Origin of the sequence: Rahnella contaminans, from assembly GCF_011065485.1 — a bacterium.
Taxonomy (GTDB): Bacteria; Pseudomonadota; Gammaproteobacteria; order Enterobacterales; family Enterobacteriaceae; genus Rahnella; species Rahnella contaminans.
Genome location: NZ_JAADJS010000002.1, coordinates 173,015 through 230,685, shown reverse-complemented (window position 1 = coordinate 230,685; position 57,671 = coordinate 173,015). Strand labels below are relative to the sequence as shown.

At 50.2% G+C, this 57,671-nt stretch carries 48 protein-coding genes and 3 tRNA genes (1 of these 51 cut by a window edge); 23 read left to right on the top strand and 28 right to left on the bottom strand.

Annotation, left to right across the window (positions count from 1 at the left end):
* From GW579_RS10260 to serB, 4 genes are all read right to left on the bottom strand, one after another.
* On the bottom strand, positions 1–1,207 hold the 5' portion of the coding sequence (locus GW579_RS10260; protein WP_165058941.1) for a DUF3300 domain-containing protein. 368 nt of this gene lie to the left of the window's left edge; 1,207 of the gene's 1,575 nt are visible here — the first part of the coding sequence; the start codon lies at positions 1,205–1,207; its stop codon lies off the left edge, out of view.
* A 388-nt stretch (positions 1,208–1,595) separates the two neighbouring features.
* Complete coding sequence (gene nadR / locus GW579_RS10255; protein WP_152325200.1) at positions 1,596–2,855, bottom strand: multifunctional transcriptional regulator/nicotinamide-nucleotide adenylyltransferase/ribosylnicotinamide kinase NadR; 1,260 nt, start codon at positions 2,853–2,855, stop codon at positions 1,596–1,598.
* A gap of 85 nt (positions 2,856–2,940) precedes the next feature.
* The gene (gene radA, locus GW579_RS10250; RefSeq protein ID WP_152325201.1) at positions 2,941–4,323 is read right to left on the bottom strand and encodes a DNA repair protein RadA; all 1,383 of its coding nucleotides are present in this window, start codon (positions 4,321–4,323) and stop codon (positions 2,941–2,943) included.
* A gap of 20 nt (positions 4,324–4,343) precedes the next feature.
* A complete protein-coding gene (gene serB, locus GW579_RS10245) occupies positions 4,344–5,309 on the bottom strand; it encodes a phosphoserine phosphatase (RefSeq protein ID WP_152325202.1) in 966 nt (321 codons plus the stop codon).
* Between the two features lie 150 nt (positions 5,310–5,459).
* Between serB and GW579_RS10240 the strand changes: the two genes are divergently transcribed.
* On the top strand, positions 5,460–6,248 hold the full coding sequence (locus GW579_RS10240; protein ID WP_152325203.1) for a YtjB family periplasmic protein: 789 nt from the start codon (positions 5,460–5,462) through the stop codon (positions 6,246–6,248).
* Between the two features lie 216 nt (positions 6,249–6,464).
* Here the strand turns inward: GW579_RS10240 and deoD are convergent, their stop codons facing one another.
* The 11 genes from deoD to GW579_RS10185 all read right to left on the bottom strand — a co-directional run bounded on the left by deoD (position 6,465) and on the right by GW579_RS10185 (position 17,556).
* On the bottom strand, positions 6,465–7,184 hold the full coding sequence (gene deoD / locus GW579_RS10235; RefSeq protein ID WP_101075083.1) for a purine-nucleoside phosphorylase: 720 nt from the start codon (positions 7,182–7,184) through the stop codon (positions 6,465–6,467).
* An 83-nt stretch (positions 7,185–7,267) separates the two neighbouring features.
* Complete coding sequence (gene deoB, locus GW579_RS10230) at positions 7,268–8,491, bottom strand: phosphopentomutase (RefSeq protein ID WP_152325204.1); 1,224 nt, start codon at positions 8,489–8,491, stop codon at positions 7,268–7,270.
* 88 nt (positions 8,492–8,579) lie between these two features.
* Entirely contained in the window at positions 8,580–9,908 is a 1,329-nt protein-coding gene (gene deoA, locus GW579_RS10225; RefSeq protein ID WP_152325205.1) for a thymidine phosphorylase, read from the bottom strand.
* 90 nt (positions 9,909–9,998) lie between these two features.
* Positions 9,999–10,778, bottom strand: a complete 780-nt coding sequence (gene deoC / locus GW579_RS10220) for a deoxyribose-phosphate aldolase (protein WP_152325206.1) — start codon at positions 10,776–10,778, stop codon at positions 9,999–10,001.
* A 538-nt stretch (positions 10,779–11,316) separates the two neighbouring features.
* Entirely contained in the window at positions 11,317–12,105 is a 789-nt protein-coding gene (locus GW579_RS10215) for a TatD family hydrolase (RefSeq protein ID WP_152325207.1), read from the bottom strand.
* Positions 12,102–13,214: a patatin-like phospholipase family protein gene (locus tag GW579_RS10210; RefSeq protein WP_235937376.1), complete on the bottom strand. Its 1,113-nt coding sequence runs from the start codon at positions 13,212–13,214 to the stop codon at positions 12,102–12,104. The genes GW579_RS10215 and GW579_RS10210 overlap by 4 nt, the downstream gene beginning before the upstream one ends.
* A 283-nt stretch (positions 13,215–13,497) precedes the next feature.
* Positions 13,498–13,659, bottom strand: coding sequence for a DUF1328 domain-containing protein (locus tag GW579_RS10205; RefSeq protein ID WP_013577105.1), 162 nt, complete (start codon positions 13,657–13,659; stop codon positions 13,498–13,500).
* 311 nt (positions 13,660–13,970) lie between these two features.
* Positions 13,971–14,561 (bottom strand): molecular chaperone OsmY, encoded by a 591-nt coding sequence (osmY, locus tag GW579_RS10200; protein ID WP_152325209.1) that lies wholly within the window; start codon positions 14,559–14,561, stop codon positions 13,971–13,973.
* Between the two features lie 433 nt (positions 14,562–14,994).
* On the bottom strand, positions 14,995–16,584 hold the full coding sequence (prfC, locus tag GW579_RS10195) for a peptide chain release factor 3 (protein WP_165058939.1): 1,590 nt from the start codon (positions 16,582–16,584) through the stop codon (positions 14,995–14,997).
* A 146-nt stretch (positions 16,585–16,730) separates the two neighbouring features.
* Positions 16,731–17,174, bottom strand: coding sequence for a ribosomal protein S18-alanine N-acetyltransferase (gene rimI / locus GW579_RS10190; protein ID WP_152325211.1), 444 nt, complete (start codon positions 17,172–17,174; stop codon positions 16,731–16,733).
* Complete coding sequence (locus GW579_RS10185; RefSeq protein WP_152325212.1) at positions 17,143–17,556, bottom strand: DNA polymerase III subunit psi; 414 nt, start codon at positions 17,554–17,556, stop codon at positions 17,143–17,145. The genes rimI and GW579_RS10185 overlap by 32 nt, the downstream gene beginning before the upstream one ends.
* A 114-nt stretch (positions 17,557–17,670) precedes the next feature.
* Between GW579_RS10185 and rsmC the strand changes: the two genes are divergently transcribed.
* The gene (gene rsmC, locus GW579_RS10180) at positions 17,671–18,714 is read left to right on the top strand and encodes a 16S rRNA (guanine(1207)-N(2))-methyltransferase RsmC (RefSeq protein ID WP_152325213.1); all 1,044 of its coding nucleotides are present in this window, start codon (positions 17,671–17,673) and stop codon (positions 18,712–18,714) included.
* A gap of 9 nt (positions 18,715–18,723) precedes the next feature.
* Here rsmC and GW579_RS10175 read toward each other — a convergent pair whose 3' ends face one another.
* The gene (locus tag GW579_RS10175; protein ID WP_165058937.1) at positions 18,724–19,719 is read right to left on the bottom strand and encodes an aldo/keto reductase; all 996 of its coding nucleotides are present in this window, start codon (positions 19,717–19,719) and stop codon (positions 18,724–18,726) included.
* A 134-nt stretch (positions 19,720–19,853) separates the two neighbouring features.
* Here GW579_RS10175 and GW579_RS10170 point away from each other — a divergent pair, with 134 nt between their 5' ends.
* The 4 genes from GW579_RS10170 to GW579_RS10155 all read left to right on the top strand — a co-directional run bounded on the left by GW579_RS10170 (position 19,854) and on the right by GW579_RS10155 (position 21,321).
* Positions 19,854–20,753 (top strand): LysR family transcriptional regulator, encoded by a 900-nt coding sequence (locus tag GW579_RS10170; RefSeq protein ID WP_165058935.1) that lies wholly within the window; start codon positions 19,854–19,856, stop codon positions 20,751–20,753.
* A gap of 233 nt (positions 20,754–20,986) precedes the next feature.
* Positions 20,987–21,072 (top strand) — tRNA-Leu (locus GW579_RS10165).
* A 36-nt stretch (positions 21,073–21,108) separates the two neighbouring features.
* Positions 21,109–21,194 (top strand) — tRNA-Leu (locus GW579_RS10160).
* A 40-nt stretch (positions 21,195–21,234) separates the two neighbouring features.
* A tRNA-Leu gene (locus GW579_RS10155) sits at positions 21,235–21,321 on the top strand.
* A 116-nt stretch (positions 21,322–21,437) separates the two neighbouring features.
* Here the strand turns inward: GW579_RS10155 and GW579_RS10150 are convergent.
* A complete protein-coding gene (locus GW579_RS10150; protein ID WP_165058933.1) occupies positions 21,438–21,719 on the bottom strand; it encodes a DUF1435 domain-containing protein in 282 nt (93 codons plus the stop codon).
* Between the two features lie 404 nt (positions 21,720–22,123).
* Between GW579_RS10150 and GW579_RS10145 the strand changes: the two genes are divergently transcribed.
* A complete protein-coding gene (locus GW579_RS10145; RefSeq protein WP_165058931.1) occupies positions 22,124–23,218 on the top strand; it encodes a GGDEF domain-containing protein in 1,095 nt (364 codons plus the stop codon).
* 598 nt (positions 23,219–23,816) lie between these two features.
* Positions 23,817–24,851, top strand: a complete 1,035-nt coding sequence (gene rhaT / locus GW579_RS10140) for an L-rhamnose/proton symporter RhaT (protein ID WP_165058929.1) — start codon at positions 23,817–23,819, stop codon at positions 24,849–24,851.
* 44 nt (positions 24,852–24,895) lie between these two features.
* On the opposite strand, the gene rhaR is transcribed toward rhaT, so the two are convergent.
* On the bottom strand, positions 24,896–25,777 hold the full coding sequence (rhaR, locus tag GW579_RS10135) for an HTH-type transcriptional activator RhaR (protein ID WP_152325219.1): 882 nt from the start codon (positions 25,775–25,777) through the stop codon (positions 24,896–24,898).
* A 79-nt stretch (positions 25,778–25,856) separates the two neighbouring features.
* Positions 25,857–26,684 (bottom strand): HTH-type transcriptional activator RhaS, encoded by an 828-nt coding sequence (gene rhaS / locus GW579_RS10130; RefSeq protein ID WP_152325220.1) that lies wholly within the window; start codon positions 26,682–26,684, stop codon positions 25,857–25,859.
* A gap of 342 nt (positions 26,685–27,026) precedes the next feature.
* Between rhaS and rhaB the strand changes: the two genes are divergently transcribed.
* From rhaB to rhaM, 5 genes are all read left to right on the top strand, one after another.
* The gene (gene rhaB / locus GW579_RS10125) at positions 27,027–28,511 is read left to right on the top strand and encodes a rhamnulokinase (protein ID WP_165058927.1); all 1,485 of its coding nucleotides are present in this window, start codon (positions 27,027–27,029) and stop codon (positions 28,509–28,511) included.
* Positions 28,508–29,764, top strand: a complete 1,257-nt coding sequence (locus tag GW579_RS10120) for an L-rhamnose isomerase (RefSeq protein WP_152325222.1) — start codon at positions 28,508–28,510, stop codon at positions 29,762–29,764. Before rhaB ends, GW579_RS10120 begins: the two co-directional genes overlap by 4 nt.
* Before the next feature lie 54 nt (positions 29,765–29,818).
* A complete protein-coding gene (gene rhaD / locus GW579_RS10115) occupies positions 29,819–30,643 on the top strand; it encodes a rhamnulose-1-phosphate aldolase (RefSeq protein ID WP_165058925.1) in 825 nt (274 codons plus the stop codon).
* Positions 30,644–30,778: 135 nt separating this feature from the next.
* Positions 30,779–31,927 carry a lactaldehyde reductase gene (gene fucO / locus GW579_RS10110; protein WP_165058923.1) on the top strand — a complete coding sequence of 383 codons (1,149 nt, stop codon included), beginning with the start codon at positions 30,779–30,781 and terminating at the stop codon, positions 31,925–31,927.
* Positions 31,928–31,984: 57 nt separating this feature from the next.
* On the top strand, positions 31,985–32,299 hold the full coding sequence (gene rhaM / locus GW579_RS10105) for an L-rhamnose mutarotase (protein ID WP_165058921.1): 315 nt from the start codon (positions 31,985–31,987) through the stop codon (positions 32,297–32,299).
* Here rhaM and GW579_RS10100 read toward each other — a convergent pair.
* The 5 genes from GW579_RS10100 to GW579_RS10080 form a co-directional block, all read right to left on the bottom strand.
* The gene (locus GW579_RS10100) at positions 32,274–34,532 is read right to left on the bottom strand and encodes a YgiQ family radical SAM protein (RefSeq protein WP_165058919.1); all 2,259 of its coding nucleotides are present in this window, start codon (positions 34,530–34,532) and stop codon (positions 32,274–32,276) included. The genes rhaM and GW579_RS10100 overlap by 26 nt on opposite strands.
* A gap of 269 nt (positions 34,533–34,801) precedes the next feature.
* Complete coding sequence (locus tag GW579_RS23815; protein ID WP_420821540.1) at positions 34,802–34,927, bottom strand: HipA domain-containing protein; 126 nt, start codon at positions 34,925–34,927, stop codon at positions 34,802–34,804.
* Between the two features lie 210 nt (positions 34,928–35,137).
* Complete coding sequence (locus GW579_RS10090) at positions 35,138–36,790, bottom strand: dihydroxyacetone kinase subunit DhaK (protein ID WP_165058917.1); 1,653 nt, start codon at positions 36,788–36,790, stop codon at positions 35,138–35,140.
* A 144-nt stretch (positions 36,791–36,934) separates the two neighbouring features.
* Positions 36,935–38,302, bottom strand: coding sequence for an L-serine ammonia-lyase (locus GW579_RS10085; RefSeq protein WP_165058915.1), 1,368 nt, complete (start codon positions 38,300–38,302; stop codon positions 36,935–36,937).
* 110 nt (positions 38,303–38,412) lie between these two features.
* A complete protein-coding gene (locus tag GW579_RS10080; protein ID WP_165058913.1) occupies positions 38,413–39,696 on the bottom strand; it encodes an HAAAP family serine/threonine permease in 1,284 nt (427 codons plus the stop codon).
* Between the two features lie 652 nt (positions 39,697–40,348).
* On the opposite strand from GW579_RS10080, the gene yfiR reads away from it, so the two are divergent.
* Genes yfiR through yfiB form a run of 3 tightly spaced genes read left to right on the top strand, consistent with a single transcriptional unit; the run spans position 40,349 to position 42,669 of the window.
* Positions 40,349–40,870: a regulatory sequestration protein YfiR gene (yfiR, locus tag GW579_RS10075; protein WP_259229635.1), complete on the top strand. Its 522-nt coding sequence runs from the start codon at positions 40,349–40,351 to the stop codon at positions 40,868–40,870.
* A gap of 2 nt (positions 40,871–40,872) precedes the next feature.
* Positions 40,873–42,153, top strand: a complete 1,281-nt coding sequence (gene dgcN / locus GW579_RS10070; RefSeq protein WP_152325230.1) for a diguanylate cyclase DgcN/YfiN — start codon at positions 40,873–40,875, stop codon at positions 42,151–42,153.
* Between the two features lie 15 nt (positions 42,154–42,168).
* Positions 42,169–42,669: an outer membrane lipoprotein YfiB gene (gene yfiB, locus GW579_RS10065; RefSeq protein ID WP_152325231.1), complete on the top strand. Its 501-nt coding sequence runs from the start codon at positions 42,169–42,171 to the stop codon at positions 42,667–42,669.
* Position 42,670: 1 nt separating this feature from the next.
* On the opposite strand, the gene GW579_RS10060 is transcribed toward yfiB, so the two are convergent.
* Positions 42,671–43,543, bottom strand: coding sequence for a LysR family transcriptional regulator (locus tag GW579_RS10060; RefSeq protein ID WP_165058912.1), 873 nt, complete (start codon positions 43,541–43,543; stop codon positions 42,671–42,673).
* Positions 43,544–43,646: 103 nt separating this feature from the next.
* Here GW579_RS10060 and budA point away from each other — a divergent pair, with 103 nt between their 5' ends.
* Together budA and alsS are read left to right on the top strand one after the other, a co-directional pair.
* Entirely contained in the window at positions 43,647–44,429 is a 783-nt protein-coding gene (budA, locus tag GW579_RS10055; protein WP_165058910.1) for an acetolactate decarboxylase, read from the top strand.
* 26 nt (positions 44,430–44,455) lie between these two features.
* A complete protein-coding gene (alsS, locus tag GW579_RS10050; RefSeq protein ID WP_165058908.1) occupies positions 44,456–46,132 on the top strand; it encodes an acetolactate synthase AlsS in 1,677 nt (558 codons plus the stop codon).
* A gap of 10 nt (positions 46,133–46,142) precedes the next feature.
* Here alsS and GW579_RS10045 read toward each other — a convergent pair whose 3' ends face one another.
* Positions 46,143–46,610, bottom strand: a complete 468-nt coding sequence (locus tag GW579_RS10045; RefSeq protein WP_165058906.1) for a very short patch repair endonuclease — start codon at positions 46,608–46,610, stop codon at positions 46,143–46,145.
* A gap of 415 nt (positions 46,611–47,025) precedes the next feature.
* Here GW579_RS10045 and GW579_RS10040 point away from each other — a divergent pair, with 415 nt between their 5' ends.
* From GW579_RS10040 to GW579_RS10025, 4 genes are read left to right on the top strand one after another with little or no spacing between them, the layout of a single operon-like run.
* Entirely contained in the window at positions 47,026–48,501 is a 1,476-nt protein-coding gene (locus GW579_RS10040; RefSeq protein ID WP_165058904.1) for an ATP-binding protein, read from the top strand.
* Entirely contained in the window at positions 48,494–51,166 is a 2,673-nt protein-coding gene (locus GW579_RS10035; RefSeq protein WP_165058903.1) for a Z1 domain-containing protein, read from the top strand. The genes GW579_RS10040 and GW579_RS10035 overlap by 8 nt, the downstream gene beginning before the upstream one ends.
* Positions 51,159–52,130, top strand: a complete 972-nt coding sequence (locus GW579_RS10030; RefSeq protein WP_165058901.1) for a PD-(D/E)XK motif protein — start codon at positions 51,159–51,161, stop codon at positions 52,128–52,130. The genes GW579_RS10035 and GW579_RS10030 overlap by 8 nt, the downstream gene beginning before the upstream one ends.
* Positions 52,127–54,184, top strand: coding sequence for an AIPR family protein (locus tag GW579_RS10025; protein WP_206738856.1), 2,058 nt, complete (start codon positions 52,127–52,129; stop codon positions 54,182–54,184). Before GW579_RS10030 ends, GW579_RS10025 begins: the two co-directional genes overlap by 4 nt.
* On the opposite strand, the gene GW579_RS10020 is transcribed toward GW579_RS10025, so the two are convergent.
* Positions 54,152–55,711 (bottom strand): DNA cytosine methyltransferase, encoded by a 1,560-nt coding sequence (locus tag GW579_RS10020; protein ID WP_165058899.1) that lies wholly within the window; start codon positions 55,709–55,711, stop codon positions 54,152–54,154. The two genes, GW579_RS10025 and GW579_RS10020, sit on opposite strands and share 33 nt — an antisense overlap.
* 479 nt (positions 55,712–56,190) lie before the next feature.
* On the opposite strand from GW579_RS10020, the gene GW579_RS10015 reads away from it, so the two are divergent.
* Entirely contained in the window at positions 56,191–56,406 is a 216-nt protein-coding gene (locus tag GW579_RS10015; protein ID WP_104923446.1) for a hypothetical protein, read from the top strand.
* 72 nt (positions 56,407–56,478) lie between these two features.
* Here the strand turns inward: GW579_RS10015 and GW579_RS10010 are convergent, their stop codons facing one another.
* Positions 56,479–57,615 (bottom strand): porin, encoded by a 1,137-nt coding sequence (locus GW579_RS10010; protein ID WP_152325238.1) that lies wholly within the window; start codon positions 57,613–57,615, stop codon positions 56,479–56,481.
* Positions 57,616–57,671: the final 56 nt, after the last annotated feature.

Sequence of the window (57,671 nt, the reverse complement as noted above, 5' to 3'; positions counted from 1 at the left end):
TCACCGAAGCGGCCTGCTGACGTCGCTGATCCCTCGTCTGCCCGCTCAGGTTATTTTGTGCGCCAGGGTTGCCGTCAAAACCCCGATAATTATTACGCTGCGCCACATTATTCAGTGCCTGATTTTGCGTCGCTCCGTTCAGGTTCGCCCGGTTATTCGTGACACCCGCGTTGAAAGCCGGATTATGCTGCCAGCCCTGTGTCGCTGCTGAACCTGAATGGTTAACCGTGTTGTTGTTATTACCTGATATGCGGTTGTAATTATTGACGTTTACGTTGACGTAATTGTTGGACGAACCGCCGTGATGGCCGTCATCGTGATGATCGTCATGGTGGTCGTAATCGTCGTGATGATGATCATCATCCCAGTCGATATTGCCGAAAATCGCGTAGGTTGCCGCGACGCCAACGCCAAAACCGATGCCTGACGCCACGCCGTTCACAAACTGCTGACCCGGCGGCGGTGGCAGATAAACCGGCGGGTAAGCCGGTGCCGGCCATGCGCCATAAACGACATTCGGGTTATAACTCGGCACGTAAACCACCTGCGGATCGGCGGATTCAATAATAATGGTCTGCTGCGCGGGCTGAGCATTGACCACGGTTGTGCTGCTTTGCGCCGCCGGTTTTACCGTGACTTTCTGCTGCGGCGTACTTTTCAGGGCTCCGCTCTTTTGCGCGACCTGACGGAATTTCTGTACGGTGTCCATCACGTCACCGGGTTGCGCCAGAAACGCGTCTCCCAGATTTTGTACCCATGCCGGATCTTCGCCCATCAGCGCCAGTAATTGCGGAAACGCTACCAGAGATTTCACGCTCGGATCCCAGGGTTCATTCGCCACAGCTTTGACGGCTGGATCACCCTGACTTTGCGGATGGTCACGCGACCATTGCACAGCCTGAATGACGTTGGTCGGATACGTGGATGCCATCAGAACCTGAGAAAGCAGGCTGTCAGGATAAAGCGCTACGGGCGCAACCCACTGATCAAGCTGAGCTTGTGTAAAAGCTGGAGGTGTAACGGGAGTGGCAGGCGGAGGAACGGCAACAACAGGTGCCGCAACGGGCGCGGGTGGTGCGGTCTGAACGGTGGTTTCGGCCTGACTGCGCACCGGAAACCAGCCTTGCATGAACATCACGCTGGCAAGAGCAAAAGCCCCTGCGCTGCATACGACTGCGATACCCCAGGGCTTGAATGACAAATTCATTCGGATCACCTTAAAAAGCCTCAGCCGGAATGAGAGGCACAATGAATGAGTATAATCGGACAAATAAAACTCAACGGACGCCACTCTATTTTTATTTCGCAAATGAGATTTACGCATAAAATGCGCAATAAAAATCCGGCTAACACGAAAGGCATCAACGCATTGATACCTCGATGCTTTTTAATTCAGGCTGTTACAAGCTGAATTAATTAAAAATCAAAACAGATGCAATCAGATGAATTCATTAATAATTATACAGAATACAAAACTAACAACCATTCACTCAGCGAATACTTAATAAGGGTCTGGCCATTGAAGTGTAAAAATAGCAGGCATAAAAAAGCGCCTGTTGCGTAAAACAGGCGCCTGAGTTTTTCGGGAAAACTGGTCAGTTCACGTTGGGATCGTTCAACCGGCTGGTATCGGCAGCCAGCATGTTTTTCACCAAATCCACGCACTCGAGAAAACGCTGATCGTAATCTGAAGATTCAACGTGAACGTAATCCACATTGTTCTGTTTCAGCATATCGATAAGCAGATTCTGGAATGACATGCGGTCGGTTGTACTTCCCAGACTGCGCAGGCCATCCGCCACCCACGGCGTGTTATTTTCAAGCAAGATCACCAGATCGAATTTGTATTCGTCCATCAGAGCCTGAACAAACGGATGCTCTCGGCCTTCGTACTTTTTACAAAACGCCTGCGTCGTCAGAAAATCGGTATCAATAAACGCCACTTTATTGGCATATTTAACCGCAAAATCAATGTACTGCGCCTGACCGAGTGCGATTTTATCGTAGTCGGAATATTGCAGCGCCATTTCATCGCCACCGAGGTGCGAGAAGACGTAATCACGCCCATATTCCCAGGCGCTGGTGGTGTTGAAAATGTTGGCTAATTTATTGACCAGCGTCGATTTCCCGCTAGATTCGCCGCCCAGAATCGCCACGGTACGCACGAAGAACGGCTTCACTTCCGTCGGAATATAATCCCAGTAGCGGAAAGGATCCTGACGTATCTGGCGGCCACTAATATTCATAAAGGAGCGTTTCGGGTCAATCAGCACCGTTTCAATCCCGAGATGTTCGCGGTACTGCGGCGCGTCGCCTTCTTCGCTGGAATAAATGGTATTCGGCTCAATGCCTTTCTGGCTCATGAACTCTTTAATGCCGCGTCCCCAGACATCCCAGCCGTGCGGATACGGCTCCATCCCTTCTTCATTGAAGGCATGGATACGGATGTTTTTCTGGTATTTGAACGTCTGCAATAACCAGCGCAGACGGTCGCTGACCGTCGGTTGCTGAGACATCGAGCTGTTTTCGAATAACTCGCGGTCACGGGGCTCGTCATAGCCCATAATGATATGGAGTTCATCGACCTGACTACAGGCGCGCTGAATCAGATAAATATGACCGGTGTGCAGCGGATAAAACTTACCAAACACCACGCCGATATTCTTTTCGCGGCGGGGAAACTCAAGATCAAGGAAGCGATGCAGCGCCTCCAGCTTTTGGGCGCTGGGGCTTTTTATCTTTGCATTCAACAACTGGCTGAGATAACCCTTGGTCATCCCGCTGGCCTCGGCCACCTGTTGCAGCGTGCGTCCCTGTTGTTTTATCGCGGTTTTTAGATAGTCGAACTGTGACATGCCTTGTCCCCAGGTTTGCTGTACTAAACAAAATAGCTAAACCCAAAATAGCATAAAGGCAGGCTTAATTGACACCAGACAACCGTTACAAATCGTCGAGGATCGCCAGCGCATCTGCCAGTTTTTTGACACCAAACACCTGCATTCCGGCAGGGACTTTTTTCGGCACATTGGCGTGCGGCACGATGGCGCGTTTAAATCCGTGCTTCGCCGCTTCGGTGATACGCTCCTGACCGCTGGGCACCGGGCGGATTTCCCCCGCCAGCCCCACTTCACCAAACACCACCAAATCCTGCGGCAGAGGACGGTCGCGCAGGCTGGAAACCAGCGACAGCAGCAGCGCGAGATCCGCGCTGGTTTCCGTCACTTTCACGCCACCCACGACGTTAACGAACACGTCCTGATCCGCCATCTGCAAACCGCCATGACGGTGCAGAACCGCCAGCAGGATCGCCAGCCGGTTTTGCTCAAGCCCGACAGCCACGCGACGCGGATTTCCCATCATCGAGTGATCAACCAGCGCCTGTACTTCAACCAGCAATGGCCGCGTCCCTTCCCACAGCACCATCACCGAACTACCCGACGTAATTTCATCGCCACGGCTCAGGAAAATGGCCGAGGGATTACTGACTTCGCGCAGCCCCTGCTCGGTCATGGCGAATACGCCCAGTTCATTCACTGCACCGAAGCGGTTTTTATGGCTGCGTAAGGTACGGAAACGGGAGTCGGCATCGCCGTCGAGCAGAACGGAACAGTCGATACAGTGTTCGAGCACTTTCGGCCCGGCGAGCGATCCGTCTTTGGTGACGTGGCCGACCATCACAATCGCCACACCGCGCGTTTTCGCAAAACGGGTGAGATAGGCGGCGGTTTCGCGCACCTGTGCGACCGTACCCGGCGATGACTGAATGTCCGCCATGTGCATCACCTGAATGGAGTCGATCACCATCAGTTTCGGCTGTTCTTTGTCGGCAATTTCACAGATCTGTTCAATGCTGGTTTCCGACAACATGTTCATGTTCGACGTCGGTAAACCCAAACGATGCGCGCGCATCGCCACCTGTTGCAGTGATTCTTCGCCGGTGACGTACAGGGTTTTCATGTTTTCGCTGAGGTGACACAAAATTTGCAGCAACAGCGTACTTTTGCCCGCGCCCGGATTACCGCCGATAAGAATCGCACTGCCGGGCACCACGCCACCGCCCAGCACGCGGTCAAATTCCTTGAAACCGGTGCTGAAACGCGGAAGTTCATCGAGGCTGATATCAGAGAGTTTTTGTACACGGCTGACGCCAGCATCACCCGCGTAACCGGTCAGGCGCTCGTTACGCGCCACAGTCGGGGAAGCCGCTAAACGGATTTCAGTAATGCTGTTCCAGGCCTGACACGCACTGCACTGCCCCTGCCAGCGCGGATAATCTGCGCCACATTCATTACACACAAATGCACGTTTTGCTGCTTTCGCCACAACTTACCTCTTTATTTTTATTAAGACTGACTGCCGCTCAGGATGCATAAAACACCGAGTAAATCGGCATGACGGATGCAAACGGCAGCCTGTTCATATACTTTCGGTTTCGCGTGATAAGCGATGCCCATCCCCGCAACGGCCATCATTTTGAGATCGTTGGCGCCATCGCCGATTGCGATAGTTTGCTCCTGAGAAATGCCCAGTTTTTCCGCCAGTTTTAGCAGCGTATCGGCTTTGTATTGGGCATCAACAATTGGCCCGATCACGCGTCCGGTCAGCTTACCCTCGCGGACTTCCAGCTCATTCGCCGCCACGTCAACCAGATTCAGCCGATCACGCAGATATTCGGCGTAATACGTGAAACCCCCGGACGCAATCGCCACGTGCCAGCCCGCTTCCTGCAAGCGCTGAACCATCACGGTCAGGCCCGGCATCAGCGGTAATGTCTGACGCACCTGCTCAAGGATCCCGGCATCGGCATCTTTGAGCGTCGCAACGCGCTGACGCAGGCTGGCGGAGAAATCCAGCTCGCCGCGCATCGCACGTTCGGTGACTTCGGCCACCTGCACTCCGACGCCCGCCAGTTTGGCAATTTCGTCGATGCATTCAATCTCAATCGCGGTAGAATCCATGTCCATAACCAGCAGGCCAGGCGTTCGCAGGTAAGGCACTTTTCCCAGCTGGGCGACATCGAATTCAAAAGATTCGGCCAGAACTTGTGCGTCGGAGGTCAGTGAACCCGCCAGACGAACAACCTGATAACCTTCCACTGCCCATGCACTGACAATCACCAGAGCACGGCCTAAGCGGCGCTGGAAAAGCGTAATGCTCGTTTTATCCAGTTTTCTACCATAGAGCAGCCATCCGGTGTGTCCCGCCCGGTAATCGAGTGGCATGACTTCATCACCGCTCAGTGAAAGGGGAAGTCCCGGCCATTGGTGGATCTCCGCAGGAAGATCGCAATAGGTCAGACTGTTTGGCATGATGGCTCCGGTAGATTGTTTTGTTATAAACGACGGTTCGTAAAACGAGTCAAAAGGCAGAGGTAACGCCGGGTAAAACGAGGCATCAAGCTACCCTATCGTCACCTCTTCTGGCAACATTAAAGTCATCGAAAATCGCAAGGAAACAGAATGGCCAAGGCCAAACTTAAATTTCGCCTGCACCGCGCTGCTATCGTACTGATAAGCCTGGCGTTATTAGTCATTCTGATGCAAGGCGCATCCTATTTCAGCCTGGGACATCAACTGGCACGTTCCACTCAGGTAGAGCAACTCGCCCAGACACTCGCGAAGCAGGTGGCATTTTCACTCGCGCCACTGATGGACAGCGACAATGATGGCGCTGATATCGCGCAAATTTCCACTATTTTGAGTCAGCTTACCGATGGCAGTCGCATTCTTGATGCCAGCGTTTATGAATCCGACGGCTCCCTGGTGGCCCATGCGGGCGAACAGGTGCCGGTTCGCGACCGGTTATCGCTGGACGGCAAACGCGCGGGCAGCTACTTCAATCATCAGATTGTGGTGCCGATAGAAGATAAAAATGGTCCGAGCGGATTTTTGCGCATCACGCTCGATACGCATGTTCTGGCAACGGAATCGAAGCAGGTCGATAACACCACCAATCTGTTGCGTCTGATGATGCTCGCCGCACTGGGTGTGGGCATTATTCTGGCTCGGACACTGTTGCAAGGACGCCGTTCGCGCTGGCAGCAATCGCCATTCCTGCTGACCGCCAGTAAACCAGTGAAAGAAGATGACGAGCAGGAAGAGGAAACGGACGAATTCGGCCCTCCGCCGGTGCTGAATATTCCTGAACCGGAAGCCGAAGTTGCCGAGGCAAAACCCGCAACCGAAGCACAAACTAAAGAAGCGGCTCAGGCCGCTTACCGCAGTCTGAAACGCAGCCGGCCTAAGTGATTCAGGCCAGCCGCTGAACAGGCAATATTAATTCTTCCACCTGGATAGCGTGGGCTGGGTGATGTGCAGGCATTCAGTAATCTCTTTTGCCGTCAGGCTGCATGACGCAGTAAATCCACAAGTTCAGATATGAGCAGCTCAGTGATGAATAGAAAATTGCATAGCAAAACGGGCGCCCATCGGCGCCCGTTTCAGTTTCTGCAATGTATGCAGAATTTATTCTTTGTCGCCCAGCAGAACGGATTCCAGCGCGATTTCGATCATGTCGTTGAAGGTCGTCTGACGTTCAGCGGCAGTGGTTTGTTCGTGCGTACGGATATGGTCGGAAACGGTACAGATGGTCAGCGCTTTTGCGCCGAATTCAGCTGCCACGCCGTAGATACCGGCGGCTTCCATTTCCACACCCAGAATGCCGTATTTTTCCATCACGTCGAACATTTGCGGGTCTGGCGTGTAGAACAGATCAGCGGAGAAGATGTTACCAACGCGGGCATTAATGCCTTTAGCTTTTGCCGCATCAGCAGCGTTACGCACCATGTCGTAATCCGCGATAGCCGCGTAATCGTGATCTTTAAAACGCATGCGGTTCACTTTGGAATCGGTGCAGGCACCCATGCCAATCACGATATCACGCAGTTTGATGTCTTCACGTACCGCGCCGCAGGAACCCACACGGATGATTTTTTTGACGCCGAATTCGGTGATCAGCTCTTTGGCATAAATTGAGCAGGAAGGAATGCCCATGCCGTGGCCCATAACAGAGATTTTGCGGCCTTTGTAGGTGCCGGTGAAGCCCAGCATCCCACGCACGTCATTCACCTGCTTAACGTCCTGAAGGAAAGTTTCCGCGATGTGCTTGGCGCGCAGCGGATCGCCCGGCATCAGCACTACGTCAGCGAAGTCGCCCATTTCAGCATTAATGTGTGGAGTTGCCATCTTCTTATTCCTTAATTCTGCGAGGTGTCATGTTCATAATAAAAACGCGGCCAGTAAGCTTTACTGGCCGCGCATTCTAATCGTTACAGCATGGATTTACCGTAATCCATCGGCGTCAGATCGAAGTATTTCGCGACCGTCTGCCCGATGTCCGCGAAGGTTTCACGGTGGCCCAGCGAGCCCGGTTTTACTTTAGGACCATAGATTAACACCGGAATGTGCTCACGGGTATGGTCTGTGCCGCGCCAGGTCGGGTCGCAACCGTGGTCAGCGGTGAAGATAATAATGTCATCTTCTTTCACCAGCTCCAGCAGTTCCGGCATACGGCGGTCGAACAGCTCAAGCGCAGCGGCATAGCCCGGAACATCACGACGGTGGCCGTAAGAAGAGTCGAAATCAACAAAGTTGGTGAAGACGATTGTCTTATCACCCGCTTCTTTCATCTCTTTAATGGTCGCGTCAAACAGCGCGTCCAGCCCGGTGGCTTTCACTTTTTTTGTAATACCGACCTGCGCATAGATATCCGCGATTTTACCAACGGAAACTACGTGGCCGTTTTTCTCATCAACCAGTTTTTTCAGGATGGTCGGTGCCGGTGGCTCCACCGCCAAATCATGACGGTTACCGGTACGCTCGAAATGACCGGCTTTGTCGCCGATAAACGGACGCGCGATAACACGGCCAATGTTGTAACCGCCTTCAGTCAGTTCTTCACGGGCGATTTCGCACAGTTCATACAGGCGATCCAGCCCGAAAGTTTCTTCGTGGCAGGCAATCTGGAAAACGGAGTCCGCAGAGGTGTAGAAAATCGGCTTGCCGGTTTTCATGTGTTCTTCGCCTAAATCGTCCAGCACGACGGTGCCGGATGAGTGGCAGTTGCCGAGGTAGCCCGGCAGATTGGCGCGTTTCACCAGCTTATCCAGCAGTTCCTGCGGGAAACTGTTGGTGGTATCGCTGAAATAACCCCAGTCGAAAAGAACAGGCACACCGGCGATTTCCCAGTGGCCTGACGGGGTATCTTTACCGGAGGAAAGTTCGCTCGCATAAGCATAAGCGCCGGTAATTTCAGAATTACCGTCCATGCCTTCCGGGATTTTTCCGGTGGATTCTTCAGCGGCTTTCGCCAGCCCAAGACGGGTCAGGTTCGGCAGATTCAGCGGCCCTTTGCGACCTTTGTCGGCTTCGCCACGCGCGCAGGCAGCCGCGATATGGCCCAATGTGTCAGAACCGGCATCGCCAAAGCGCTCGGCATCTTCACTGGCACCGATACCGAATGAGTCTAACACCATGATAAATGTACGTTTCATTTTGCTCTCCTGCGAATGGTTACGCATTGGGTCACGCGGAACTGCCGCGCACCTGATCACTCTTAAATGGGGGCGATTCAGCCTGAAATCAAGCTTTGCCGCTGATCCGGCGATAAACCACCGGCGTGCTTTCCGGCGCTTTGTCACTCAGGACAATGGCCGCGCGCACTTCCTGCGCTGCCTGCTGCCAGGCCGCTTCACTGTTCGCGTGGATCATCGCCAGTGGCTGACGGGTATCCACCTGCTGACCAAGTTGCGCCATGTGGGTCAGACCGACGCTGTAATCGATAGCATCGCTGGCACGACGACGACCACCACCCAGTGACACCACCGCCATGCCCAGCGCGCGGGTATCCATCGCACTGACAATGCCGTTTGTTTCGGCGTAAACCGGTTTGCTCAGCGTCGCCTGTTGCAGATAGTTGTCGTAATTTTCGATGAAATCGGTCGGGCCTTTTTGCGCCGCAATCATGCGACCAAAAACTTCAGCCGCTTTGCCGTTATCCAGCACCGCCTGCAATTTGCTGCGGGCATCAGCGTCATCTTTTGCCAGTCCACCGGACAGCAGCATTTCAACGCACAGCGCCATGGTGACTTCCAGCAAACGCGGATTGCGGTATTCGCCGGTCAGGAAGCGCACGGCTTCGCGCACTTCCACCGCATTTCCGGCACTTGATGCCAGCACCTGATTCATGTCGGTCAGCAGCGCCGTGGTTTTGCAACCCGCGCCATTTGCCACATCCACAATCGCCTGTGCCAGATCTTCTGAAAGCTGGTAGGTCGGCATAAACGCGCCGGAGCCCACTTTGACGTCCATGACCAGCGCGTCCAGCCCTTCGGCCAGTTTTTTGGCGAGGATCGATGCGGTAATCAGCGGGATAGAATCCACGGTCGCGGTGATATCACGCGTTGCGTAGAAGCGTTTGTCCGCCGGTGCCAGCGAGCTGGTCTGGCCGATAATCGCCACACCAACGTCCTGGATGATGCTGCGAAAACGGCTGTCATCCGGGAAAATATCAAAGCCCGGGATCGCTTCGAGTTTATCGAGCGTACCGCCGGTATGACCGAGGCCACGGCCTGAAATCATCGGGACATAACCGCCACAGGCTGCCACCATCGGGCCCAGCATCAGGGAGGTCACGTCACCCACGCCGCCGGTGGAATGTTTATCTACAACCGGGCCGTTCAGGTTGAGGCTTTTCCAGTCCAGCACGGTGCCGGAATCGCGCATCGCCATGGTCAGCGAAACACGTTCTTTCATGGTCATATCATTGAAATAGATGGTCATTGCCAGTGCGGCAATCTGACCTTCTGAAACCTGACTGTCGCGAATGCCGTTCACAAAGAAACGAATTTCTTCGTCGCTTAAAGGCTGGCCGTCACGTTTTTTTCGAATAATTTCTTGTGCGAGAAACAAGGTATCCCCCTGCCTGAGCTGAACGCTAAATGTGAACGCCAATACCGGACGCTGCAAAACAGCGCCACGGCATCGGCATAACAACGGTGATTAATAGCTGCTGGTGGCTTTCTGGCCAGCGTGACCGAGAGTGGTCAGCAGGCTTGCCAGCAGGCTGGAAGCGCCGAAACGGAAGTGACGTGCATCAGCCCATTCGCGACCCAGCAGGCGGTCAGCCAGTGCCAGATATTGCGCAGCATCTTCAGCGGTTTTGACGCCACCGGCCGGTTTGAAACCGACGGTTTTGCCCACGCCCATTTCAGCAATCACGCTCATCATCAGTTCAGCGCTGTGCAATGTTGCGTTTTCAGGCACTTTACCGGTTGAGGTTTTGATGAAATCAGCGCCTGCTTTGATAGCAATTTCGGAGGCTTTGCGGATCAGCGCGTCCTGTTTCAGCTCACCGGTTTCGATGATCACTTTCAGCAGAACATTTGCGGCTGCACAGGCTTCTTTGCACTGTTTAACCATCTCAAAACCGATTTGCTCGTTACCGGCGATCAGCGCGCGGTACGGGAATACCACGTCAACTTCGTCGGCACCGTAAGCAATCGCTGCGCGGGTTTCTGCCAGCGCAATGTCGAGATCGTCATTACCGTGTGGGAAGTTCGTCACGGTCGCAATGCGGATGTCCGGCGTTCCTTGCTCGCGCAGGGTTTTACGGGCAACAGGAATAAAACGAGGATAAATACAGACAGCAGCGGTGTTACCTGCCGGGCTTTTTGCCTGGTGACAAAGGGCGATCACTTTTGCATCGGTGTCGTCTTCGTTCAGCGTGGTTAAATCCATCAGGTTCAGCGCACGTTGCGCTGCGGCGGTTAAATCGGTCATATAACTCTCCAACAATTTTCAATTCCAGCGACCGGCCAGAACTGAGCATACAGTCATGAATTCATTCCGGCGGTTAACATCGGGGGAAAGAATTCTGCACGTTGGCGAGCGGACTTGGTTCCATGAAGATAGCGTGCGTAAACCCTGTGGCTTACGTGGCAACTGAGATCCTTCTCACCGCGCTTTGATTGGCTGATGCCAATTCGTTGTGACTATTTGAACACGTCACATCAGGTTCCTGTGTGCAGTATTTCACACAAAATGAAAACCGTTTGCAACGTTGCTTATTAAAATGAGACCCAAGTCACACTTTAACGGCGCTATGCTCAGCGTCTAAACCAGATAAGAGTGTATACCCGATTCATGACAAGCGAAGTTCAGGCGGATATACAGAGAACGCCGACCGGCGATCTTGTGGCCAATGTTATAATAATAACATTTTAAAGAGAACATAAATCGCACCACAGCGAACAATCCAAAGACAGCAAGAAATGCCGGGCAATAAAAATGTTATTTAAATCACAAAAAGTATAACGAATTACTGCCGTGCAGATAACTGAAAGACCCGGCGGGTGTTGGCGAGCAACGTATCGGCGATTTCCTGCGCAGATTCTGTACGCAACTGGCATAACACATCAAACACCACCGCGGCGCGTTCCGGCCGGTTAGGTTGTCCCTGAAAACCCTGCAACGGCATATCCGGCGCATCGGTTTCGAGCAGTAAAGAAGAGAGTGGCAACTGCGCCATCACCTGACGGGTTTTCTGCGCACGTTCGTAACTAATCGTTCCGCCGACGCCTATCGCATAACCGAGTTTAATAAACGCCTGCGCCTGAGAAAGGCTTCCGGCAAAACCGTGTACCACGCCGGTCGCGGGCAGTTTCGCCTGTCGTAACATCGCGGCGAGCTGATCGTGGCTGCGGCGTGAATGCAAAATCACCGGCAGATTCTCTTTTTTTGCCAGGGAAAACTGAGCTTTAAGCAACCGCTGTTGTTGCTCAAACATCGGGTCTTCCATGTATAAATCCAGCCCGATTTCGCCTACTGCCACCAGCCGCGCATCACGGTGGCTGAGCAACGCTTCCAGCAATTCGACATCCTGATCCTTGTGCTGCGCGATATATAAAGGATGCAGCCCGAGCGCGGCGTGGATCTGCGGGTGATTTTTGGCGAGCGCAAGAATGCCGCGAAAGCGATCTGCCGTCACGGCAGGCACGATAATCTCGCGGACACCCGATTCACCGGCGAGACGCAGGCTGTCCGCTTCTGCGCCGGTAAAAGGCGGAAAATCGAAATGGCAATGCGTATCGATGAACGTGAAACTCACAACTTATCACCTTCGCTGGCCGGAAAATGACTCTCAGCCGGCGCATTGTCGCTCATCGCCGCCGGACGGACTACGCCGCCATCGGCGACCATATCCGTCAGCACGGCGGGATCGAGAATAATCTGCTCGATTGTGCTGCTGGCGGCGGCCAGCGGGATCACATTCTCCGGCTCGTCCTGCGGCACCACGATGCGTTTTGGACGGCTAACGCGCGGAGTAATCTGTGGATAAGGCCGTTCGTTTTCGCGCGGCATCAGCCAGTGCGCAGCAGCAGAAAGGAAATAACGTCCGCAACGGCGGCCGAGATGATAATCCTGGTTCAGCGCAGGAAGACGGCTTCCCAGCGCGTGGCTGGCCAGCGGTTTTGGCGGGAAGATTTCGAAAATGCGCACATCATCCGGCGGATTTTCAATGAACTGCTGAATGCGGTGATAGCTTTCTTCGTGATGCTGCATCATGCGCACCAGCTGTTGCAGACTGCTTTCACTCAGCCACTGCTCCATCCGTTTCATCCACTGCGGTGTGTAGAACATCGCCGACGGCACGGTGCGGATCACCACAATGGTATCTGCGCCGCGGCGGTAAGCTTCCTCAACCGGGATCGCATCGCTGATCCCGCCATCCTGATAGCTGATACCATCCAGATCCACGCCCATGCGGTAGAAACCGGGGATCGCGCTGGACGCTTTGATCACCGGCAACCAGTTTTCACGCGTCGGCGCAAAATAGTTGGCCGTGTAATCATCGCTACGGCAGGCGCACATCAGAAACTCACGGCCGTCGATCAGCAGTTTTTCTGCACTTTCCATCGCCAGGGGCATGTTTTTCGACGTTTCATCGACCAGCCAGTCGAGATCGATAAGGTGTCCGCCACGCACAAAGCGCAAAGGGTTGAAAAAGTCAGGGCTGGTGGTGTAGCGGGTGATGACTCTGCGGGCGTAACCGGGCTGGCCGCAAACAAACGCGGAAAGGTTTTGCGCGCCTGCTGATGTGCCCAGATAGAGATCAAAAGGATTAAAACGAGCCCGCTGGAATTCATCCAAAACGCCTGCGGTAAAAATGCCTCTCTGTCCTCCTCCTTCACAAACCAGGGCAATTTTCCCCGGCATATAAGGTTTATACGCCAGCGGTTCTATATTCCCCAGCGTGACAGGTATTCTGTATCCCAACGCGCTATCCTCGCAAAATCGGCATTACACTATTGGCCTTTTACCGGCCTCCTTTCTGAGCATACCCCGACTTCTCGTTTTGCGTGAATTACTTGCCTAAATTGGCCGATAAAATCGTTACGTACTGTTAACGGGCAAACTGTACCCATAAAAGAATCGCCCCCTTCACTGAAGGGGGCGATGTCATTCATTAACGCTTATTGGCATCAAATCAATGATGCGGTCAGAGTCGTTTACGACCGGTAAACAGGCTGACCAGGAACAGAATGATACCGACTACGAAGACGATTTTTGCAGCCCAGGCAGCTGTACCCGCCAAACCACCAAAACCGAGAGCCGCCGCGATTAACGCGATGATTAGAAAAATAATGCCCCAACGAAACATAAGCTTCTCCTTTACCCTATTTTCACTTTGCCAGTTTAAAAGGTGGTGCCCCGCTTCGGGCCGGACTCACTGTTGCCTTTCTGACGCTTTATTAACCGGTTGTATACCGGATACAAAAAACAGCTTACTTAATAAAGGTAGTCGAAAAATTAAAGTGTTAGAGATTCAGTCACGATCTTTTTTCTGACATCAGGCAAAACATGTCCATCCCGAATATTGCACGGGCAACACAAATATTGTTATGCGTTATTCAAAGATGAGGCGCCCGCCCTTCGGAGGGCACCTTGTACAACAGGTATAACAGAGGATCGTTACGGTGCGACTTTCAGGTCATTTTTGACGCTTTTCACGCCATCAACAGTTTTCGCAACGCTTTCTGCACGGTCAGACTGTGCCTGATCTTTCACTGCACCGGAGAGCTGTACCACACCGTCAGTGGTTTCAACTTTCACGTTACGTGAAGGGACGATGTCATCGGCCAGCAGTTTAGCTTTGACAGACGCTGTTGTGGCGCTGTCGCCGGCATACCCTTTCACGCTCTGATCTTTGCTGTCTTTGGTGTGCAGTTTGTCGCTGACAGATTTCACACCTTCCACTTTGGTCGCTGCTGCAACAGCCTGTTCCGCTTCAGCCTGTGAGCCGACAAAGCCGCTCAGCGTGACAACGCCTGAAGTGGTAGTGACAGAAATGTCGCTGCTTTTGATGGCTTTATCATCCACCAGAGCACTTTTTACTTTCGCTGTGATGGCGCTGTCGCCCATGTAGTTATCAACTTTCTTCATGGAGCTATCGATTTTTGCACCTGCGCTATCTGTAGTCGTTGCAGCCAAAGCGCTACCGCTCATCAGTGCGGTACCCAGTACTACGGCCATCATTGAATAGGCAAATTTAGAGTTTTTCATCGATTTCTTCCTTTCGGTTTATAAGCCTTGCTTTCGGCTCTGCACGTCACATTCTTGGTGACGCCTTATAACAAATTGTATTGCTGCTGTTTTTACTTTCCTTGTAGCAGAGTACATTGTTTTGTTCTGGCTTTTTATCGCCTCACGATACAACTCTCTGTTGCGTGACTTTAAAGCAGTGCTTTAAGCCACCGTTTCCTGAACACACATTTAATATAGTCAAGAATGATCAGATGTGTAGGAAGATCGTCGAATAAGGCCCCTAATGCAGACAAGTCTTAGGGTTTGAGGCAGTTTGCGCCCATTTTTCAGGCAAAGAGGCGATAAAACGAGCAGGGAAAAATGCGAGGCAAATCACTTTTAACAGAAAAATGGCGAAAAAAAAGACGGCAACCTTGCCGTCTTTCTGTTTCAAAACCGGATGATACGAAGATTAATGTTCGCGGGTTTTGCGGAATTTCACTTCCGGATAACGCTCAGAAGCCAGATTCAGGTTCACCATCGTCGGGGCGATATACGCTAAGTTATCGCCACCATCGAGCGCCAGATTGGTTTCGTTCTTGCGTTTAAATTCTTCGAATTTCTTAACATCGTTGCATTCTACCCAGCGGGCGGTAGAAACGTTCACCGACTCATAGATTGCTTCGACGTTGTATTCACTTTTCAGACGCGCCACAACCACTTCAAACTGCAGAACACCGACCGCACCGACGATCAGATCGTTGTTAGAAATCGGGCGGAAGACCTGCACCGCGCCTTCTTCAGAAAGCTGCACCAGCCCTTTCAGCAGCTGTTTCTGTTTCAGTGGATCGCGCAGACGGATACGACGGAACAGTTCAGGGGCAAAGTTAGGAATGCCGGTGAACTTCATGTTCTCACCCTGAGTAAAGGTGTCGCCAATCTGAATGGTGCCATGGTTATGCAGACCGATAATGTCGCCCGGATAAGCTTCTTCAACGTGCGAACGGTCGCCAGCCATAAAGGTCAGTGCATCAGAAATCACCACGTCCTTGCCGGTACGCACCTGACGCAGCTTCATGCCTTTTTCATATTTACCAGATACCACACGCATGAACGCCACGCGGTCACGGTGTTTGGGATCCATGTTGGCCTGAATTTTAAACACGAAACCGGTGAATTTCTCGTCATCGGCTTTGACTTCGCGCAGATCGGTTTTACGCGGCATCGGCGCAGGCGCCCAGTCCACCAGACCGTCGAGCATATGGTCAACACCAAAGTTGCCAAGTGCGGTACCGAAGAACACCGGCGTCAGTTCGCCCTGCAGGAACGCTTCGTGGTCGAATTCATGCGATGCGCCCTGCACCAGTTCCAGTTCATCACGCAGTTGCGCAGCCAGATCTTCGCCGACAGCGACATCGAGTTCAGGATTATCCAGACCTTTGACCACGCGAACTTCCTGAATGGTGTGCCCTTTACCGGTCTGATACAGATAAACTTCATCTTTATAGAGGTGATAAACCCCTTTAAACAATTTACCGCAGCCGATCGGCCAGGTAATCGGAGAACAGGCAATTTTCAGCTCACGCTCCACTTCGTCCATCACTTCCATCGGGTCACGGATGTCACGATCGAGTTTGTTCATGAAAGTCAGGATCGGTGTATCACGCAGACGCGTTACTTCCATCAGCTTACGGGTACGGTCTTCGACACCTTTTGCGGCGTCGATCACCATCAGACAGCAGTCAACGGCGGTCAGGGTACGGTAAGTATCTTCGGAGAAGTCTTCGTGCCCCGGGGTGTCGAGCAGATTAACCAGACACTGTTTGTACGGGAACTGCATCACGGACGTGGTGATGGAGATACCACGTTGCTTTTCCATTTCCATCCAGTCGGATTTGGCGTGATGGCTGGAGCCACGGCCTTTTACCGTACCGGCGGTCTGGATTGCCTGTCCGAATAACAGAACTTTTTCGGTGATGGTGGTTTTACCGGCATCGGGGTGAGAGATGATGGCAAATGTGCGGCGCTTAGCCACTTCAAGGGCGTATTCACTTGGAGACATGTTTTTCACGTTTCTGCGGTTGGTCCGCCCTGCATCGGGATTCACTTCACGTCAGAAGGTGACGTCAGGCAAAGCGGTAATAAAAGTTATAGCCGGCTATTTTCACTGATTTAGACGGGATGGGCAATCAATGGTTTTTTTGTGTGCTAACCCAGCGGCAGCGCCATCATAATCGCGTCTTCACGGCCTTGTGCGGCGGGATAATAGTTACGGCGGATGGAGACTTCGTTAAAGCCCAGGCTTTCGTATAACGCGATGGCTTTTGCGTTGGAGGCGCGGACTTCCAGCCAGAGCGTGAAAACGTCTTTTTTCTCAATCTGTTGGATGACGTCTTCCAGCAAGGCCCGGCCTAAGCCCTGACGCTGAAATGCCGGATCGATGGCAATATTGAACAGCGTGGCTTCATCAAGAACGATTTGCGTAATAGCAAAACCGGCCATCACGTCGTTGCGCATGATTTTGAGATTCAGATAGCGTTCGCCCTGATTGCTGGCGAGCGTTTTTTCCGTCCACGGAAAAGCATGGCTGGCCTGTTCAATTTCAAGTGCGCGGGGAAGATCAGCGGGCGTCAGGATAGAAATGTTGTTCATTTTCACAGATCTGCTGCCAGAGTGCGCGTTTTGCGCTGGCGTCTTGATAAAGCCCGGCGAGAGCCGGGCTGGATAACTGCGTACCGGCGAGCGTAAGCGGTTCGCTCAAACCCAGTCGCCAGATATTGCAGCGGGTGTCTTCCGGCAACATGGTTACCTGTTCCGGCGTCAGGCGGTAAACCTGCGGTTCAGCCAGTGCCAGACTGCGGAGCACATCGCGCACCAGCGGATCATCTTCAGCGGGCGGCACATCGGCGACAATCAATAATTTTGTCTCCGCAGGCAGGCTCACGGCGACTTCACCCTGCAAAACCGCAGGCCGGCGCAGCGTCCACTGGGTAATGCCCAGTTGTTGTAACAGTGTATCTCGTCTGGATGCCATGCCTGATCCCTGCCCGTTGAATAGCGAAAAGCCCGGCTATGCTAGCAAACACATCGAACATGCGCCAATAAACCTCTATAATCGCGCGTTACATTCCTGAGGAGCCACACCCTGATGTCTGCATTAACTCCGGCCAGCGAAGTCATACTGCGCCATAGCGAAGAATTTGAAGGCCGCCGCGTCCTGTTCGCCGGCGACTTACAAGATAACCTGCCTGCTGAACTCGACGCCGAAGAAGTCCGCGTTCACACCAATATGTATCACCACTGGCAGATGCTCAGCAAAACGCTGGGCGACAACGTGCAGTTCGGCTTACTGGCCGACGCAGACCTGATCGCGCCTTGCGATGTGCTGGTGTATTACTGGCCGAAGAGCAAGCTGGAAGCCAAATTCCAGCTTTTCAACCTGCTGTCACAGCTGCCGGTCGGTATCGACGTTTTTGTCATCGGTGAAAACCGCAGTGGCGTTCGCAGCGCGGAAACCACGCTGGAAGGCTTGTGCGAACTGAGTAAAGTCGACAGCGCGCGCCGTTGCGGCCTGTACCACGGGCGTCTGGAAAAACAGCCTGAATTTGATGCAAATGGCTGGTGGGATGAGTACATGGTCGAAGAAGTGACCATCAAAACCCTGCCGGGCGTATTCAGCCGTGAAGGTCTGGACAGCGGAAGCCTGTTGCTGATCAACAGCTTCGAAGAACCTGTTAAAGGCAAAGTGCTGGATGTGGCCTGTGGTTCCGGCGTTCTGGCATCAGTGCTGGCGACATACTCGCCGAAGATGAAAATCACGCTGAGCGATGTGAGCGCAGCCGCTATCGAAGCCAGCCGCGCCACACTGGCCGCCAATGATTTACCGGGCGAAGTGATCGCCAGCAACGTCTATTCCGACATTGCCGGTCGTTTTGACATGATCATCTCCAACCCGCCATTCCACGAAGGTCTGCAAACCAGCCTGACGGCGGCTGAGCAGCTGATCCGTGGCGCGGTCAGCCATCTGAATATCGGCGGCGAACTGCGCATTGTGGCTAACGCCTTCCTGCCTTACGCCGCGCTGCTGGATGACACGTTTGGCAGCCATGAAGTGCTGGCACAAAATGGCCGTTTCAAAGTGTACAAAGCAGTACGTGGCCGTCCGCCGCGTGATCCAAAGAAAAAGCGTTAATCCGTCGTTTTAGTGCTCGCTGAGGATGCGCATCATTTCTACGTTGTAACGGTCACCCGCCGCAACGTGGAAAGGAAACACTGCTTCGATCGCCGCGATTTCGGCTTCACTCAGGGAGACATCAAGCGCGGCGATGTTTTCCTCAAGATAATGACGACGTTTGGTGCCAGGGATTGGCACCAGATTATCGCTACGCGATAACACCCACGCCAGCGCCAGCTGCGACGGTTTCACCCCTTTTTCCTGCGCCAGTTCACCGATTTTTTCCGCCAGCTGCAGATTCTTCGCAAAGTTTTCACCTTCGAAACGCGGGCTGAAGCGACGGTAATCGTCGGGCTCAAGATCGTCCATTGAACGGATTTGTCCGGTCAGAAAACCGCGTCCCAGCGGGCTGTAGGGCACAAAACCAATACCAAGGCGTTCGCACGCCGGCAAAATCTCCGCTTCTACATCCCGCGACCACAGCGAATATTCCGTTTGCAGCGCGGTAACCGGATGCACTTTGTGCGCACGCTCCAGCAGGCTGACAGACACTTCACTCAGCCCGATGTAACGGATTTTCCCTTCCTGAACCAGATCCGCCAGCGCGCCCATGGTTTCCTCAACGGGTACGGAAGGATCAGGGCGATGCTGATAATAGAGATCGATAACATCCGTCCCCAGACGCTTCAGGCTGCCTTCAACGGATTGACGGACATAATCCGGATGTCCGTTGGTGGCGCGTGCGTGCGGGTTCGCGAGGTCACGCACTATGCCGAATTTGGTGGCCAGGAAAACTTTATCGCGACGCCCTTTCAGAAAACGTCCCAGCAGTTCTTCATTGGTATGCGGGCCGTACACGTCGGCGGTATCAAACATCGTGACGCCCAGTTCCAGCGCACGTTCCAGCGTCGCTATCGACTCTTTTTCATCCTGACCGGTGGTGTAGAAATCGCTCATGCCCATGCAACCCAAACCGAGCGCGGACACCATCGGACCCATTTTTCCAAGCTGACGTTGTTTCATTGAGATTCCCTCGTGACATGAAGAGTAAGTAACAGGAAGAAGTGTGGTTGTTATTGCGGATAAGATAAATCATCCAAAACGTGCAACACTGTTCATCAATCGCAAACAATCCTGAGCGCCTGCGGAGAAGAAAAATGGATCAGATACAGGCAATGAAAATTTTCATCCGTATCGCCGAGCTGGAGAGTTTTAGCCGCGCGGCGGAAGACCTTGATTTACCGCGCGCAACGGTCAGCACGACGCTGAAACGGCTTGAACAGCGGCTGGGCGTCCGGCTGTTTTTGCGCACAACGCGTCAGGTTAAAATCACCGATGAAGGCAAGATTTATTACCAGCGCTGCCTGCAATTACTGTCAGCGCTTGAAGAAGCCGATACCCTGTTTGCGCATCATAGAAACCAGCCCGCCGGAACAGTCAGAATCGACATGCCGCATTCGCTGGCGCGCGTGATGGTGATTCCGGCGTTGCAGGCATTTTATGAACATTATCCACATATCACCCTGAGCGTCAGCGCCAATGACAACTCCGTCAATCTGCTCGATCAGGGCGTGGATTGCGTGATTCGTGCGTGGCCGTCTGAAGATGAAAATCTGCAATCGCGGCATCTGGCCAATCTCGAACAAATCACCTGCGCGTCTCCGGCGTATTTCGCGAAATTTGGCACCCCGCAAACGCGTGCAGATCTCGCCACGCATCAGGCCATTGGCTACTTTTTCGCACATCAGCAGCCGGAATCGCATCTGGAATTTGTCACTGATGGCACGGTCGAAAAAATTCAGTTACGCCGTACGCTGACCGTCAGCGGCGCAGATGCGTACGTTGCAGCGGCAAAAGCCGGTTTTGGTCTGGTTCAGGTTTCAAGACTGGCGATTGCGCAGGAACTGGAACGGGGAGAACTGGTGGAAGTCCTGTCAGCCTTAACGCCGCCGCCGATGCCACTTTACATCATGTATCCGCCGGGACGCTTTCTCGCGCCACGTATTCGCGTGTTTCTCGACTGGCTGATTACGCTCTTTTCACAGCCGGATGCGTGAGTGGCGTCGTCGGTCATTAATAGAAAAATTGCTGATTAAACCATCAATTAACCTGGCTTCGTTCTGACAGATTGACCCATTCACCTTGAATATGTTGTTTTTTACATCAACCATCCGAAATGGGGGAAATAACAGTTGACGCCTGTGGGAAAATCTCTAGAATTCGCCCCCGTGGTTGTGTTACTTGCTGATGACATTCCGATGAATGCGTCAACACAGTAATCAATTGGTTCGCGATGGTGGCGGAATTGGTAGACGCGCTAGCTTCAGGTGTTAGTGTCCTTTGGATGTGAGGGTTCGAGTCCCTCCCTTCGCACCAAAACAATCACAAGATTTATATTGCACGGCACGGTACGCGATGGTGGCGGAATTGGTAGACGCGCTAGCTTCAGGTGTTAGTGTCCTTCGGATGTGAGGGTTCGAGTCCCTCCCTTCGCACCACTCCGGTGATATAAATCAGCAGTCAGCAGAATTCATCTGTGCGAAGGTGGCGGAATTGGTAGACGCGCTAGCTTCAGGTGTTAGTGTTCTTACGGACGTGAGGGTTCAAGTCCCTCTCTTCGCACCACATGATTCTGTTCTTCGGTTTTGCCTTCCTGTATTAACTCCTTCGATTTTAGAAAGTAAAAAATCCCCTTCGCTTTACTGTTTTTCCTGTTTCTCATCTTCGTATTCCTGTTTTCATCACAAACTAAAATTCAACGTCACTGCCGCCAGTCCGCCTGCCAGCGCCATAAATGAGGGCAGCAGCAGATAATGGCGCAGCGTCCGGTGGAACAGCATGCCCAGCGTCACCAGCATCGCGACCACGACCAGAACGCGCAGCTGGTCCAACGTCATATGTGCCAGCGCCAGCAACGGCATCAGCGCGCAAGGCAGCAATACCCCCCAGCCACTGGTCAGACGTTTACCCAGCATCCACACAACCGCCCAGATCCCACATGCCATGACAATTGCCGGTATCATAACCCTGCTCCAAATGCTGATAATGAGAACCAATATCATATAGGATTTTTTCTCATTTACCATACACCCCCCGCAATAAATCAGACGACACAACGCCCGTCTGCCAGCACGCCCGCCTTTAAGGTAAAGTCTGCGCAGTTATTTGCGGTCTTATACTCCGTTTGGGTGACACCTGCGTACAAAAGTGCTAATTTTAAAGGTGTTAAACCAAATTAGTGAAACCCGGCTAATTAAATTTTTTATAATAGTCACTGAAAAAACTATATTTATAGAATTCTAATAATTACCTATTAAAACCATTAGCCTGCCTGCATGGAACTTGTCTTAATGGAATAAGCACGCGGTATAGGGCGATAAGAATCTTTATCTATTCAGAACAACAGACGCTAAATAGAGTAAATTTGATGATATCTCATTCCTATGATGAACTGCTGAGAAGCAAACATCGGCTGGCGATGCTCCTATTCTTTTTTTTAAATAGTGCCACGGCGCTATTTTCGATGGTTTATCCCCCCGACAATGCAGCGGCGACCCCCTTCCCGCTGATACTGATTTTTGCACTTTGTTGTGGCGGGTTAATATTTTCTTTTTTCAGTAAGAAAAATTACTCTTCACATCTGAATATGTGTTCTGTGATTGTCGGTCTGTTATGGGCCTGGCAAATAGCATTACGTTTTGAGGAAGTCGGGCAAACAGATAAAAATTATCTGGTGATCAGCTTACTCAGTATATTCTTTATCAGCGCCATCGCTTTGTCAGATAATTTTCTGGCTTTTTGCCTGCATGCAGTACCTTCCACTCTTTGCGTCATCTTCCTGGATGACTTTCAGCACATCGGGCATATCCTGTTCACCGTTATGTTGCCACTGATTGGTTTGTGGCTGCATCACCTGATGCTCAAACGTAGCGACGAATTCACCCGCCGCATGGTGTCGAATCTCTACAGCGAAAGGGAAAAGTTCAGCGATCTCAGTATGCTGGATCCGCTCACCGGCCTGTACAACCGCCGTGGTTTGCAGAACAAGCTGGAAACCCTCTTTAATCAGGCTTCCGGCCATTACGTGATGCTGCTCGATATCGATCACTTCAAAGCCTACAACGACAATTACGGCCACAGCATGGGCGATCAGGCGCTGGTGCGCGTTTCTGCCGCCATTCGTGACGCCGTACGTTCGCGGGATGTGGTCGTTCGTTATGGCGGAGAAGAGTTTCTGGTGCTGATGTCGAACGTGAAGCAGGAACACGCAATCCGGATGGCAGAACGCATTCAGAATAAGGTTCTGGGCCTGAATATCCCGCATTTGTTTAACGCACAGGTCTCGACTCACGTTACCGTCAGCGCCGGGTTAGCTGCGCTGGAAGAGGGCGATTTTATTAGTGCCTTGGGCAACGCTGACGCCTCACTGTATAAAGCCAAAAATAGCGGGCGTAATAAAATATTTTATGCATGGGAAGAGAATAATGAGCGCCACGAAATCGCTGAAGAAAAATTAGCCTGATAATTGCCGGAAAGTAGCATTGATAACAGCGCGCTCATTGTTATTATTTTTGCCAGCGGTAATGATGCTGCCGCCCTGTTCGATAATAAAGTGCGCTCATTCATTATCACTGCATAATCATTCAACTTTCGGCCTGATTAATGGTTCAGGCTGAAAGTTAAACAGCTTGTTTACCTTATTGAATGTTACAAAACCCTGTTACCCGCCTGACTGAACGCCCTGCTTAAATAACCCTTTCATTTTGTAAATCCCCACAAAAATAAGATGTATAAAAATAATCCTAATCCCGACGTTGTTTTCTCATCGCCCCCACAGAATATTGCTTTTTCCCGCCAGGTTTTATGTTACAAAACCCGTCTACTTTATTGTTTTAACGCCATTATTTAGCCTGTTTCAAAATTTGTGAACTCTCTCACGCCCACCTTCCGGCGAGTGCCAGAGGCTATTTTCCCGTGGCACTGACCGGAAGGCTCCCTGATCGAACACTTCTTACACTGTTGCCCACCCGCCGTACTGACTTCTGACGGATCAGCGTGTTACGGCAGGCTTATTCACCTCATTACCACTCTGTTTCTCTACATAACAAAAGGTCCGGTGTATGAACAGTTCGATAGTTTTAGGGATTATCTGGCATCTGATAGGAGCGGCCAGCGCAGCCTGCTTCTATGCACCTTTCAAGCAAGTGAAAAGCTGGTCCTGGGAGACCATGTGGTCGCTGGGCGGTTTCTTTTCCTGGATTATTTTACCGTGGGCGTTGAGCTACGTACTTCTGCCCGATTTCTGGGCGTATTACGGCTCGTTCAGCTTTGCCACCCTGCTGCCGGTTTTCCTGTTCGGCGCGATGTGGGGCATCGGGAACATCAACTACGGCCTCACGATGCGCTATCTCGGGATGTCGCTGGGGATCGGCATCGCCATCGGGATCACCCTGATTATCGGCACGCTGATGACCCCGGTCCTGCAAGGCAAAATCGGTATGCTGTTCGGTACCGCCGGTGGCCGGTTAACGTTGCTCGGCGTGCTGGTGGCGGTGATTGGCGTGGCGATTGTCAGTTATGCGGGTTATCTGAAAGAGAAAGCGCTGGGGATTCAGGCGGAAGAATTTAACCTGAAAAAAGGGCTGATTCTGGCGGTGATGTGCGGGATTTTCTCCGCCGGGATGTCGTTTGCGATGAGTGCAGCGGTGCCGATGCACGACGCAGCACGCGCACTGGGCATCGACCCGCTCTACGTTGCCCTCCCAAGTTATGTAGTGATCATGGGCGGCGGCGCTCTCGTCAACCTCGGTTTTTGCATCATCCGTCTTGCGACACGAAAAAACCTTTCATTCAGGGCAGACATGTCCGTGGCGAAATCCCTGCTGGTGGCCAATATCCTGTTCTCCATCCTGGGCGGCACCATGTGGTATCTGCAATTCTTCTTTTACGCCTGGGGACACGCGAGCATTCCCATCGAATACGACTACATGAGCTGGATGTTGCACATGAGTTTCTACGTGCTGTGTGGCGGAATCATCGGTCTTGTTCTGAAAGAATGGGCCCGCGTCGGCAGAAAACCGGTTCGCATTCTCTGCCTAGGTGCGCTGGTGATTATTCTGGCTGCCAATATCGTCGGGCTGGGAATGGCACTCTGATTTTTCCACCGTAAACCCTGGCGGCAGAGCGTGCTTTGCCGTTATCAATCCGCCGCAATCAGCGAAAAAGGCTGCGGCGGCGTCTTTTTGGCCTGAGCAATAAACCGCTGCCGGTAATCCCTCGGCGAAACACCGTACGCACGGTTGAACACCACGGAAAAATAATTACTGTCGTCAAAGCCGCATTCGGCGGCCACGTCACCGATCGCCTTGTTGCCATAACGCAGCAAACTCATTGCCCGGCACAACCTGAGCTGGCGCAAATAGTTCATCACGCTTAGCCCGGTGTGTTGCTTGAATAACGCGCGCAGGCTGCGGGGATTCAACTGATGTTGCTGACAAAACGTCTCCAGATGGAACGGTTCGGCAATGCCTGCCCGCAGCGCCATAAGCAATAAATCCAGCTGATGTGCGTCGGGCAACACACCGCTGTCTGGCCGGTGCCGGAAGCGTAGCAAGAGCAGCGCCAGCTGCATCAGCAACGCTTCGCTCAGCTGAACAGACAGCGGCTCGGATTTCATACACTCCTTCGCCAGCTCATCCACTTTATCGCGCAAAACGGACATCCCGAGCGTGCTCAGCCGCCAGTAACGCTGTTCCTGGCTGGCATTTTCTCCCGGCAATAATTGCGCCCAGTCGGCTTCCAGCCGGAAACGTTCGCGGCAAAACAGCACATTATCGAGCGCCAGTTCATTGGCCGATTCATAGCTGTGCCGGTCTCTGGCGTTGATGTAAAACAGGTCGCCGCAGGTAATGGGATAGGGAATATCGTTCCAGATATGCATGCCGTTGCCACGCCAGACGATCACCAGTTCATCGAAATCGTGGTCATGGGTGGGAAAATCCGCCTGCGGATGGCGCTCTTCTACCACCACCGAGTTCATCCCGGTCAGAAAGAGGTCATTTTTATTGAGTCTTAAAGACATAGCAGCAATCCCATACCCGTTTGACGGCAAGATAAACGAGGCGGCTCAGGCAAAAACCTGAGCGCACGAGAGGCACCGCTTAACGTAGCTGATCACGCATGAGTTTTGGCGACACCGAAAATTCCCGACGGAACTGCGTCGAGAAATGGTTACTGTCACTGAACCCGCAGGCATAAGCGATATCCGTAATGCTCTGATCGCTGTGATGTAAACGACGGCGGGCTTCCAGCAGGCGCAGGCGGTTGAGATACCGCTGCGGCGTCATGCCGGTGTAATGCTTCATCTGCCGGTGCAGCGTGCGCAGCGCCAGCGAAAAACGTTCGGCGGCCTCGGTCCAGTTAACGTCCTCACTGTAATGTGACTGGAGCCATTGCAAAAGTTGGTTAACCTTGTTTTCCGAGGTATCTCGCAATTGTGGCTGAAAACAGTCCTGATAAAGCAGGATCAGCAACTGTAAAAACAGGCTTTCGCGCGTGGCGATGTGTTCCATTTCTACACTGGCGGGCAGCGCTTCCAGCTGCGCGATACAGTTCAGAACCTGATGCAACACGCACGGGCTGAGCTGCCAGTGGATCTGCGACTGATAGTGATGCTCCTGTGGCAGAAAATGGCCGACATCCTGAATAAAGCGAAACGCTTTTGGCGAACGGAAAAGCACATTGGTCAGCCGCAGGTTATCCACGTTTTCAAACAAATGATGATCGCTGGCGCGGACAAAACACACCGTTCCGGCGGTCAGGGTATACGGATTGTCATTAAAGATGTGCACGCCCGATCCGCTTTCCACCAGCATAATCTCGTGGAAATCGTGGTAATGCTCCGGGAAAACGTCTTGCGGTAGACGCCGCTCAACCGTCACAGTCAGCTCAGGTGCCGCAAAATAATCATCACCCTTCAGTAACGTCATTTATCGCCTCCGGTTCAGGAAATCATGATGCTTCGGAAAACCACCCTACCCTGCGCGTGCCGTTCTTGCCTTCAAACGGCGGCGTGAAAAACGTCATAAACGGTCAGATTTTTAAGATTCACCCCTTCACGCAACAGATCTGCGGCGAAGATCACAGTCGCCCGCCCCGCCCGCATCCCCGTTTGCAAAACCTCGCCAGCGCCAGCTTTCGGCTGATCTGTGATCTGCCTCGCATCTACCTTTTTAATGCTGCCATCCCGTCAAAACCGATGGCAATCACCGGAAGGTGACCCTGCAACGCCTCCCCTACACTGGCCGCATATTCAATAAGGAATGGCCGCTATGAGAACTCACCATCTTGCCGCTATTGACCTCGGCGCTTCCAGCGGCCGGGTAATGCTGGCGACGTTTACCCGCCACGATGCAGACCCGGCAGCAACGCTGACGCTGAAAGAAATTCACCGTTTTCCCAATAACCTGATGCACGTAGATGGTCACGAAACCTGGGATCTTGATGCGCTTGAAAAGCACATTCTCGAGGGGCTGAACCGCCTGGATGCGTCGGGCATTCAGCTCGACGGTATCGGCATTGATACCTGGGGCGTGGATTATGTCCTGATCGACGAATACGGCCAGCGTGTAGGGTTGCCCGTTTCCTACCGCGACAACCGCACCGAAGGCGTCATGGCGCGGATGGAGCAACAGCTGAGCCGCGAAGCGATTTACCAAAAAACTGGCATCCAGTTTATGCCGTTTAATACGCTCTATCAGTTGCGTGCACTGAGCGAACAGCATCCTGAGGTCGTAGAAAAAGCCGCGCATCTGCTGATGATCCCGGATTATTTCCTTTACCGTCTTACCGGCAAGCTGAATCAGGAATACACCAACGCCAGCACCACGCAGATGCTGAATATTTCCACCGGCGACTGGGATGAAGATCTGCTGAAACTGGCAGGCGTACCGCGTCAATGGCTGACAAAACCGAGCCAGCCCGGCCATTCTCCCGGCCTGTGGCACAGCCCGCGCGGCCGCAGCGTACCCGTTTTCAGTGTCGCCACGCATGACACCGCCAGCGCAGTCGTGGCCGCGCCGCTCACCGGCACGCACAGCGCCTATATCAGTTCCGGCACCTGGTCGCTGATGGGCATCGAAAGCCCGAAAGCGTTCAATCACGTCGGCGCGATGCACGACAATGTCACTAATGAAGGCGGCATCAACGGCAGCTACCGCGTACTGAGCAATATTATGGGGTTATGGCTGTTCCAGCGCGTCTGCCGCGAACTGAATATTCAGGACCTGCCTTCATTAATTACGCTGGCCAAAAACGTCCCGCCGTTCACCTATCTGATTAACCCGAACGAAGACCGCTTTATCAATCCGCCGTCAATGGTCGATGCCATCCGCGAAGCCTGCGGGCAGGCGGGAGAACCGGTTCCGGTCTCACCGGCTGAACTGGCGCGCTGTATTTTCGACAGTCTTGCCATGTTGTACCGGCAGGTGGCCGTTCAGCTGGCGAAGCTGCAAGGCGAGCCGCTTCGCGACATTCACATTGTCGGCGGTGGCAGCCAGAACCAGTTCCTGAACCAGCTTTGCGCAGACACCTGTCAGGTAAACGTCAGCGCCGGGCCGGTTGAAGCCTCCACGCTTGGCAATATCGGCTGCCAGCTGATGGCCCTTGATGCCGTAAAAGATGCCGCTGAATTTCGTCGCATTGTCGCCACGAATTTCGAACAACGCCATTACCTCCCCCGTATTCACGAGGATTTCCCAATTCACTGGCGCCGTTTTCAGGCGCTCTGTCACGCCAATGAGGAGCTCGCAGTATGACTTCATCTATCGATCACGCATGGACGCTAGCCAAAGAACGTTTTGCCCAGCTGGGCATTGATGCCGAAGCTGCAATCAAACAACTCGATTCCCTGCCGGTTTCCATTCATTGCTGGCAGGGGGATGACGTCGCGGGTTTTGAAAATCCGGAAGGCGGGCTGACCGGCGGTATTCAGGCGACCGGCAATTACCCCGGCAAAGCGCGGAATGCACAACAGCTGCGGGCGGATTTAGAACTGGCGATCTCAATGATCCCCGGCCCTAATCGCCTGAATCTGCATGCTATTTATCTGGAATCCGATAATCCGGTTCCGCGCAATGAAATCGAACCGAAGCATTTCACCGGCTGGGTCGACTGGGCGAAGAAAAACAAATTGGGTCTGGACTTTAACCCGTCCTGTTTTTCGCATCCGATGAGCGCGGACGGCTTCACGCTCTCCAGCGCCAATCCGGAAATCCGCCAGTTCTGGATTGAACATTGTCAGGCCAGCCGTCGCGTTTCCGCCTCCTTTGGCCGCGCGCTGGGCACGCCTTCCGTCATGAATATCTGGGTTCCGGACGGCATGAAAGATGTCACCGTGGATCGTCTGGCACCGCGCCAGCGCCTGATGAGTGCGCTCGACGAAGTAATTGCCGAGAAGTTTGATATCACCGAACACATCGACGCCGTCGAAAGCAAACTTTTCGGCATCGGCTCTGAAAGCTACACCGTCGGCTCCAACGAATTCTATCTGGGCTACGCCGCCAGCCGCGGCACCGCGCTGTGCCTCGATGCCGGGCATTTCCATCCGACCGAAGTGATCTCCGACAAAATCTCGGCCGCCATGTTGTATGTGCCGCGCCTGCTGCTGCACGTCAGCCGTCCGGTGCGCTGGGACAGCGACCACGTCGTGCTGCTGGATGACGAAACGCAGGCCATCGCCAGCGAAATCGTGCGCCATAACCTGTTCAACCGCGTGCATATCGGGCTGGATTTCTTCGACGCTTCCATCAACCGCATCGCCGCCTGGGTTATTGGCACCCGCAACATGAAAAAAGCCTTGCTGAAAGCGCTGCTGGAACCGACCGACCTGCTGAAAAAACTGGAAGTCGAAGGCGATTACACCGGCCGCCTGGCCCTGCTGGAAGAACAAAAATCGCTGCCGTGGCAGGCCGTCTGGGACATGTATTGCCAGCGTCACGACGTGCCGGTCGGCGCTCAGTGGCTGGATACCGTTCGTCATTACGAAACCAGCGTGCTGGCAAAACGCTGATTATCGAAGAATTTATGGCTGAAAAGCATTCACCTTATTCGCAGGAAAGAACTGATGAAAACATTATTTAGCGCGTGGTTTGTACAGGGCATGGTCAAAGCGACCACCGATATGTGGCTGAAAGGCTGGGACGAGCGCAACGGCGGCAACGTCAGTATGCGTCTGCTACCGGAAGACGTGGCACCGTACAAAAATGATTTTTACGCCCAGCCGCGTCAGGTTGAACTGACCCAGCACGCGCCGGATCTGGCTAACGAATACTTCATCGTGACCGGCTCAGGTAAATTCTTCCGCAATGTGCAGCTCGCCCCTGCCGAAGCGCTGACCGTTATTCAGCTCGATGACAAAGGCGCCAGCTACAAAATCCTCTGGGGCCTGACCGCGGGCGGCCTGCCGACGTCAGAACTGGCATCCCATCTGCAATCACACGCTGTGCGTAAACGCGTCACAAACGGGCAGGATCGCGTGATCATGCACTGCCACGCCACCAACCTGATTGCGCTAACCTATGTGCTCGAACCCGACAGCGCGAAAATCACCCGCAAGCTGTGGGAATGCAGCACCGAATGTCTGGTGGTCTTCCCCGACGGCGTGGGCATTGTGCCGTGGATGGTCCCGGGCACCGACGGCATCGGCGCAGCCACTTCCGACCGGATGCAACATCACAGCCTGGTGCTGTGGGCCTTCCACGGGATCTTCGGCTGCGGCCCGACGCTTGATGACGCCTTTGGTCTGATCGACACCGCGGAAAAATCGGCGGAAATACTGGTGAAAGTGATTTCAATGGGTGGGATGAAACAGACGATCCAAACCGACGAGCTGATTGCGCTGGCTAAACGTTTTGACGTCACACCTTTTGAGGCCGCTTTAAAAGCCTGAACCGGCCATTAAGGCTCCCACTTATTAAAAACCCGGCACAGGAACGACGGAAAGTTTCCTGTCGCCGGGACCGGCGCAGATCAGGAGCCGCGCGGTCAGAATATTGATTTTAAATAAAATATGAGAGGGAATTTTATGAGTTTCATGCTTGCTCTTCCAAAAATCAGCCTCCACGGCCAGGGCGCGATCAGCGATATGGTTGCGATGCTGGCGACAAATCAACCGGGCAAAGCGCTGATCGTCACTGACGGTCAGCTGGTCGAGTTAGGTCTGCTCGATGGCCTGTTCTCCGCACTGAAAGCCGCCGGACTGCCGTATGCGTTATACGGCGGCGTGGTGCCTAATCCGACTTCCGCACACGTAGACGAAGGTTTCCGTCAGTATCAGGAAAATCATTGCGATTATCTGATTGGTTTCGGCGGCGGCAGCCCGATTGATACCGCAAAAGGCATCAAAATTCTGACAGCCAATCCGGGGCCGGTGACGATTTATTCCGGCGTCGGCAAAGTGACGAAACCGGGCGTATTTCTGGTGGCGGTCAACACCACGGCCGGTACCGCTGCGGAACTGACCAGTAATGCGGTGATCATCGACAGCCAGCGTCAGGTAAAAGAAGTCATTATCGATGCGAATCTGATCCCGGATATCGCGGTGGACGATCCGTCGATTATGCTGAAGATCCCCGCAGATGTTACCGCAGCCACCGGTATGGACGCCCTGACGCACGCCATCGAAGCCTATGTTTCTGTCGGCGCGCATCCGCTGACCGATCCGACGGCGCTGGCGGCGATCTCGACCATTACCCGTTGGCTGCCAGAAGCGGTGGATCATGGCGACAATATTGAAGCGCGCGAGAAAATGGCGCAGGGACAATATCTGGCCGGGATGGCGTTTAACAGCGCCGGGCTGGGATTAGTGCATGCGCTGGCGCATCAGCCGGGCGCGACGCACAACCTGCCGCACGGCGTCTGTAATGCCATTCTGCTGCCGGTTGTGGAAGAATTTAACCGTGCTTACGCCCCGCATCGTTTTGCCGATATCGCACGCGCCATGGGCGTGAATACGCAGGGCATCAGCGAAACGCAGGCCAGCATTGCGGCGATTAAAGCGATCCGTGATTTGTCGGCGAGAGTGGGAATTCCATCAGGATTCAGAGCATTAGGCATAGTCGAAGCCGACATTGAAGGCTGGCTCGACAAAGCGCTGGCTGACCCTTGCGCGCCGTGCAACCCGGGAACCGCTACGCGCGAAGAAGTGCGCGAGCTTTACATGAAAGCGATGTGACTTCTTTTCTCCTCCCCCTTCGCAGGGGAGTGAGAAAACCAAACCAGGAGAATTCGAATGATCCGTAAATCCTTCGTTATGCAGGTCAACCCGAATGCGCATGCGGAATATCAGCGGCGGCATACACCGATCTGGCCGGAACTGGCGGAGATCCTGAAAGCACACGGCGCGCACCACTACAGCATTTTTCTCGATGAAAAACGTAACCTGCTGTTCGGGTATGTGGAGATTGAATCAGTAGAAAGATGGAACGCCGTGGCGAAGACGGAAATCTGCCAGCAATGGTGGAAGCATATGGCAGACGTGATGCCTGCCAATGCCGATAACAGCCCGATCAGCAGCGATCTTAAGCCGGTCTTTTACCTCGATTAACCCGCTGTTCCCCGCTTTTTCCCTGCGCGGCAGACTGACCGTTTTTCCCCTGAGCCGGTCTGGCCGCCGCCGGTTTTTTCCCTGCACGGAATTCGGTGGATTTACCTTTTCCGGTCGCCGGATTTTGCGCTTTGGATCCGGTGAAACGCGTCGCGGCCGGTTTGTCTTTCCCGGAACGTGATGGCGTAAATTTCGGATCAAAGCCGTCCGGAGGCACCAGGCAATCCGGGCGGATGCCGATCAGGCGGCGCATACCCATCGCCGTCAGCGCTTCGCGGATCACCGGCCAGTTCACCGGATCGTGATAACGCAGCAACGCTTTATGCAAGCGACGCTGACGATCGCCTTTCGGCACCACCACGTCCTCACTTTTGTAATCCACTTTCCCGAGCGGATTTTTGCCGCTGTAATACATGGTGGTCGCGCTGGCGAGCGGTGACGGATAGAAGTTCTGCACCTGATCCAGCCGGAAGCGGTTCTTCTTAAGCCACAGCGCCAGATTGATCATATCTTCCGTTCGCGTCCCCGGGTGGGCAGAGATGAAATAAGGGATCAGATACTGCTCTTTTCCGGCCTGTTTGGAATAGCTGTCGAACAGCTCTTTGAACCGGTAATAACTGCCCATTCCCGGTTTCATCATTTTCGACAACGGCCCGGTTTCGGTGTGCTCCGGCGCAATTTTCAGATAACCGCCGACGTGATGTTCGGCCAGCTCTTTGATATAACGCGGATCTTCCACCGCCAAGTCATAACGCACGCCGGACGCAATCAGGATTTTCTTGATGCCTTTCAGGCTGCGCGTGCGGCGGTATAGATTGATGGTCGGCTCATGGTTGGTGTCCATGTGCGTACAGATTTCAGGATAAACGCAGGATGCGCGTCGGCAGCTTTGTTCCGCTTTTGGCGACTGGCAGCGCAGCATATACATGTTTGCCGTCGGGCCACCAAGATCGGAAATCACGCCGGTAAAGCCGGGCACGCTGTCGCGGATCTCTTCGATTTCGCGCACGATCGACTCTTCCGAACGGCTCTGAATGATCCGCCCTTCATGTTCAGTGATCGAGCAAAACGCGCAACCGCCGTAGCAACCACGCATGATGTTGATCGAAAAACGGATCATGTCATACGCCGGGATCGTGGATTTGCCGTAAGAAGGATGCGGCACGCGCTGGAAAGGCAGGCCAAACACTTCGTCCATTTCTTCCGTGGACAGCGGGATCGCCGGAGGATTAATCCACACATAGCGATCGCCGTGTTTTTGCATCAGCGCCCGCGCACAACCCGGGTTAGTTTCGTGGTGCAAAATACGCGAGGTATGGGCGTACAGCACTTTGTCGCCCTTCACTTTTTCGAACGACGGCAGCAGAACGTAGGTTTTCTCCCACGGCTTCGGCTTTGGCGCACGAACGGTAATCGGCTGCGGCGCATCCGGCGCAGGAAGTTCCCCTTCGGAGCAGGGTAAATCCTCGCCGTACGGGTTCATGATCGGCTCAATTTTACCGGGCTTATCGAGCCGCGTGGAATCCACCCCGCTCCAGCCAATCAGCGCAGTTTTGCGCATCACGGCGGTATTTCGCACGTCGTGAATATCTGCAATCGATTCGCCCGCCGCCAGTCGGTGCGCCACTTCCACCAGAGGTCGCTCGCCGTTGCCATAAATCAGCATGTCAGCTTTGGAATCCACCAGCACCGAACGGCGCACGGTATCGGACCAGTAATCGTAATGCGCGATACGCCGCAAACTGGCTTCAATACCGCCGAGTAAAACCGGCACATCGCTGTAGGCTTCTTTGCAGCGCTGCGTGTACACCAGCGTTGCGCGATCGGGGCGTTTGCCGCCGACATTGCCCGGCGTGTAAGCATCGTCATGGCGCAATTTCCGGTCAGCGGTGTAACGGTTGATCATCGAATCCATATTTCCGGCGGTCACGCCGTAAAACAGGTTCGGCTTCCCGAGCCGCATAAAATCGTCTTTATTGGTCCAGTCCGGCTGCGCGATGATCCCCACGCGGAACCCCTGCGCTTCCAGCATGCGGCCGATGATCGCCATCCCGAAACTCGGGTGATCGACATACGCATCGCCGGTCACCACGATCACATCGCAACTGTCCCAGCCAAGTTCATCCATTTCTGCCCGTGTCATCGGGAAAAACGGCGCTGTACCGTAGCATTCGGCCCAGTAGCGCGGGTAAGAAAACAATGTGCGATCGGGCTGGATCAGGCTGATTGGCATAGGAGGTTCTTCGTTCGACGGCAAATAATTGGCCGCAAATTATACGGGGGCTAAAATTTCGACGGGCGGGCAAATCACTCAGATTTGATTTAGATCAGTTTTTGTTTTTGTGTACGAAATAAGGCCTGCGGGGATCAGGAGATCCTGACGGGTAAAATGATCACGCTTGCCATTCAGCGATAACTGATGGGAATTCACCCCTGGCGAACCCGGTTTGTAGCTGTAAGCCATGTCAAAAGCCGGAGCAAGTTTCCATTGAAAATCTTCATTCAAAAAAAACCGAAGTTCTTTGTGTGGTCATCATGATTTCGGGCGACGATGTTAAATACCCTCCGGCGATACAACTCTAAAGGATCACTTTTGCTCTGACGCAGCACCCGCATGAGTGAGAACAATTGCTCGTAGCTGTCTGCTTATAATCCGCATGATCCATTGCGCAAAGCGACTGATAATGAATTTTACGGTTGCCGTCCCTGTCGAAGCATTTCGTCATAAAATTAGTCGAGTTTATTTTGATAAGGGATACCTAAAAGACCCTATAAAAAAGGCCTGCTGGTTTCCCCGCAGGCCTTTTGTTTTTATGACTTCTCAACGCAATGACAACGTTATTTCTTCGCCAGTGCCTCGAACACTTTTTCGACGGCGACCGCGCCCGGATCTTTCACGCCTTTCAGGCTGTTGCTGTTGAGATATGAAGAACGACCTGCATTGGCTTTTTTCATGCTGGCGGTGTCTTTTGCACCTTTGGCCGCAGCTTTGGCAGCGCCCTTCAGCGCCTCTTTTTTGCCTAATGCTTCCAGCGCAGGTTGCAGCGCGTCGATCATCGTGCGATCGCCGAGATCGGCGCCGCCATAATGTTTCATCCGCTCCAGGCCAAACAGCAGCGCTTTCGGCAGCTTCTCGCCTTCCGCCACCTTTTTGCCCGCCGCCGTGAAGAAGATCGACATCAGTACACCGCTGGATCCGCCCATCACGACGGCCAGACGATCGCCGACGACGCCGAGGAGATCGGCCACATTGTTCAGCGGCAGTTTTTTTCCTTTGTTCTGTTTCTGAATATCCCGCGCACCGCTGGCAAACGTTGAACCGGTATCGCCGTCGCCGACTTTGGCATCCAGCTTGTTCAGTTCATCTTCGAGGTCAGAAAGCGTCTGCGTGATGGTTTCGACAATTTTGCCGACCGCCGCATTAGACGAGGCTTTCGCGACTTTCTTCTCGCTGATCTTCTTACCTTTTTTGGTCGCCAGTTTTTCCAGTTTCACCAGCGGCTGCCAGCCGGACGCTTCAACTTCTGCCAGCAATGCTTCTTCGATGCCGCCTTTGAGCGCAATCACCGAGAGTGAGAAACCTTTCATATCCAGCGCGCTGACCAGCGACGCCGGGCCAATCAGATAACGGATTGAACCGCCGAGCGCGGAATGCACCAGCTCTTTAGTCAGCTGATTCATCTCCAGCGGCGAAACGCCACCGAGGTTGTTGACCAGCACGGCCAGTTTGTCGCTTTTCTTCACATGTTCCTGAAGTTTTCCGACCAGCGTATCAATCACTTTTTTGCTGTTCTGGGTTTTCATGGTCGATACGCCCGGTTCGCCGTGAATGCCCAAACCCAGCTCAACGTGGCCGGACTCAATGCGCTGTTCTTCTTCATCTTCCCCGCCGCCGGGCAGGTTACAACCGGCTGCCGCCACGCCGATACTGGCCGTCGCATCAATAGCCTGTTGGGCAATTTTGGTCACTTCTTTCAGGGATTTGCCCTGTTCGGCCGCATAACCGGCAATCTTGTGAACCAGCGCCGTGCCCGCAATGCCACGCGGCTGTTTGTTATCCGGCAGGGAAATGTCATCAGACACCATCACCAGTTCGACGTTGTATCCCAGGCCTTTGGCTTTTTCTGCCGCAAGGCCAAAGTTGAGACGGTCGCCAGTGTAGTTTTTGACAATCAGCAGGCAGCCCGATTTCCCGGTCACCGCAACAATGGCGTTGAGCACCGCGTCAACGCTCGGCGATGCAAATACTTCGCCACACACTGCCGCCGTCAGCATCCCTTTACCGACAAAACCGACGTGCGCCGGTTCATGTCCGGAACCGCCACCGGAAATCAGCGCGACTTTTTTCTTATCCCAGTCGCGCCGCACGACCACGCGGATTGCAGGATCAATGTCCAGCTTCGCCAGATTTTTGTAGGGAGAGGTCAGGATCACCCCTTCGATCACATCGTTAATCAGAGTCTTGCGGTCATTCATAAAAAATTTAGACATGCAGAGCTTTTCCTTTTAACTGTTTTCCAGGTGTGGAGAGGTAATGAAAAAGTATAGATAACCAAAAACATAACACAGGGAAAATGCGCGAAGGGAGCGGGAAAGGCGGTTTCCCGCCTTTTCAGAAATGAGGTAAAAAGAGGATTAATTACAGGCTAAAACTTTAATCGCCAGACCACCTGTGGACGTTTCACGATACTTCGAGTTCATGTCTTTGCCGGTTTCGTACATGGTTTCGATGACTTTATCGAGGCAAACGCGCGGCTCACTGGTACGGCGAAGCGCCATGCGCGAGGCGTTAACGGCTTTCACCGCTGAAATCGCATTTCGTTCAATGCACGGCACCTGAACCTGTCCGGCCAGCGGATCGCAGGTCAGCCCGAGATGGTGCTCCATCGCGATTTCTGCCGCCATAAAGACCTGCGCGGTGCTGCCACCCAGAAGCTCGGTCAGACCCGCCGCCGCCATGGAACAGGCCACGCCGACTTCGCCCTGACAACCGACTTCAGCACCGGAAATCGACGCATTCATTTTGAACAGAATGCCGACGGCACCCGACGCGAGGAAGAAACGGCTGTAGGAATCGGGACTGATCGGGCGGATAAACTGATCGTAATACGTCAGAACGGCCGGAATAATCCCGCACGCGCCGTTGGTCGGCGCAGTCACTACACGGCCACCTGCAGCATTTTCTTCATTCACCGCCATGGCGTACATGTTGATCCAGTCAACGACGCCCATCGGATCGACGTTATTTTTATCCTGCGTGACCAGAATGCGACGCAGAGCCGCTGCACGACGGTTGATTTTCATCGGACCGGGCAATAACCCTTCCGTATGAATTCCGCGGGTGATCCCTTCACTCATCACATTCCAGATGGCAGCAAAGTGATCGCTGATTTCGTTACGGGTATGCCCCGCCAGTTCGTTTTTCAGCATCAGCGCCGACAACGACAGGCCGGTTTCCGTGCAATGTTTTTGCAGATCGCTGGCCGAACGGAACGGGTACGGACGCACGACAGGGTTTTCGTCCTGTACGCCAAATTTGCTGGCTTCGACAATAAAACCGCCGCCAATAGAATAGTAGGTCCGGGTATACAGCAGCTCATCGCCATTAAAAGCGCTGATGGACATGCCATTTTCATGCAAGGGCAAATTGCTGGTGTGGAAATTCATGCCGGAACCGGCCGGGAAATCCACTTCTTTCGCTCCTTTACCCAGCATCAGACGACCGGAAGTTTCCACCTGGTGTATAAAACCGGGGATCGCATCGATATCAACGTCATCCGGCATGTTGCCGGCCAGCCCCATAATGATAGCCAGATCAGTATGATGACCTTTACCGGTCAAAGATAAAGATCCGTAAACATCCACAGCAACGCGGGTTGTCTGGTCAATATGGCCTGAAGAGATAAGTTCATCAGTGAATATTTTCCCGGCTTTCATCGGGCCGACAGTATGCGAACTGGAAGGACCAATACCAATTTTGAAAATATCGAAGACGCTGATCACGATAGACTCCATGTCTGAATAGGATTAAGGAATAAATAAAGATGACGGTGGATAAAACCGAAGCAGTGAGCGGAATAACACCCGCTCACCGGATATTACGATTGAATGAATTAATCCATCAGACTAAATACAATGGCAGACATGGCAATCAACCCCATAATAACCACGAACACATTACTGATATGACCGCTGTATTTTTTCATCGCGGGTACTTTGCGAATGGCATACATCGGCATCAGGAATAACAGCATCGCAATAATCGGGCCGCCCAGCGTTTCAATCATTCCTAAAATACTTGGGTTCAGCGTTGCGACTAACCAGGTGGTTAATAACATGAAGATACCGGTATAACGGTTCAGCGCTGGCAGAGGAATTGTTTTTCCTTTGCTGCGCAGTGATTTAATCACCATACCGTTAAAACCTTCACGCGCGCCCAGATAATGACCGAGGAAAGATTTAGTAATCGCAATAAAGGCAATAAATGGCGCGATATAAGCAATCACCGGGTTAGAGAAATGGTTAGCTAAATAAGACAGAATTGAAACGTTCTGTGCTTTTGCTTCCATCAGGTTTTCCGGAGACAGACTCAGGACGCAGCTGAAGACGAAGAACATCACCGTCAGCACCATCATAATGTGGCTAAATGCCAGAATACGGGAGCATTTTTTCTCAGCATCTTCGCCGTACTCTTTACGTTTTGCGACAGCAAAAGAAGAGATGATCGGGGAATGGTTGAAGGAGAACACCATCACCGGAATGACCAGCCAGAGCGTCATCAACATGCCATGACCCACACCGTTACCGGACAGAGACACGTTTTCAAATACCGACGTATTCCAGTTAGGAATAAGGTACAGCGCCAGCGCCATCAGCACGGCAACAAACGGGAAGACCAGAATGCTCATCGCTTTCACGATCATTTCCTGCCCGAAATGTACCAGCGTCATTAAGCCGAGGATCAGAACCAATGACAGCAACGCACGCGGTGGCGCATTCATGTGCATCTGGTGAGTAATAAAACTCTCAACCGTATTGGTAATGGCCACGCTGTAAACTAAAAGGATGGGATAAATCGCGAAGAAATAAAGCAGGGTAATTAACTTACCGGCTGAAATACCGAAATGCTCTTCAACAACTTCCGTAATATCTTCGCCCGCATTCTTACCGGATAATACAAAGCGTGTTAATCCACGGTGAGCAAAGAAAGTCATTGGGAAGGCAAGAATTGCCATGATGATTAACGGAATTAAACCGCCAATCCCTGCATTAATAGGAAGAAATAGAACACCTGCACCAATTGCCGTTCCGTAGAGGCCTAACATCCACATGGTGTCAGTTTTACGCCAGGAACTTACCGATTTTTTAGACAGCGTCCCGATTGTTGTATTATCCATGATTCCTCAGTACCTAATTATAAAAATAATTCCGTTTTCCCCAGGAATGGTTGATGTTTTTTTACTGCACCCGTCATCAAAAAAACCACCCTGACGGATAAAACATACCATTAATGCGGGCATGATACCTATCAGCAGCATAAAAATCTGGGGAACAACCTGGCTTTGAGATCATGATCACGAATAACTAAATATTTCCGCCTGATATTCCTTTAAATTCAAAATCATTAACATTTCCTGCAATTTAAATTCATCAATTAGTGATTCCGATAACATTTATTTTTTGTCATATTTTGTTATCCACGTGACTATTATTTAAATAACGGTTGAATTGCCAGCAAAGTGTATTATTTATCGCCGTTTCTGGCCGTCCTGAACTGACTAAAAAACAAACAACTTTCGCACCCAAATCATTACCCCTGCTTCAGGAAGCGCCATTTGCCTGCCTTGTGTAAAAATTTCGAAACAAAGCAGGCGGCGTAACAAGTTGAAAAATTTCTTACTGACGCTTTCAGAACTCATGCCGATAAAGTTATTCTTATTCCGGAGAAATAATTTCAACCGGAAGAAAACGCTGAGCGACTCAATGGGAAAAGCCCGAACTCTTTTTTGCCTGTCAGTGAAGACTCATTCCCGCCGTTTTTTGAAGGCTGTGTATGGCTTTGCGCTGCTGACATTGCTTCTGGCCGTTCCGCTGGCGCCCGGTGTGGCAGAAACCGGTGATGCGGCCACGAACGCCACCGTCGCGCAGACGGTCAACGGCATTCTCAGCTATTCGCGCTGGCCTGACGGCACCACCTCCTCGGCGCTGACGCTGTGCATCATTCCGCCGGTAAAATATGCCGCGCAATTAACGCCGGACGGCAGCGCATTTTCCGGCAGATCCCTTAAGGTTTTAACCCTTCCGATAGACAGCCCGCTGCTAACGTCGGAGTGCAACGCCATTTATTCCGGCAGTACAACCGCCGCACAACAGACAGATTTACACCAGCGCCTGGAAGGGCATTCGATTTTGACCATTGGCGAGCAGGATGATGCCTGCGCATTACTGAACGCATTTTGTCTGGTGATTACAGCTCAGCACACCGGTTTTAAATTGAATCTGGATACGCTGTCCCGCAGCGGCGTACGGGTTAATCCCGCCGTATTACAACTTGCCAGGGAAAAGGAGTGACCATGGAAAATAAAATTCCTGTTCCTGACACAGAACAGCAGAGCCCGCGCACGACGTTAAGCGCAGCCCTGAACAGAATCCATGTGATTGTTATTGTGACGGCGATTGGTCTGGCAGGCTTTTTACTCACCCTGCTGGCCCTGATCGCTTTGCGTTCGCATGCCCAAAGCAACCTCGAGCTGACGGCGCGCGCGATTGGCTACACCACGGAAGCGGCGCTGGTCTTTAACGATCCGGCGGCCGCACACGACTCGCTGGAGTTCATCGCCAAACGCGGTGATTTTACGCAGGCAAAAATCCTGACGCCTGCTGGTGCGACATTCACGGAGTGGCAGCGCCCGATTAACACTAACTGGGACAAGCTCGGCCAGTTCGTCGGGCACCTCGCGTTCCCGGAGCCGATTACCACGCAGGTGATCCACTCCGGTTCCGTCATTGGCACCATCTGGCTCGCCGGTAACGGCACCAGCCTGATTGGTTTCCTGCTGGAAACCGTGCTTAGCCTGCTGGGTTGTCTGGTGCTGACGGCGCTGGTCGCGCTGTATTTTTCGCGCCGGATGCAGAAAGGGATTGTCAATGCGCTGGGCCATATTACGCACGTTACGCACGAAGTGAGCGCTAACCGCTCTTTCAATCTGCGCGTACCCTCTGCCCCGATTGTCGAGCTGCATACGCTGAGCCAGGACTTCAACAGCCTGCTGACCGAGCTGGAAGCCTGGGAAAACCACATGCGCAACGAAAACAGTTCGCTGACGCAAAAAGCGTTGCACGATGGATTGACGGGTCTGCATAATCGCGCGTTCTTTATTGATACCCTAAATCAGTGCTTCAACCCGATGCGTCCGCCTCTGTCGCTGGCTCTGCTGTTTATTGATGTCGATAACTTTAAAGAGATCAATGACACGCTGGGGCATGCCGCCGGGGACCGTGTGCTGATGGTGATCGGCGAACGGCTGGCAAAAACGCTGCGTCAGGGCGATGTGCTGGCGCGTCTGGGGGGCGATGAGTTTGCTATCCTGCTCGATCCGATGATTTCCACGGCGGAAGCCGTGGCCTTCGCCGAGCGGATTGTCGACATCATGAAAACACCGGTGATCCTGCTCAATAACAAGACACTGGATGTTTCCCTGAGTATCGGTATTGCGTTGTCGCCTTCGCAGGCGAACAGCGCGAAAGAACTGCTCGAAAAAGCCGACGAAGCGATGTATCGCTCGAAAAAGATATCCGGCAGTTGCTGGCATGTTTCTTCAGGAATGCCGCTTCCTGTCGTGATGAAAGACTAAAAGGAGTTAACACACATGCATAATAACAATCGTTTCAAAACCTGGTGCCGGTATGCCGGAATGGCAATGTGCATTATTTTCCTGGCGGCCTGCCAGGCCAAACCGGTGACCGGATTAACCCCGGAACAAATCGCGGTTCTGCAAAAAAATGGCTTCACCCAAACGGATGCCGGCTGGGAACTGGGTCTGGATGCCAAAGTTCTGTTTGGCAATAATCAGGACAAACTTTCCGCTGAAAGTAAGCAGTCGGTGGAAAAGCTGGCGGGCGAACTTTTGCACGTAGGCCTGAACAAAGTGAACCTCGACGGCCATACCGATAACTACGGCGACGCCAGCTACAACAACGATCTGTCGCTGCGCCGCGCCAATACCGTTGCCGCCGCCTTTGCCGATGCCGGAATGCCGCGCGCCAACATCCATACCCGTGGATTAGGACAGAGCCAGCCCGTTGCCAGTAATAAAACACAGGCCGGGCGCGCGCAGAACCGCCGGGTTTCTGTGATTATCGTGGTGTAATTTAGAGTAATCCCACCAGATGCAGCGCGGCCTTGCAGTTATCCGTACGTCGCCAGGCCAGCGCTATCTGCGTGGTTAATGTCTGCCCTGCCAGGGGCAGACAGCGTACGTGAGTCTCATCAATTTTACTGAGCGACGCCGGAACCAGCGCATAACCAAATCCTGTTGCCACCATACTCAGCGACGACGTAATTTGCGGACATTGCTGCCCGTAGCGCGGCGTAAAACCGGCCTCTTCACACGCCTGCGTCACCGCGTCGTACAACCCCGGCGATAAATCCCGCGGAAAAGTGATCAGCGTATCGTGGCGCAGCGCCGCCAGACGCACCTCTTTCTCCTGGCTGAGCGGATGCTTTTTCGGCAGCGCCACCATCATTTCTTCGATATCCATCACCTTAAAACTGAAGTCTTTACTGCGTTCGCAAGGCAGGCGGATAAACGCCGCGTCCAGCGCGCCCTCGCCCATTGCAGTCATCAGCCCCGCCATATCCTTTTCCTGCGGCTCAAGCACGATGCCCGGATATTTATCCCGGAACCGATGCAGCAGCGCAAAAACCTGCGGGTTAAAAGCCGTGGATGTGGCGAAGCCGATACGCAATGTCCCGTTCATTCCGCGCGCCACAGCACGGGTACGTTCAAGGGCGGCATCGGTGAGTTTGATGATCGTCTGAGCGTCGTCGTAGAGCACTTTTCCGGCTTCGGTCAGTTCGACGCCACGGGTCAGGCGCTTGAGTAAAGGGGTTCCGATTTCATGTTCGAGCCGCTGGATTTGCTGGCTCAATGGAGGCTGGGAAATCCCCAGTTGTTCGGCAGCACGGGTGAAGTGGCCCGTCTCTGCTACCGCGACAAAATAGCGCAGATGACGAAGTTCCATATCAAAAACGTCTCAAAGTGAACACCTCGTCATATTGGAACTTCTGGCTGAATCGCGTCAACCTTTAATCAGATAAGTTAATCATTCGACCGGAGCTTCCTGCATGAAAACCCATTCTGATTCCTGTTCCTGCGTTGCCGAACTCGCCCGCACCGCCTCGGCGTTTACCCAGAGACATCCCGACCGCGTGTTGTACCAGTCATCCCTGATGAGTGCCCTGCTCAGCGGCGTCTACGAGGGCGAAACCACCATGGCCGACCTGCTGGAACACGGCGATTTTGGCCTCGGCACCTTTAACCATCTCGACGGAGAACTGATTGCTTTTAACAGCAATATCTTCCAGTTGCGTGGCGACGGCAGCGCACGACGCGCCCTGCCCGAACAAAAAACCCCGTTTGCGGTGATGACATTCTTTAATCCTACGAATGAATACCTGATTGAAAAACCGCATACCCGCGAGCAGATCCACGCGGTGATTGACCGCGCCGTGGCCAGCCAGAACACCTTCTGTGCGCTGCGCATTGACGGTGAATTCAGCCGGGTGGAGACGCGCACCGTGCCGGAACAAAAGCGCCCGTATAAACCGATGCTGGAAGCCATCGAGGCCCAGCCAACCTTTCACATCGAGCACAGCCAGGGCGTGCTGATTGGTTTTCTGACCCCGGCGTATATGCAGGGCATCAATGTGGCGGGCTATCACGAACACTTTATTAATCAGGAACGCAGCAGCGGCGGCCACGTTCTGGATTATCAGGTTGAGAGCGGCGTGCTCACGTTCGGCACCGTTGAAAAGCTGCTGATCGACTTCCCGCAGGACAGCGATTTCCTGCATGCCGATTTAAATCCCGATGATTTAAACGATGCGATTCAGTCCGTTGAGAGTTAACAGCCCGCAGGTAAAAGGAAAACACCATGAAAAACTCAGACCCTAAAATCGAATGGAAATGCGGCGCAGATCTGGTGGTCGCACAGCTTGAAGCGCAGGGCGTAAAACACGTCTTCGGCATTCCCGGCGCAAAAATCGACCGCGTATTTGATTCCCTGATCGACTCCACCATTACCACTATTCCGGTGCGCCACGAAGCCAACGCCGCCTTTATGGCCGGTGCCGTCGGCCGCCTGACCGGCAAAGCGGGCGTCGCACTGGTGACGTCCGGCCCCGGTTGTTCGAACCTCATCACCGGCGTCGCCACAGCGACATCAGAAGGCGATCCGCTGGTCGCTCTCGGTGGCGCGGTAAAACGTGCCGACCACGTAAAACAGGTTCACCAGACGATGGATACCGTCACGATGTTCCGCCCGGTAACCAAATATTCTGCGGAAGTGACCTCGTCTTCCGCGCTGGCCGAAGTGATGGCAAACGGCTTTCGCGCCGCCGAATTCGGGCGTCCGGGCGCAGCGTTCATCAGCCTGCCGATGGACATCGTCAACGAACCCGCCAGCGGCAAACTGCTGACATCACAGCCGCCCGTTCTGGGCAGCGCGCCGCACGACGCCATTTTGCAGGTCGCGCGTCTGTTAAAACAGGCCAAAAACCCGGTTCTGCTGCTCGGCCTGATGGCAAGCCAGCCGCGTAATGCGGCGGCAATCCGACGTCTGCTGCATAAAAGCGATTTGCCGGTCACCAGCACCTATCAGGCCGCCGGTGTTATCGACCAGGCGTCGTTCCACCGGTTCGCCGGGCGCGTGGGTTTATTCAATAATCAGGCCGGTGACCGCCTGCTGCGCAATGCCGATTTAGTGATCACCATCGGCTACAGCCCGGTCGAGTACGAACCGGCGCAGTGGAATAACGAGAATGCCGAACTGGTGCATATCGACGTGATGCCCGCCGAAACGGACAGCGAGTACCTGCCGGATGTCGAACTGGTGGGCGATATCGCCGACACGCTCGATCTGCTGACCGAACAAATCCAGCAGCATTTCGTGCTAAGCACCTCGTCCATCGCGATTCTGGAAGACCGCCGCCAGCAACGCGAGCTGCTGGATCAGAAAGGCCGGAGCCTGAATCAGTTCGCCATCCACCCCCTGCGGCTGGTGCGCGCGATGCAGGACATCGTTAATAGCGACGTCACGTTATGCGTCGATATGGGCAGTTTTCACATCTGGATCGCCCGTTACCTTTACAGCTTCCGCGCACGTCAGGTGCTGATTTCCAACGGCCAGCAAACCATGGGCGTCGCACTGCCGTGGGCAATTGGCGCAGCGCTGGTCGATCCCGGCCGCAAAGTGGTGTCCGTTTCCGGCGACGGCGGCTTTATGCAATCGAGCATGGAACTGGAAACCGCCGTCCGGCTGGGCGTGAATTTGCTGCACATCATCTGGGTGGATGAGGCGTACAACATGGTCGCCATCCAGGAGGAGAAAAAATACCAGCGCACCTCCGGCATCCAGTTCGGCCCGATCGATTTCAAAGCCTACGCCGACGCGTTCGGCGCCAAAGGTTTCGCCGTCACCTCCGCAGAAACCCTGGAAAGCACCCTCCGCGCCGCGATGGACGTACAAGGCCCCGCCGTCGTCGCCGTCCCGGTGGACTACAGTGACAATGCGTTGCTGATGGGACAACTGGAGATGGGGGCGATGTTTTAGGGGGAAGATTTCAGAAAACTGTCGAGGAAGAGAATTCGATACGGACGGAAGAAGCATCGTGAATCCATGCATCAAAACCAGACAACATGAAATTCACCATATGGGGAGGAATGCTCCTGAGGCTGCACTCCCAGAATATGGCGACTCTGTAATTTTCAGCGAACAATTGAGTTATGCATTCTTCATCTCTCTGCTTTGAAAGCATAATTTTATTGAGCCAGAATTCAGGTCGCGTGGCTGGCAGCCGGAAATACTTACAGTCTTCATGACCATGCCAGAAACAGCCATGAACGAAGATGACCACACCATACTCAGGCAAAACGAGATCCGGAGTTCCGGGCAATTCTTTAACGTTCAGAAGTGGCGAATAGCCCCGCTTCCGGAGAAGGAACAGAAGTTTCTTCTCCGGCTTAGTGCCGCGATTTTTAATCGCGGCCATGTTTTTGCTGCGGGTAGCTTTGGTGTGGACGTCTGTCATAGATAGTAGAATTTCTATTAAAGAATAATAATACTCTATCTTAGTAATTTTCCATCTATATCTTACTAAGATACTTGGCTAAGCTGCGGGGATAAATCATTAGATAATTTATACATTTAGCAGAAAATATATAAATTTAGAACACAAATTTATATATTAAATCGAGAAATACTGTAGGGGTTTAAACATGTGTTCATGTTATATGATAAGAACAAAGCAAGGATAATCATTGTATCCAAATCATAGCAATGACTTTCGCACATGCGATACGTTTAATTCAAAAAATATAGTAACAAAAGAAACTATTAATATGAAAACGAACGTATCCGCACCATACCAACATAGTTACTCTTTGACATAAAGTGTAAATTAGTTCATTTTTTAGCAATGATGAACTGATGGGCTTACACAAACTATGGCTAAGGAATTATGCCTTCCTCCAAGTGCTTCGGCATTATCCGAGTCACTGCGCGATCTAGGGTATTCGCTTGAAACAGCAATTGCTGATGTAATTGATAATAGTATTTCAGCCGACTCGACAGAAGTTAGCATTTTTTGCTTGTTGAACTCAAAAGAACCACAGATGGCAATCATTGATGATGGTCACGGAATGTCTTCGCAAGAATTAATCGGCGCAATGAAACACGGGTCTAGAAATCCCAACGATATAAGAGGGGAGAATGACTTGGGCAGATTTGGCCTTGGGCTTAAAACTGCCTCGTTCTCACAATGCAGACAGCTCACAGTAGTAACCAGAAAAAATGATGAAATTAGCGCAGCACAATGGGATCTTGATGTTGTAGATCAGAGAGATGAATGGATTATCAATATACTTGATGAGGAAGAAATTTCAGAATTGGGATTTAATGAATACTTAAATAAAAATGGGACAATTGTAATCTGGCGGAAATTAGACAGGATGTTTGAGGCGCTCAGCGGAGATGTTAGAGAATCGCTAGTGAATGAGAAGCTAGCTATTTTAGGAAAACACTTATCTTTGGTTTTTCATAGATTTCTCACACCTGATGAAGTTATTAAAACAAAACTAAAAGTAAAAATAAACGGCCATCAAATTACAGCGTTCGACCCTTTCTGCAGAAAAATAAAAGCTACACAAATGATGCCTGAAGAAAAGGTAATTGTTGAAAATAATACTGTAAGGATCCAACCATATATACTTCCACATCATAGTAAATTGACTGCCACTGAGTATGAGTTTTATCAAAATCGCAGTGACTTTTTATCTAATCAGGGGGCATACATTTATAGAAACGGAAGACTAATGGCTTGGGGGGATTGGTTTAGAATGGCTGCTAAAGGAGAGTCAACAAAGCTAGCTAGAGTACAAATTGACTTTAACAATTCTTTAGATGAAGACTGGACTATTGATATTAAAAAATCTCGTGCTAGTCCCCCCAAACAAGTTAGAGAAAGAATGAAGCAAATACTTCAGAAAATAATAAATAGAAGCACAGATGTACATCGGCGACGTGGTAAACGGCTATTTGATGAGTCTGCCTGCCCTTTATGGGAAAGATACGCTGAATTTGACAATATACGTTATGAAATTAATATGCAGCATCCATTAATTATTTCTTTAACAAACAACTCTACCAATGAAAAAAATATAAAGATCATTCTAAATGCAATATCAGCATCGCTGCCCTTAGAAATGATTTATTCAGATTTTTCGTTATCACCAAAAGAGATGCTAAAACCGAAAATCGATGACAATGATTTAATAAATAGTTTAGATAAAATTAAAGAATTGCTCAAGACAAGTGGAATTGTAGATGCAGAACAATATAAATCGTTAGTTCTTTCGACCGGCCTTTTTGCAGGAAGAGAAGCTGCCATTGACGAGTATATTAATAAGGAATTTTATGAGTGATAACAGTTTCAATAGTTCACAAAATAGTCTAATTAACTCATTAATACAGATATTTAGTGCGTGGAAAGAAACCCCGAGCTATTTGGATATTGAAAGTACAGCAAAAATGCTCGCGCCAATAGCTCAATATACAGGCCCTATTGAGCCAGTTGTAAACCAAGTAATGGTTGATATCGTCACAAGTATGGGTGTAGGTATATCATTAGTTGATCCTGAAGCAAAACATGATGAAAAATGGGTATATACAAGTGATAAAATAAACTGGATCTATTCAGATTCCTATGAAAAATATCTAAGAGGACAAGGCTGGAACAATAATTTAATACAAAGTCTTTCTGACGTAAGTAAAAATATAGTGGGTTTATTGCAGGATCCAACAAGTGATGGTACTTGGGACCGTAGAGGTTTGGTTATAGGTAATGTACAGTCAGGTAAAACGGCAAACTATCTGAGCGTTGTTTCTCGAGCTGCAGATGCTGGATATAAATTCATTATTGTTATTGCTGGAATTCATAATAACCTAAGAAAACAAACGCAAGAACGTGTTGATGAAGGATTTGTCGGGAAATCAAGCGATCCTAATAACCGTTGCTTAATTGGAGTCGGTCATAATAAATACCCGCACCCTGCAACATTAACGAATATTTATCAAGACTTTAATAAATCTACAGCTGGGCATAGTGGTTGGGAACTGAATGATTTCAGCAAACCAATTATTTTAGTAATTAAAAAAAATGTTTCAACTTTAAAATCATTATTCACTTGGTTGAAAGAAATGAACGTTAAAGGTGATGGCAAAATATCTGACATTCCAATGCTTATGATTGATGACGAAGCTGACAATGCTTCTATTAATACTAATAAGGAGGATGTTGATCCTACAAAAACTAACTTTATGATTAGAAAAATAGTAGGTTTATTTGAAAAATCTTGCTATGTTGGTTATACAGCAACACCATTTGCAAATATATTTATTAATCCTGAGTCATATGATTCTGAGGCATATAATGAATTATTCCCTAAAGATTTCATTTATTGCTTAGATTCACCTACAACATACTTTGGACCAGATAAAGTATTCATAGATGATGTGACCAGCGAAAAAATATTGCACAGAATAATTGATGCCGAAGGTTTTATCAGTTTAACACATAAGAAAGATGAACAAATATCCGAGTTACCGCCCTCACTCTACCAAGCAATAAATTCATTCATTTTAGTCAGATGCATTCGTAATCTAAGAGGACACGTAAATAAACATTGCTCCATGATGATAAACGTTTCAAGATTTATTGATATACAAAACACAGTAAAAAGTCTTGTCAGCCAATATACTAAATCATTAGAGGAATCAATTTTAGCTAATTACAAAATGCCGAATGATATAGCAAAAAACAGTAAACACATGGCCGAGTTAAATGAACTTTTCAATAAAGAATTTACTAATTGTGGTTTTGATTGGCCACAAGTAAAAGACAACTTATATGGAGTTTTCAAAACACTTAAATCGGTTGTTATAAACGGAAAATCGCAAGACAATCTTGACTATGCCGAATATAAAAACGAAGGTTTGTCAGTTATTGCAGTTGGTGGGTTGAGCCTTTCTCGCGGACTAACAATTGAGGGGTTATGCATAAGTTATATGTATAGAAATACTAAGATGTACGATACTTTAATGCAAATGGGGAGATGGTTTGGCTATCGAGCGGGGTATGAAGATTTGTGCCGCGTATATTTAAGTGATGACTCAATAGAATGGTATGCTCACATCGCTTCTGCGACTGAAGAATTGCGATCTCAAGTTAAACAAATGAGAAGAGATAAGCTTAGCCCCAAACAATTTGGTCTATATGTAAAAAAACATCCTGATCAACTTTTAATTACTGCTGTTAATAAAATGAGAAGCGGAGAGGATTTAGTTATACAACAAAACTATTGCGGAAAACTAATTGAAAGCGACATTTTACCATTTTCATCTGTGCTAAATGAAAAGAACATTTCGCTAATATCTAACTACTGGAAACAAGGTTTTGGAAATGGACTTAATTGCATTCAAAAGACTAATAAGGGATGGTTTATTAAAGATGTAGACACAGAGCAAATAGAAAATTTTCTACAGGATTTTCAGGCCCATAGTAAGTTTGCCTTTAAGAAATCTAATGCCCTTAAATATCTAAGAGAAATTTCTGACATTTGCCCTAAGTCAGATATTCTACTTATATCAGTTGGAAGCGATAATAATTTAGAAAATTTCACTTTAGGTGTGCAAACTCGTAAATCAGCAAAACTGTTTAAAGATGGACAATATTGGAAAACAGCGAAAAGCAGAGTCGCAAGCAAGTTGGATGAAATGTTAGGTCTAGAAGATGAAAAATTAGAGCAGGCTAAATCTAACTGTTCGAATAATAATATATCAGATTGGGATTATAGAAATGTTCGTTCAAAACCTCTTTTAATGATTCACCTCTTGGAGTTCTACGAACACAATGAAAGCAATCCAATTGAGAACGACGAAATAAGGCATTCGGTTCCAGCATTTGGTATCAGTTTTCCTACGAACTTACATACTAAATCTATTGAGATAAAAGTTAATAAGGTATGGCTGGAAAGTTTCATGGGAAGTGTATATGACACTCCTGATGAAGAGGATGATTGGGATGAATGAATTATTCAATTGGGATGGGATAGCCGTCCCACAGTCTAATTTTAATGTTAGAAAATTAGCCGTAAAATGCCACCATGACTTGTTTATTGGTAAGAATGAATTTGGAAAAAAATTATTTGTTATATGTCTGAAAGGAGATCAAGCATCAGCCTTTAAAAAGTACAGAGTAACCATTTCAGGTTTAGACATTGACTTACGCCAGGATGACGATGACAAACAAAATATAATAATAACACTTGACAAACAAACTGATGAAGATATCTTTTCGCTGCTTATAAACTCCATTATTTTTTCAATAAACACAAATTTAGACTCATCAAAAGTTGTATATAACGTGTTTAAATCCATAAACAGATGGAAGTTATTTTTAGCAAATAGAAAAACACATATTTTAACATCCTCTCAAATAAGAGGATTATACGCTGAATTGTCTTTCTTAAAGGCTTTGCTAAGCAAAGTAGGCATTGAGGACTATCTTAACATTTTAGATTCGTGGAAAGGTCCCGAAAAAACTCAACATGATTTTATTTTTAATAATATAGCAGTTGAGATAAAATCTTTGAATGGAGACGAAAGAAGCACAGTTAGAATATCGTCTGAAGATCAGCTTGAAAGCAATTATAAGAAATTATATTTAAAAATTTATGTTCTTGGAGAAAGCGAGGATGAAAAAACAAGTTTATCTTTAAATCAGTTAGTTGAAAGTATCGTTTCATTGTTAGATTCTTATGAGTTAGAAAACATTTTTTATTCGAAAATATGTTTAGCGGGTTATTTACCATTAGAAGAATATAGCAAGCCAAAATTTTTTATTACAAATGAAAAAACCTTCTCAGTAATTGATGACTTCCCAAGATTAACAAAAAATAATTTGCCATTCGGTATTGTTAGAACAAATTATGAAATACTATTGAGTGAAATATCCCGATTTGAAATAACTAATGATATTATCTGGAGTTCATGATGAATCAGACAACAGAAGAATTTTTCCATGATTTTCGCCAAGACTTACTGGCTAGTTCAATTAGCGGTGATAACTTCCAACTATATAATTTCATGGAAAACATTAGCAAAAACCTAATAGATTGTGGCGTAATCGAAGGATTTGAATTGTGTCATTATCGTGGCAAAGCTGGCAAGTTAGCTCTTCGAGTGGATGGTTTCGGTTTTACTGATGATGGTGTCCTTAATTTATTTATTGCTGACTTTGATAGTAGAAGTGAACTTGCGAGCCTTACTAAAACAGATATCGACTCTATATTCAAAAAAATAACACAGTTTGCAAGTGTTAACATCCAAGATACATTTTATGACGGTTTAGATGAAACTAGTCCAGAATATGGTTTATCTAGACAACTTTATGATCGGAAAGAAAACATAAGAAAGATAAATTTCTATATTTTTTCAGAGAGAACTCTGAGTTCTCAAGTAAAAAACATAGAAGACATTTTTCAAGATAACATAATAAGCTCATTCCATATATGGGATATGAGCCGACTGCATAGACAAGCATCTTCACAGGGACAGAAAGAATCTATAGAGATAGACTTGATTGACCTTTTTGGCACTGGACTGCCTTGCTTACCAGCACATATGGGAGGCGATGCTCTTGAATCTTATTTAGTTGTAATTCCCGGAAATATATTATCATCCATCTATGAAAAGTACGATGCAAGTTTACTAGAACAGAATGTTCGTTGTTTTCTGCAAGCTAAAGGTTCAGTCAATAAAGGTATAAAATCAACAATCCTAAATGAACCAGACATGTTTTTTGCATACAATAATGGAATTACGGCAACAGCAAAAAAAATAATAACACGTGGCACAGATAAAGGATTGTTAATAACAGCCATAAGCGACCTTCAAATTGTTAACGGTGGACAAACAACGGCGTCATTGTTTCATACACAACGCAAAGAGAAAGTATCGCTTGATAAAGTATTCGTTCAAATGAAGTTATCAATAGTTGACCAAAGCAAAAGTGAAGAATTTGTCCCAAAAATATCTGAATATGCAAATACACAAAACCGTGTTAATGCTGCCGACTTTTTCTCCAACCATCCATTCCATATAAAAATTCAAGAATTTTCGAGAAAAATTTGGGCGCCAGCAAAACAAGGTGAATTAAGGGAAACTAAATGGTTCTATGAAAGAGCTCGCGGACAATATGCAAATGAGCTGACTAACATGAATCAGAAAGAACAAGGGGAATTTAAATCTCAAAACCCTAAAAACCAGATGTTCACTAAAACTGATTTAGCAAAGTTTGAAAATGTTTGGGATGAACATCCTAAATGGGTAAATCTAGGTGCACAGAAAAATTTCACTCAATATGCTTCTCGTATTGCCCAAGAGTGGAAATCAAAGTCAGAACATTTCAACGAATATTACTTTAAAAGAGCTATTTCAAGAGGAATCATCTTCCAATGCACTGAAAAATTAGTTTCTTCGCAAGATTGGTACAATGGTGGATATAGAGCAAATATAGTTGCATATACTTTGGCTTTTTTATCGGAATGTTGTAAAAAAATAGAAATGGATATTAATTATGATAAAGTATGGAAGGAGCAAAGTATTTCTAATGGTATGATTAATACATTAAAATTACTATCCTCCCATGTGAACAAAATTTTACTTTCCCCTAGCCAGGGCATATCCAATATATCCGAGTGGGCAAAAAAAGAAGCTTGTTGGGAAGAAATAAAAAGGACTGTAGGCGTTATTGTTCCTCAAATATCTAAAGAGTTTAAAAATGAATTGATACTTTTGTCAGTGAGTGAATCTGAAGCAAAAGATGCCAAAAAAAGGCAAAAGATTGATGCAGGAATACACGCGCAAAAGGAAGTTATAAAGATAACAAACCAAGAATGGAAGGATATTGCTCAAAAGGGATTGGCTGAAAAGTCGTTAACTGAGAAAGAAATTGTTCTTTTACAGCTAGCATTATCAATCCCTCAAAAGATTCCTAACGAAACTCAGTCAAAATTACTTCTTGATATTATCAAAAAAGTTAAATAGTACTTTGGCAATTTGGTACGCTAAATATGGTGGCACAGCATTTCCTACTTGATGAAACTGCTGTGTCCGATTTCCTTGAAAAAAATAATTGTCCGGAAATGTTTGAAGCCTTGCAGCTTCTCGAACAGTCAGACTGCGGCACTGCTTGGCATCATAATGAATAAAATAGTGACCATCTTTTGAAATATGACTAGTGATAGTTGTTGATGGATGTTCTTTTAATTGGACGCGAAACCTATCAGAAAACTTTCCGCTTTCCCAGTTTTTATGTTCTGGTTTTAAGCCCTGAATGTCAAATTCCTTATGGCCTTTTGGAGAACGGTTATTTATTTTAGCAAAAACAGCTGCATAACCATATCTTCCTAAGTCACTATCCATATGGCCTCGCGTCTCATGATTCAGCCAGACGTTGAGCCGTGCATCATGGAACCATTCATTCACCAAGTTTGATTTTTTAGCGATGGACTTATGTTGTGAAATATATCTTGGGACCCTTAAAGCTCCAATTGAAGCATCATGAATAATTTCATAAGCTGCATTTGTTAGTTCATTAGATAATTTCTTGTCCGTTGTGATTCTTGCTAGTGAACATAATTGGTTTTTTACGATATTCTTCCATCTTTCGGCTGAATCTTCACCTTTGCTCAATTTGCTTCTCAATTGAGGTAAATCGCTGATAACGTCTTCTACTGAAATTTTCTCATCCGATAGCAGTGTGCCAAGTGTGCCCGGCACATCCTCCCGTATTCCAACTAAAATAACCCTATGCCTAGCTTGAGGAATAGAGTGATTTTCTGAACGGATAATAAACTTATTAGGATCTATGCTGGTTGGGTCATCCCCGGCCTTAAAAACTTGTTCACTTACTAATGAACATATTCTGTATTTAAAACCTTTTCCAACGCGATTTAGTGCAGCATCGGGATCTGTTAGATCAACAAGTATATCGTCAAAGACACGTTTACCGTTCACTCTTGATGATAAAATTCCTTTAACATTTTCCATCACAAAAACATAAGGGTAATACTGCTGTATTATCCGAAGATATTCCTTGTACAAGAAATGGCGATTATCGTTCTCAGCTTTATATTCAACATTCCCTTTATTCCTTGCCCTCCCAACCAAGGAGTAAGCCTGGCATGGGGGACCTCCGATGAGCACCCAAGGCGCTGCAGTATCGATCTTTTCCTCTATTATCTGGTCAAGCTCTGCATTTCCCTCATCGGAGCCTAGGGTTATTTGTCGAGCCTCTGCATTGGCTTTTCCCCATTGCTCCAATGTTCCCTTAGTATAAGGTTTTTCAGAATTCCCATTGCAAAAATTATAATAATCCTGCAAACCTTCAACATTTTCACGTTTCAATATTCTATAAAATGCTCGCAGTAATAATGTTTTCCTGGCTTCTGAGTCCTTTTCTGCCGAGACGACGATGCGAAATGCCCGGTTATCTTCGCAAGCGGAAAATCCTTCGCCAAGTCCACCAGGACCAGCAAATAAATCGACAATAGGAATTGATATTTCTTTCATTAGTAAACCAATTTGAACTTAAGGATTGCCAATAAAGATACCAGGATTATTTTGTTCATACTAGGAAATCTGTTAGTTAGTCAACACACATACGTTCAAAATTTTCCCTTTTCCAAGACATCTCGCAAGAATGAAAACTGCCTAAAAATTCTTCTTACTGTATAAATTCCCATGATGTAGTCTCTCCTCACTGCGGCAAAACCCGCAGTCAGAATTAGCGTTCTGTCCCAGTTTGGTGCCATCAACTCTATGAAAATAGAGCAAATGTGGTACGGTCTGCACTCACCCAAATTATGGTGGCTCAGGCAGTGGCTTCTCAGGAGGCACCGGATTCCAGACTGGCCGGAACGCTAACGCTGTTTGAGCTACCACCATCGGGATTAGCGTCTCTGGAGGTAGTTAATCAACTATCAGCTGGAGAATTAAAATGGAATTTTATACTACTGCTCTGCTCAACACCTCCGCACAGGAGGCAGTCCATGTCTGACCTTTATGACAATACACAGCTGGAACTCGAAGAGATCGTCGATCAATGCAGGGCGCTGGCTTATGCCATCGTGACGCTGGATAACGCGCAGGCCAAAGACTTGCTGGGGTTTATTCTTTGTGAGCGATTAGAGGTGCTGAATCTGGCACTGGAACTGCCGTTTACCGATGATGACATCGTTGTAGAGGAAGAGCCGCTGGCGGCATAACGCTGGGATTCAGGGCATAAAAAAGCCAGCGCATTTCGGCGCTGGCAATTGAAAACACGAGGCAATCGGTAATTAGAAATCGTAGAACACGGTCACCCAGGTCTGATCCGGTTCGCCGTCGGTGGAATGCGCCAGTGTGCGTTCTACATAAACTGACAGGCCGTAACCGATCGTGGTGCCCGCACCAAAATAGGTGTGGTTGGCATGGAAATCTTCGCCGCCTTTCAGCTGCAGGGAATCGGCTGCAACGTAAGGTTGAATAGATTTCAGGAACGGTTTGTCGATGTTAAAGGTATAACCGACGAAACCTTCAACGCCGTAGCCGCTGCCCGCAAAGTAATGATCCACCGGATTGGCGCGCGTGCTTGGCACAAAGTCTTTGTAATAACTGCCGGTCCCGACGATATACCAGTTACCCGGCTGCCAGGTTAGCGCAGTACCGGAAAGCTGCTGGTGGTAATCTTTTTCATTATATTGATTATCTTTAACCGTCGCGTCGGTCACACTATAGGCTGCGCTCCAGACTAGATCTTTGGTCAGCTTATAATCGAAACCTAAACCACCACCATTATTACGACGGTAATATTGATTTTCACCGGCAGCGATTTGATCTTCCGGCAGCAAATAGTTTGCATATAACGTAAGAGGACCAAAGTCGTTGGTATATTTAATACTGTTCTTTGGTTTATTGGCACCGTCGTAGTTGCCGTTAATACCAATACCTGTACCGCCCGCGTGACCATCGTTATCCCAGACGTCGCTTTTAATCCCGACGACGGAATAATAAATCCCGTACTGGTGGCCGTAGGTTAATGTGCCGTAACGGTCGTCTTTAAACCCGGCATATAACTGACGCTGAGTATCGCGGCGTGCGCCTTCTTCATAGTGCCCGTCCATGCCCAGCAGGTGCGCCATGTCCACACCCAGCTCATAGTAAGCGATAATGGAGGTGTCTTGCGTCAGTTTATAATCACCACGGAAACGGAAACGTGTACCGCCGTCATGACCATTTTTATAATAGCCCGGCTCTTCGCCGTTATTGAAAATCCACTCAGGACGAATACTCCCGCCCACCTGTAAACTTAACGGTGCCAGCAAAGAATTACTCTGAGGATTTTTATCTAAAACAGTAATCTCGGCCTGCGCACTTGCCGATAAAGCCGACAGCACGACACCGCCAATTAACATTGACGCTTTTAAATTGTTCATTATTACCCTGTCATTATTATTTATGTGATGTGTGAGCGGTCTTGCGCCGCGTATAA

What these genes read in the sequence shown, in the direction of transcription:
- nadR (WP_152325200.1), bottom strand. Translation starts at nt 2,855, where the DNA reads ATGTCACAGTTCGACTATCTAAAAACCGCGATAAAACAACAGGGACGC.
- serB (WP_152325202.1), bottom strand. Translation starts at nt 5,309, where the DNA reads ATGCCAAACAGTCTGACCTATTGCGATCTTCCTGCGGAGATCCACCAA.
- GW579_RS10240 (WP_152325203.1), top strand. Translation starts at nt 5,460, where the DNA reads ATGGCCAAGGCCAAACTTAAATTTCGCCTGCACCGCGCTGCTATCGTA.
- deoD (WP_101075083.1), bottom strand. Translation starts at nt 7,184, where the DNA reads ATGGCAACTCCACACATTAATGCTGAAATGGGCGACTTCGCTGACGTA.
- deoB (WP_152325204.1), bottom strand. Translation starts at nt 8,491, where the DNA reads ATGAAACGTACATTTATCATGGTGTTAGACTCATTCGGTATCGGTGCC.
- deoC (WP_152325206.1), bottom strand. Translation starts at nt 10,778, where the DNA reads ATGACCGATTTAACCGCCGCAGCGCAACGTGCGCTGAACCTGATGGAT.
- GW579_RS10210 (WP_235937376.1), bottom strand. Translation starts at nt 13,214, where the DNA reads ATGCCGGGGAAAATTGCCCTGGTTTGTGAAGGAGGAGGACAGAGAGGC.
- GW579_RS10205 (WP_013577105.1), bottom strand. Translation starts at nt 13,659, where the DNA reads ATGTTTCGTTGGGGCATTATTTTTCTAATCATCGCGTTAATCGCGGCG.
- osmY (WP_152325209.1), bottom strand. Translation starts at nt 14,561, where the DNA reads ATGAAAAACTCTAAATTTGCCTATTCAATGATGGCCGTAGTACTGGGT.
- prfC (WP_165058939.1), bottom strand. Translation starts at nt 16,584, where the DNA reads ATGTCTCCAAGTGAATACGCCCTTGAAGTGGCTAAGCGCCGCACATTT.
- rimI (WP_152325211.1), bottom strand. Translation starts at nt 17,174, where the DNA reads ATGAACAACATTTCTATCCTGACGCCCGCTGATCTTCCCCGCGCACTT.
- GW579_RS10185 (WP_152325212.1), bottom strand. Translation starts at nt 17,556, where the DNA reads ATGGCATCCAGACGAGATACACTGTTACAACAACTGGGCATTACCCAG.
- rsmC (WP_152325213.1), top strand. Translation starts at nt 17,671, where the DNA reads ATGTCTGCATTAACTCCGGCCAGCGAAGTCATACTGCGCCATAGCGAA.
- GW579_RS10175 (WP_165058937.1), bottom strand. Translation starts at nt 19,719, where the DNA reads ATGAAACAACGTCAGCTTGGAAAAATGGGTCCGATGGTGTCCGCGCTC.
- GW579_RS10170 (WP_165058935.1), top strand. Translation starts at nt 19,854, where the DNA reads ATGGATCAGATACAGGCAATGAAAATTTTCATCCGTATCGCCGAGCTG.
- GW579_RS10150 (WP_165058933.1), bottom strand. Translation starts at nt 21,719, where the DNA reads ATGATACCGGCAATTGTCATGGCATGTGGGATCTGGGCGGTTGTGTGG.
- GW579_RS10145 (WP_165058931.1), top strand. Translation starts at nt 22,124, where the DNA reads ATGATATCTCATTCCTATGATGAACTGCTGAGAAGCAAACATCGGCTG.
- rhaT (WP_165058929.1), top strand. Translation starts at nt 23,817, where the DNA reads ATGAACAGTTCGATAGTTTTAGGGATTATCTGGCATCTGATAGGAGCG.
- rhaR (WP_152325219.1), bottom strand. Translation starts at nt 25,777, where the DNA reads ATGTCTTTAAGACTCAATAAAAATGACCTCTTTCTGACCGGGATGAAC.
- rhaS (WP_152325220.1), bottom strand. Translation starts at nt 26,684, where the DNA reads ATGACGTTACTGAAGGGTGATGATTATTTTGCGGCACCTGAGCTGACT.
- rhaB (WP_165058927.1), top strand. Translation starts at nt 27,027, where the DNA reads ATGAGAACTCACCATCTTGCCGCTATTGACCTCGGCGCTTCCAGCGGC.
- GW579_RS10120 (WP_152325222.1), top strand. Translation starts at nt 28,508, where the DNA reads ATGACTTCATCTATCGATCACGCATGGACGCTAGCCAAAGAACGTTTT.
- rhaD (WP_165058925.1), top strand. Translation starts at nt 29,819, where the DNA reads ATGAAAACATTATTTAGCGCGTGGTTTGTACAGGGCATGGTCAAAGCG.
- fucO (WP_165058923.1), top strand. Translation starts at nt 30,779, where the DNA reads ATGAGTTTCATGCTTGCTCTTCCAAAAATCAGCCTCCACGGCCAGGGC.
- rhaM (WP_165058921.1), top strand. Translation starts at nt 31,985, where the DNA reads ATGATCCGTAAATCCTTCGTTATGCAGGTCAACCCGAATGCGCATGCG.
- GW579_RS10100 (WP_165058919.1), bottom strand. Translation starts at nt 34,532, where the DNA reads ATGCCAATCAGCCTGATCCAGCCCGATCGCACATTGTTTTCTTACCCG.
- GW579_RS10090 (WP_165058917.1), bottom strand. Translation starts at nt 36,790, where the DNA reads ATGTCTAAATTTTTTATGAATGACCGCAAGACTCTGATTAACGATGTG.
- GW579_RS10080 (WP_165058913.1), bottom strand. Translation starts at nt 39,696, where the DNA reads ATGGATAATACAACAATCGGGACGCTGTCTAAAAAATCGGTAAGTTCC.
- dgcN (WP_152325230.1), top strand. Translation starts at nt 40,873, where the DNA reads ATGGAAAATAAAATTCCTGTTCCTGACACAGAACAGCAGAGCCCGCGC.
- yfiB (WP_152325231.1), top strand. Translation starts at nt 42,169, where the DNA reads ATGCATAATAACAATCGTTTCAAAACCTGGTGCCGGTATGCCGGAATG.
- GW579_RS10060 (WP_165058912.1), bottom strand. Translation starts at nt 43,543, where the DNA reads ATGGAACTTCGTCATCTGCGCTATTTTGTCGCGGTAGCAGAGACGGGC.
- budA (WP_165058910.1), top strand. Translation starts at nt 43,647, where the DNA reads ATGAAAACCCATTCTGATTCCTGTTCCTGCGTTGCCGAACTCGCCCGC.
- alsS (WP_165058908.1), top strand. Translation starts at nt 44,456, where the DNA reads ATGAAAAACTCAGACCCTAAAATCGAATGGAAATGCGGCGCAGATCTG.
- GW579_RS10045 (WP_165058906.1), bottom strand. Translation starts at nt 46,610, where the DNA reads ATGACAGACGTCCACACCAAAGCTACCCGCAGCAAAAACATGGCCGCG.
- GW579_RS10040 (WP_165058904.1), top strand. Translation starts at nt 47,026, where the DNA reads ATGGCTAAGGAATTATGCCTTCCTCCAAGTGCTTCGGCATTATCCGAG.
- GW579_RS10035 (WP_165058903.1), top strand. Translation starts at nt 48,494, where the DNA reads ATGAGTGATAACAGTTTCAATAGTTCACAAAATAGTCTAATTAACTCA.
- GW579_RS10030 (WP_165058901.1), top strand. Translation starts at nt 51,159, where the DNA reads ATGAATGAATTATTCAATTGGGATGGGATAGCCGTCCCACAGTCTAAT.
- GW579_RS10025 (WP_206738856.1), top strand. Translation starts at nt 52,127, where the DNA reads ATGATGAATCAGACAACAGAAGAATTTTTCCATGATTTTCGCCAAGAC.
- GW579_RS10020 (WP_165058899.1), bottom strand. Translation starts at nt 55,711, where the DNA reads ATGAAAGAAATATCAATTCCTATTGTCGATTTATTTGCTGGTCCTGGT.
- GW579_RS10015 (WP_104923446.1), top strand. Translation starts at nt 56,191, where the DNA reads ATGTCTGACCTTTATGACAATACACAGCTGGAACTCGAAGAGATCGTC.
- GW579_RS10010 (WP_152325238.1), bottom strand. Translation starts at nt 57,615, where the DNA reads ATGAACAATTTAAAAGCGTCAATGTTAATTGGCGGTGTCGTGCTGTCG.